43 protein-coding genes (2 of these 43 only partly in view) are annotated in these 57671 nt (G+C 70.6%); 10 read left to right on the plus strand and 33 right to left on the minus strand.

The genetic code is table 11. The features are described 5' to 3' along the window. The 17 genes from ACGFZA_RS36885 to ACGFZA_RS36965 form a co-directional block, all read right to left on the minus strand. Positions 1–159, minus strand: the 5' end (the start) of a protein-coding gene (locus ACGFZA_RS36885) for a MarR family transcriptional regulator (RefSeq protein WP_385274501.1). It extends 378 nt beyond the left edge of the window; the window shows 159 of its 537 coding nt (coding positions 1–159); its start codon is at positions 157–159; the stop codon falls past the left edge of the window. A gap of 966 nt (positions 160–1125) precedes the next feature. Beyond that, a complete protein-coding gene (locus ACGFZA_RS36890) occupies positions 1126–1905 on the minus strand; it encodes an alpha/beta fold hydrolase (RefSeq protein ID WP_393684955.1) in 780 nt (259 codons plus the stop codon). A gap of 26 nt (positions 1906–1931) precedes the next feature. Then, positions 1932–3209: an acyltransferase family protein gene (locus ACGFZA_RS36895; protein ID WP_385285954.1), complete on the minus strand. Its 1278-nt coding sequence runs from the start codon at positions 3207–3209 to the stop codon at positions 1932–1934. A gap of 99 nt (positions 3210–3308) precedes the next feature. After that, positions 3309–4562, minus strand: a complete 1254-nt coding sequence (locus ACGFZA_RS36900) for an FG-GAP repeat domain-containing protein (protein WP_385285956.1) — start codon at positions 4560–4562, stop codon at positions 3309–3311. 82 nt (positions 4563–4644) lie between these two features. After that, the gene (locus ACGFZA_RS36905; RefSeq protein ID WP_393684958.1) at positions 4645–5412 is read right to left on the minus strand and encodes a hypothetical protein; all 768 of its coding nucleotides are present in this window, start codon (positions 5410–5412) and stop codon (positions 4645–4647) included. A gap of 92 nt (positions 5413–5504) precedes the next feature. Beyond that, a complete protein-coding gene (gene wecB / locus ACGFZA_RS36910) occupies positions 5505–6701 on the minus strand; it encodes a non-hydrolyzing UDP-N-acetylglucosamine 2-epimerase (protein WP_385285960.1) in 1197 nt (398 codons plus the stop codon). Positions 6702–7043: 342 nt separating this feature from the next. Then, on the minus strand, positions 7044–8711 hold the full coding sequence (locus ACGFZA_RS36915; protein WP_393684961.1) for an FAD-dependent oxidoreductase: 1668 nt from the start codon (positions 8709–8711) through the stop codon (positions 7044–7046). Between the two features lie 89 nt (positions 8712–8800). Continuing rightward, positions 8801–10000, minus strand: a complete 1200-nt coding sequence (locus ACGFZA_RS36920) for an MFS transporter (protein ID WP_393684963.1) — start codon at positions 9998–10000, stop codon at positions 8801–8803. Next, entirely contained in the window at positions 10001–10708 is a 708-nt protein-coding gene (locus ACGFZA_RS36925) for a sigma-70 family RNA polymerase sigma factor (protein WP_393684965.1), read from the minus strand. A gap of 39 nt (positions 10709–10747) precedes the next feature. Next, positions 10748–11530 carry an SDR family NAD(P)-dependent oxidoreductase gene (locus ACGFZA_RS36930; protein WP_385285968.1) on the minus strand — a complete coding sequence of 261 codons (783 nt, stop codon included), beginning with the start codon at positions 11528–11530 and terminating at the stop codon, positions 10748–10750. 121 nt (positions 11531–11651) lie between these two features. Then, positions 11652–13094, minus strand: a complete 1443-nt coding sequence (locus ACGFZA_RS36935) for an MFS transporter (protein WP_385285970.1) — start codon at positions 13092–13094, stop codon at positions 11652–11654. Between the two features lie 84 nt (positions 13095–13178). After that, the gene (locus ACGFZA_RS36940) at positions 13179–14363 is read right to left on the minus strand and encodes a ParB N-terminal domain-containing protein (protein ID WP_393684968.1); all 1185 of its coding nucleotides are present in this window, start codon (positions 14361–14363) and stop codon (positions 13179–13181) included. A 214-nt stretch (positions 14364–14577) separates the two neighbouring features. After that, complete coding sequence (galU, locus tag ACGFZA_RS36945; RefSeq protein ID WP_385285974.1) at positions 14578–15528, minus strand: UTP--glucose-1-phosphate uridylyltransferase GalU; 951 nt, start codon at positions 15526–15528, stop codon at positions 14578–14580. Between the two features lie 56 nt (positions 15529–15584). Next, on the minus strand, positions 15585–16217 hold the full coding sequence (locus ACGFZA_RS36950; RefSeq protein ID WP_393684970.1) for a TetR family transcriptional regulator: 633 nt from the start codon (positions 16215–16217) through the stop codon (positions 15585–15587). Positions 16218–16231: 14 nt separating this feature from the next. Then, positions 16232–17563 (minus strand): hypothetical protein, encoded by a 1332-nt coding sequence (locus ACGFZA_RS36955; RefSeq protein ID WP_393684972.1) that lies wholly within the window; start codon positions 17561–17563, stop codon positions 16232–16234. After that, positions 17560–19272, minus strand: a complete 1713-nt coding sequence (treS, locus tag ACGFZA_RS36960; protein ID WP_385286028.1) for a maltose alpha-D-glucosyltransferase — start codon at positions 19270–19272, stop codon at positions 17560–17562. The genes ACGFZA_RS36955 and treS overlap by 4 nt, the downstream gene beginning before the upstream one ends. Positions 19273–19304: 32 nt before the next feature. Further along, entirely contained in the window at positions 19305–21299 is a 1995-nt protein-coding gene (locus ACGFZA_RS36965) for a maltotransferase domain-containing protein (RefSeq protein ID WP_385285980.1), read from the minus strand. A 224-nt stretch (positions 21300–21523) separates the two neighbouring features. Here ACGFZA_RS36965 and ACGFZA_RS36970 point away from each other — a divergent pair, with 224 nt between their 5' ends. From ACGFZA_RS36970 to ACGFZA_RS37005, 8 genes are all read left to right on the plus strand, one after another. Then, positions 21524–22351 (plus strand): type 1 glutamine amidotransferase domain-containing protein, encoded by an 828-nt coding sequence (locus ACGFZA_RS36970; RefSeq protein ID WP_385285982.1) that lies wholly within the window; start codon positions 21524–21526, stop codon positions 22349–22351. After that, positions 22341–23978 (plus strand): thiamine pyrophosphate-binding protein, encoded by a 1638-nt coding sequence (locus ACGFZA_RS36975; RefSeq protein ID WP_393684975.1) that lies wholly within the window; start codon positions 22341–22343, stop codon positions 23976–23978. The genes ACGFZA_RS36970 and ACGFZA_RS36975 overlap by 11 nt, the downstream gene beginning before the upstream one ends. Positions 23979–24066: 88 nt before the next feature. Further along, entirely contained in the window at positions 24067–24687 is a 621-nt protein-coding gene (locus tag ACGFZA_RS36980; protein ID WP_385285986.1) for a DJ-1/PfpI family protein, read from the plus strand. Continuing rightward, complete coding sequence (locus tag ACGFZA_RS36985; protein WP_393684978.1) at positions 24684–26546, plus strand: AGE family epimerase/isomerase; 1863 nt, start codon at positions 24684–24686, stop codon at positions 26544–26546. Before ACGFZA_RS36980 ends, ACGFZA_RS36985 begins: the two co-directional genes overlap by 4 nt. After that, complete coding sequence (locus ACGFZA_RS36990) at positions 26543–26923, plus strand: STAS domain-containing protein (RefSeq protein ID WP_385285989.1); 381 nt, start codon at positions 26543–26545, stop codon at positions 26921–26923. The genes ACGFZA_RS36985 and ACGFZA_RS36990 overlap by 4 nt, the downstream gene beginning before the upstream one ends. Then, positions 26920–29424 carry a sugar phosphate nucleotidyltransferase gene (locus tag ACGFZA_RS36995; RefSeq protein WP_393684980.1) on the plus strand — a complete coding sequence of 835 codons (2505 nt, stop codon included), beginning with the start codon at positions 26920–26922 and terminating at the stop codon, positions 29422–29424. The genes ACGFZA_RS36990 and ACGFZA_RS36995 overlap by 4 nt, the downstream gene beginning before the upstream one ends. A gap of 186 nt (positions 29425–29610) precedes the next feature. Beyond that, positions 29611–30117, plus strand: a complete 507-nt coding sequence (locus tag ACGFZA_RS37000; RefSeq protein ID WP_385285993.1) for a MarR family winged helix-turn-helix transcriptional regulator — start codon at positions 29611–29613, stop codon at positions 30115–30117. Positions 30118–30299: 182 nt separating this feature from the next. Next, positions 30300–31511 carry an IS701 family transposase gene (locus ACGFZA_RS37005; protein WP_385285995.1) on the plus strand — a complete coding sequence of 404 codons (1212 nt, stop codon included), beginning with the start codon at positions 30300–30302 and terminating at the stop codon, positions 31509–31511. A gap of 100 nt (positions 31512–31611) precedes the next feature. On the opposite strand, the gene cimA is transcribed toward ACGFZA_RS37005, so the two are convergent. After that, positions 31612–33243, minus strand: a complete 1632-nt coding sequence (gene cimA / locus ACGFZA_RS37010) for a citramalate synthase (RefSeq protein WP_385285997.1) — start codon at positions 33241–33243, stop codon at positions 31612–31614. 358 nt (positions 33244–33601) lie between these two features. After that, positions 33602–34336 (minus strand): TetR/AcrR family transcriptional regulator, encoded by a 735-nt coding sequence (locus ACGFZA_RS37015; protein ID WP_385285999.1) that lies wholly within the window; start codon positions 34334–34336, stop codon positions 33602–33604. Between the two features lie 328 nt (positions 34337–34664). Here ACGFZA_RS37015 and ACGFZA_RS37020 point away from each other — a divergent pair, with 328 nt between their 5' ends. Both ACGFZA_RS37020 and ACGFZA_RS37025 read left to right on the plus strand, forming a co-directional pair. Further along, positions 34665–36116, plus strand: a complete 1452-nt coding sequence (locus ACGFZA_RS37020) for a serine hydrolase domain-containing protein (RefSeq protein WP_385286001.1) — start codon at positions 34665–34667, stop codon at positions 36114–36116. 119 nt (positions 36117–36235) lie between these two features. After that, positions 36236–36787: a GNAT family N-acetyltransferase gene (locus ACGFZA_RS37025; RefSeq protein WP_385286002.1), complete on the plus strand. Its 552-nt coding sequence runs from the start codon at positions 36236–36238 to the stop codon at positions 36785–36787. Between the two features lie 208 nt (positions 36788–36995). On the opposite strand, the gene ACGFZA_RS37030 is transcribed toward ACGFZA_RS37025, so the two are convergent. The 14 genes from ACGFZA_RS37030 to ACGFZA_RS37095 form a co-directional block, all read right to left on the minus strand. Continuing rightward, positions 36996–37622: an RDD family protein gene (locus ACGFZA_RS37030; protein ID WP_385286004.1), complete on the minus strand. Its 627-nt coding sequence runs from the start codon at positions 37620–37622 to the stop codon at positions 36996–36998. 151 nt (positions 37623–37773) lie between these two features. Further along, a complete protein-coding gene (locus ACGFZA_RS37035) occupies positions 37774–39285 on the minus strand; it encodes an MFS transporter (RefSeq protein WP_385286030.1) in 1512 nt (503 codons plus the stop codon). Positions 39286–39431: 146 nt separating this feature from the next. Further along, the gene (locus tag ACGFZA_RS37040; RefSeq protein WP_393684986.1) at positions 39432–40619 is read right to left on the minus strand and encodes an acetylornithine transaminase; all 1188 of its coding nucleotides are present in this window, start codon (positions 40617–40619) and stop codon (positions 39432–39434) included. Continuing rightward, positions 40616–41533, minus strand: coding sequence for an acetylglutamate kinase (gene argB, locus ACGFZA_RS37045; RefSeq protein ID WP_385286032.1), 918 nt, complete (start codon positions 41531–41533; stop codon positions 40616–40618). The genes ACGFZA_RS37040 and argB overlap by 4 nt, the downstream gene beginning before the upstream one ends. 29 nt (positions 41534–41562) lie before the next feature. Beyond that, the gene (gene argJ, locus ACGFZA_RS37050) at positions 41563–42714 is read right to left on the minus strand and encodes a bifunctional glutamate N-acetyltransferase/amino-acid acetyltransferase ArgJ (protein WP_385286008.1); all 1152 of its coding nucleotides are present in this window, start codon (positions 42712–42714) and stop codon (positions 41563–41565) included. 88 nt (positions 42715–42802) lie between these two features. Then, positions 42803–43831, minus strand: a complete 1029-nt coding sequence (argC, locus tag ACGFZA_RS37055) for an N-acetyl-gamma-glutamyl-phosphate reductase (RefSeq protein ID WP_385286010.1) — start codon at positions 43829–43831, stop codon at positions 42803–42805. A 197-nt stretch (positions 43832–44028) separates the two neighbouring features. After that, positions 44029–44532, minus strand: coding sequence for an AAA family ATPase (locus tag ACGFZA_RS37060; protein WP_385286012.1), 504 nt, complete (start codon positions 44530–44532; stop codon positions 44029–44031). Between the two features lie 305 nt (positions 44533–44837). Continuing rightward, entirely contained in the window at positions 44838–46088 is a 1251-nt protein-coding gene (locus ACGFZA_RS37065; RefSeq protein WP_385286014.1) for a cytochrome P450, read from the minus strand. 93 nt (positions 46089–46181) lie between these two features. Next, entirely contained in the window at positions 46182–47084 is a 903-nt protein-coding gene (locus ACGFZA_RS37070; protein WP_385286016.1) for a DUF4097 domain-containing protein, read from the minus strand. Between the two features lie 299 nt (positions 47085–47383). Further along, positions 47384–48211: a dimethylargininase gene (gene ddaH, locus ACGFZA_RS37075; protein ID WP_385286018.1), complete on the minus strand. Its 828-nt coding sequence runs from the start codon at positions 48209–48211 to the stop codon at positions 47384–47386. A 148-nt stretch (positions 48212–48359) separates the two neighbouring features. Further along, entirely contained in the window at positions 48360–48587 is a 228-nt protein-coding gene (locus ACGFZA_RS37080; RefSeq protein ID WP_385286020.1) for an MbtH family protein, read from the minus strand. A 39-nt stretch (positions 48588–48626) separates the two neighbouring features. Continuing rightward, complete coding sequence (locus tag ACGFZA_RS37085) at positions 48627–49943, minus strand: lysine N(6)-hydroxylase/L-ornithine N(5)-oxygenase family protein (protein WP_385286022.1); 1317 nt, start codon at positions 49941–49943, stop codon at positions 48627–48629. A 146-nt stretch (positions 49944–50089) separates the two neighbouring features. After that, positions 50090–50767, minus strand: coding sequence for an FMN-binding negative transcriptional regulator (locus tag ACGFZA_RS37090; protein ID WP_393684992.1), 678 nt, complete (start codon positions 50765–50767; stop codon positions 50090–50092). Between the two features lie 54 nt (positions 50768–50821). Continuing rightward, positions 50822–57671, minus strand: the 3' portion of a protein-coding gene (locus ACGFZA_RS37095) for an amino acid adenylation domain-containing protein (RefSeq protein ID WP_393684994.1). 5915 nt of this gene lie beyond the right edge of the window; 6850 of the gene's 12765 nt are visible here — the last part of the coding sequence; its start codon lies beyond the right edge, outside the window; it ends in the stop codon at positions 50822–50824.

Genomic DNA, 57671 nt, shown 5'->3' on the forward strand with positions numbered 1-57671 from the left:
GCCGGTGAGCCCCAGCTTGTAGAGGGGGACCTCGCTGCCCGTGGACTGCAGGGTGTAGGCGTTGCCGTCGAACTGGTGCGGCACTCTGGGCTGCTGCTCGATCACCTCCCCCGTGTCCTGGTCGACCAGGGCCAGGCGACGGCCCTTTCGTGTTGCCATGCCGCTCCATCCGCCATGCGCCGCAAGGGGCACTTTTTCGCCCCTTAGCTCCGGCCAACAGGCCCTTCAACGGGAACATTAGCTGAACTCACTACGGAATACCGCTCTTTAGGACGTAGCGGCAATCAGCCGTCACGCCAACACAGCCTCGGCAGAGACCTGCAGACAGAGCCTCAGCTAAGGGGCGGTTTTTCGCACCTTACGGGGCGGTTTTTAGCCCCTTAGCTCCGCGTTGTCGCAGGTCAGAGGCACCGGCCCCTTCTTTCAGTAGACGCGCGCGCGAATACCACACCCGCCCCGCTCCCCTCAACCATCTACGCCCCTGCCCGGCACCGGCGTTCACCTTCCGGGCTCTACGGGGCCGGGGAAGGGCAGCAGCAAGGAGCCAGGATCGGTCACCCGCGGTCCGGTCCGTGGGGTGTCGTGGGCTGAGCAGGCTTCGCGCCCGGCACCGTGTTGTCTGCGGACCGCGGGCGGCCGTTGCGTTGCTGCGTCCCGGGTTGCTCGGACCGTGACGTTCACAAGCATGGAGGCGTGGCTGGACCCGGCGGGGGCGGGCCGAGCCTCCCGTGCGCCGCATGCCGCGCGGCGGCTCTCGCCGGGGCGGGCGTTCGAGGGCTGAGGCGGCGAACGGGTCAGGTGGTCGGCTGCCGCAGGAGTCGACGTCGTCCCGGGCGCGAACCGGTGGTCAGGCACGTGGGACAAGCAGCCGCGCGCCCAGCGCGGACATGCATCGAAGGGTCGTCAGGTACGTGCACCTGCCCGCGGGCAGGGTACGGCCGGTCTGCCCACTCCGTTCGCGCGAAACGTAGCGGCCGGCACGGGTCAGGTGGGAGCGTGACGAGCCGGGAAGATTCCGCCCGGGGCCCGTCGTGGTGACCCGACGTCGGTAACGCCGCACCGGGAACAGCCGGGAGGGTCCGGCGGCCCGCAGGCCGCCGGACCCTCCCGGCTGTGTGTCCCGGGTCAGTCCAGGAATTCGGTGATCAGATCGGCGAGCTCCTTCCCTCTCTCGTACAGAACGTTGTGTCCGCTGTCGATCTCCTCGTAGCGGCTCCCCTCGATGCCGGCGTGCAGTTCGCGGGAGTGGGCGACGGGGACGACCTGGTCCTGGGTCGCGCCGATGACCAGCGTTGGCGCCCGGATCTCGGCCAGTCGTTCTCGGATGTCGGCCACGAGGTCCAGGTCGATCTGGCGGCGGGCTCCCTCGGACGGTTCGGCTGCCGCCGCCAGTGTGGCGATCATGTCGTCGTCGAGACCGGACAGCGTTTCGGGGGAGAGCGCCAGCAGGGTGATGAACCGTTGGTACGCGTCCCGGTCGAGGTCGGCGAGGCTGCGCCAGAGGCCGAACATCAGCCGCTGCCGCGGGTCGTCGTTGCGGGCCCAGCCGCCGACCAGCACCAGGCGGCGTACGAGACCGGGGTGCTCCGCGGCCAGAGCCGCGGCGACCACCGCCCCGAGGGAGACGCCGACGACGTCGACGGGTCCGTCCGTCGCGGCGCGGGCCGCGGCTGCCATCTGGGCGCTCACCAGGTCGAGGCCGAGCTCCCCGCCCTCGGGCAGTGCGGTGGATCCGCTGCCCGAGTAGTCGGCGGTGATGACCGTGCGGCGGTCGGTGAAGCAGGGCCGCAGTGCGGCGAAGTTGGCTTCGGAGTCGGCCGTGGAGCCGTGGACGAGGAGGAGGCCGGGGCCGGTTCCCTCGGTGCGGTAGTGCACCTCGGTTCCCTCTGTGCGGACGATCGGCATGCTGTGCCTCCTGGGGGTGCGGGCGGTCAGGAGCGGGGTGCGGTCAGGACGAGGTCCTCGGGGCGGCTGTCGCCGTCGGCGGGGAGCGCGGTGGCGGGTGTGGCGGCGACGGGCGTCGACGCGGCGGGGGCCGCCTGCTTGCGGCTGCGGCTCCAGCGGCGCATGGCGGGCATCTCGACGTACCGGTAGAGGAGCCAGCCGCCGAGCAGTGAGGCGGCGAGGAACCCGATGATCACGAGGATCGCGGCGGGGACGCTGTAGGTGCTCTCGCCCAGCAGCGAGCGCAGGTAGAAGATCGTGACGCCCTGGACGAGGTAGAAGCCGAAGGAGACCTCACCGAGGAACTGCATGACCCGGCCCTTGAGCCTGGTCTCGCGGCCGGCCACATCGGCGGCGGCGACGGAGCACACCAGCGCGCTGACCGGAATGATGGTGGCGACGACGAAGCCGTACTGGAAGGGCAGCAGGAGCGCGGCGCCGTAGCCGATGACCGTCAGGACGAGCGAGACGCGCATGCCGATGGCGCGCGGCCAGCGGCCCGAGGCGACGATCCGTGCCAGCAGGATGCCGAGGACGAACTCGAAGACGCGGCCGGGCGGGAAGAGGTAGCCGAACCAGAACTGCATGTCGGAGATGGGGGTGATGGCGGACTTCGGGGTGGCCGGGATGAGGAACTGGGTGACCAGCTGGACGCCCACCATGCCGAGGATCATCAGGCCGGACCAGGTCCACAGCCGCTTCTCGGCGATCTTGCGGATCGGGACGATCAGCAGCGGGAAGAGCATGTAGAACAGCAGCTCGCTGCCGAGGGACCAGCTCGGCGGGCTGATGCTGAGGTTGATGCCGGGCTGCGGGAAGAACGTGTGTATCAGCAGCAGGTTGGGGAGCCAGTCACCGACGCTGGAGATGGCGGCTCCGGCGAACAGCACCAGCGAGACGGCGGCCACCACGAGGTGGTTGGGGAAGATCTTCAGCAGCCGGCGGCGCAGGAAGGCCGTGGTCCGCTCCCCCGGCTTGGCGGCCCAGGCGAGCACGAATCCGCTGAGCACGAAGAAGAAGGAGACTCCCAGGTAGCCGGCCTTGCTGAACAGCGTCGCGTAGGCGTCGGCGATGCCGTGGTCGGCGAACGGGTTGATCGGGTTGTTCGGCGGGATCGGGGAGTCCATCAGCGAGGAGTGGAAGAAGAAGACCATCAGGGCCGCGAAGAACCGCAGGCCGGTCAGGGAGGGGAGCTTGGGCGGCTTCGTTGGTTTCGCCTTCGACGAGGCTGCTGTACGGGCCGGGGTGGGAGTGTACGAAGTCATGGCGGCATGGCCTTCCGGGGATCGGCACGGGAGGGAGCGGAGAAGAGCGGGGAGAGCGCGGGAGCGGGGCGGCCGTCGGGGACGGCCGCCCCGGTGCCTCTACTGCGGGTCGATCTCGTTGCGGTAGACCATGAGCTTGGCTTCCTTGGCGACGTAGTAGTTCTGGACCGAGTACGCGATGGTCGCGAAGTCGAGCCGGCCGTCACCGTTGAAGTCGGCGGTCGCGATCCGGGCGACGGAGTCGTCGGAGACCCGCCACTTCGCCCAGACGCCGTTCTTGAGGTCGATGGCCTTGTAGTACATGACGCCCTGCCACGGCCACGGCCCGCGCAGTGCCACGAGGAACTCGTCCTCGCCGTCGCCGTCGAAGTCCGCGCACACGATCTGGTGCCCGGGGCCCTCGCCGTTCTCGTTGGGGTCCCCGTACACGTCGAGCAGGACGCGGTTCCACTCGACTTCGCCGGCCGGCCCGTCGGTGGCCTTGGTGTAGACGGCCACCGTGTTGCCGTGGAACGGCTCGACCGCGGCGACGTACGCCATCGGGTCGTCGCCCATGCGCCCGGCGTTGAGGTCACCGCTGCCGCGGAAGCCGGTCTGCTCGAACTGGGTGAGCTCTCCGGTGCCGATGAGCTTGCGGACCCATTCCTTCTTGACCTCGTCGAAGTGCAGCCAGCTGACTCCCTCGTCCGAGGCGAGCAGCAGTGACTCCAGTTCGGAGCCGGGGACCAGGCCCTTCTTCTTCTCCGCGCCGTGGATCATGCGGAAGTGACTGTCGTCGATGACCGTCATCGGCCATTCCTCGGCGGTGTGCACGTCGTCGGGCTGGGTGAACAGGACGATCGGCAGGACCGCGTGGACGTCCTCCTTGGCGACGATCGGCAGGCCTATGATCTCCAGCCGCTCGGTCTGGGTGAAGTAGCCGGCCCGCAGCCGGTGCATGCCGGTCGCGCGCCCCACGTAGTGCCGCTTCCAGCGGGACTCGTCCTTGTCCGGGCTGCCCGGGTTCTCCAGCCAGTCGATCTTGCCGCCGGAGGTGTTGGCGTCGTGGATGGTGCCGATGGGCCCGTAGAGGTCGTAGCAGACGATGATGTCGGAGTGGCCGTTGCCGCTGACGTCGGCGAAGTCCGCGCCGACCGGCATCTTGATCTTGTCGGCGACCAGGCGGCGGGTCCACTTGTCGTCGTTCTGGTACCAGTAGATCTCTCCCAGGCGCAGACCGTAGCCGAACAGGTCCGGCTTGTTGTCGTTGTCGAGGTCCGGGGCCTCCAGCCAGTAGCCGTCGCGCAGCTGGTCGGCCACCAGCTCCGGGGTGAACTTCGGTGCGCGGAGGCTGGAGTTGTCGTTGGCGGTCATGGCGTTCTCCTGTGGGTGCCGTTGGTGCGATGGGTGTGGGTGTGTGCGACGTACGGGATGCCAAGAAACGGGGGCGCCGGTGTCAGCGCGTCGGGGCGGGAGCGTGGTACTCGACCGCGAGCCAGACGCAGTCGGTGTCGGCGTGGTACTGGTGCCACGGGTAGCGGAACGTGCCGTCGGGCGCGGTGTCGCAGAACGGGTCGGGCGTCGTGTAGCCCGGGCTCATCAGCACGTCCTCGTAGAGGGTGCTGTGGTCCTGCTCCGTGAACTTCTGCATCCGGCCGGTGCCCCGTACCTGGGTGTGGACCTCGATGAAGTCGTGCTGGTTGTGGATGGCGCAGTCGGTGCCGGCGGGGGCGTACCAGAGGTTGACCTTCACCTGGAACGGTGTCGCGAGCGGCGCGGCGGTGCTGTCCCCCAGCAGCCGGCCGGGGTCGAGGGCGATCACTCCGGCGTCGTCCTGGGGGCCCTTCCACAACGGGGTGTCCCTGGGGAAGGGCCGCCCGCCGGTGCCCGGGTCCGGGTCCGTGGCCGGGGCGTCGCCGAGGAGGTCTCCGAGCAGGTGCCAGCCCGGCTCCCGCACGATGTCCTCCACCGCGGACTCGTCGTCGATCCGCAGCAGGACGAGTGCCTGTGCCTCCTGGACACGGGTGTCGACGAGGACGGTGGAGGACAGCGGCGGGATGCTCGTGCGCGGTGTCCGGTCGAGCGGGGCGGGTGTTGCTCCGATGTTGACCACGAGGGTCCGGCCCTGGACGGGGAAGTCCTTGGCGTTGCGGACGAGGAGGGCTTCGATGTGCTTCCCCGTGAAGTTCAGTGTGCTCACGGTGTTGAGGTCGCTGTCGTACACGGGGAGTCCCCTTCTGGATCGGGTCGGAGCGATCGGTGGGCGGTGTGCGGGCGGTGTGGCGGCGGTGGTGCGCTCTCGTGGGGCGCCGGGCCTCACACCTGGGCCAGGTCCATGGACCGGGCGAGCTCCGTGGCGATGTCGTCGACGGCGGTGCCGGGGACGAACGGCTCGACCGCGGGGCCGTCGCCGAAGTAGTGCGCGATCGCGCCCACGGTGCGCGCCGTGGCGCAGCCGTCGCCGTAGGGGTTGGCCGCGGTGGCCATCCGCTGGTACTCGTCCTTGTCGCGCAGCAGCCGGGTGGCGGCCCGGACGATGCCTTCGGTGGCGGTGCCCACCAGGCACGCGGTGCCGGCGACGACGGCTTCGGAGCGCTCGGTGACGTTGCCGAGGACCAGCGTCGGCTTGCCGAGGGCGGGCCCCTCCTCCTGTGAGCCGCTGCTGTCCGAGACGATGATGTCGGCGCGTCCCATGAGCTTGCAGAAGCTCAGGTAGGGAAGCGGGTCGACGACGGTGATGTTCGGGTGGTTGCCGATGACCGGGACGAGGGCCTCACGGACCGCCGGGTTGCGGTGCAGCGGCACGACCACCCGTACGTCGGGCTCCTCGGCTATGGCGACCAGCGCCTTGCCGATCTGGGTCAGGTGCGGCCATGCCTCGCGGCGGTGGGCCGAGGCGAGGACCACGCGCCGGGAGTCGGTGTCGAGGTCGTCCAGGGCGGGGTCGCCGTAGCTCTCCGATCTGCCACTCGCCCACTGGAGCGCATCGATGACGGTGTTTCCGGTGACGACGATGGTGTCCTCGGCGATGCCTTCCCGGAGCAGGTTGGTCCGGTTGCCGGGGGTCGGTGCGAGGTGGAGGCCGGCGAGCTGGCCGACGATCCGGCGGTTGCCCTCCTCGGGGAACGGCGAGCCGAGTTCGCCGCTGCGCAGTCCGGCCTCGATGTGGACGACGGGAATCTGGTGGTGGAAGCCGGAGAGGGCCGCGGCGAGGGTGGTCGCGGTGTCGCCGTGGACCAGCACCGCGTCGACGGAGGACTCCCGGAAGTACTCGCCGAGGCCGCGCAGCGAGCGGTAGGTGACCTGGGAGAGCGTCTGCTTGGGCGCCATGATCTCCAGATCGAGGTCGGGCTTGAGCCCGAAGGCGTCCAGCGTGTCGTCGAGCATCTGCCGGTGCTGGCCGGTGGAGATGACGACCGGATCGAAGCGGGGATCCTCCTGGAGCGCCTGGATGACCGGCGCCAGCTTGATGGCTTCGGGACGGGTACCGAGAACGACTGCGACAGACCGCATGACGGCTTTCCTTTGCTGAGGAGAGGAGCACTGAGAGAACAGGCGTGCCCGGCCCTGGGCCGGCTGTGGCACGGACGAGCGCTTTCACTGCGGCCTGCGGGGCGGCGATCCGATGCCTCGCCCCTTGCTGTGTACGCAGCGGGAAAGAGTGCTGATTCGGTGGGGAGCTCCGCTTCCGGCGTTCCCCTGCCGATGAGAAGTATCTTTTCCGTGAGCTATCTCCGGGTCAACCCGAGCCTGTCCGGACTTGCACAGTGCGGCCGCCCCGAGCGGGGCCGGACATGCGGAAGGGGCGCCTGCCGCTTGCGCGGCAGACGCCCCTGGGGCTGGAATTCCTGCTGGTCAGCCCTTTGCGGGCTTGATGGACAACGAGTGGCGGAAGAAGTCGGACGGGTCCCAGCGCCGCTTCACCTGCTGCAGCCTCGGATAGTTCTCCTTGTAGTACAGGGTCTGCCACGGCACGCCCGAACGGTTGTGCCGCGGGTCGGACAGGTCCCGGTCGGGGTAGTTGATGTAGCAGCCGTCGGTGGAGTCGCCGATGACCGGCACACCACCGGTCCTGGCGAAGAACTCCTCGTACAGGTCGCGGACCCAGCCGAGGTAGAAGTCGTCCTCGCTCTCGTCCTCCCAGAACGTCTGGAAGCACATCTTGAAGACGGAGCTGCGCTGTGCGTTCGCCGTGGCGTCCGGGGCCAGCGCGTTGACCTGGCCGCCGAACGAGAACAGCACGAGCATGGTGTCCGGGTTCTGGAAGTCGGGGCGGGACATGTGCTTGTAGAGCGCGGCGATCTGCTCGTCCGTGAAGTTCTTGCGCATGTACGCCGACTTGTGCGCGCCCCGCGACGTCGGGTTGGTGATCGTGGGGTTGTTCGTGCCGACCAGCCGGGTCGCCTGCAGCCAGGGCATCTCCTTCGGCTCGGCCAGCTGCGGCATCGGCGGGAGTTCGCCGGTGGCCCGGGTGAGCGCCCCGGGCTTGATGCCGGTGCCGGCGGTGATCGCCCGGTTGTAGTCGTCCAGCAGCTTGCGCGCGTTCGGACGGTCCGCGTCGACCTGGGTGAACATGCCGATGCTGCCGTGCGCCTTGGAACTGACGTTGAAGAGGCTGCTCAGGTGGCGGTACTCGGAGTCGGGCCCGCTGTGCTGCTCGTGCCAGGCGCCGAAGTTCTTCAGCAGCCGGGCGAACCTGGTCTCGGTCAGCTGGTCCCAGGAGAAGTCCAGGGCGCTGACGAGCACCTTCGAGGGCGGTGAGACCAGCTGGTCCGCCGGGTCGGACCCCTTGGCCCCCGGCGAGCGGAACCAGTACCGGGTGACAAGGCCGAAGTTGCCCCCGCCGCCGCCGGTGTGGGCCCACCACAGGTCGCGGTGGGGGTCGTCCTCCTCGCGCGTGGCGACGACGGTACGGACCCGGCCCCGGTCGTCGACCACGACGACCTCCACGGCGTACAGATGGTCGGTGACCAGGCCGTGGGCACGGGAGAGCAGACCGTATCCGCCACCGGCTATGTGCCCGCCCGCTCCGACGCTGTAGCAGATGCCTCCGGGGACGGTGACGCCCCAGCCCTTGTAGAGGGCCTCGTACATGTTCATCAGCCGAGCGCCCGGCTCCACGTAGAAGGCGCGGAACCCTGGGTCGTAGCCCACATCCGTCATCTCGGAGAAGTCCAGGATGACTTCGATCTCGGGGTTGCAGACGAAGTCGGCGAAGCAGTGGCCGCCGCTGCGCACCGAGACGCGTTTGCCGTCCCGGAAGGCGGTGCGCAGGGCCTGCTCGGCGTCCGCCGACGACCTGATGAGCGCCACGTAGTCGGGACGGGCGACGAAGCGCTGGTTGTTGCCCGTGGTGAGCAGCGGGTACCTCGGGTCCGTGGGGGCTACCTTCGCCCCCTTCGCGGCGGCGCCCTTCGCGGCGGGTGCGGCCGAGGCCGGCTCCACCAGAACGGACGCCGCGGCGATTCCGCCGACGACGGCCGCACTGTTGCCCAGCATGCGCCGGCGATCGATACCACTCATGACGGTATACCTCGGGTTTCAGTCGTTACGGATGAAGACGAGCAGGGCAGGGGGGACCGCGGGACGGGCACGGTCGGGCGGAGAGACCGTCAGACGGTCGCGTACGGGGTGGAGGAGGCGTCCTCGGGCTCGCGGGTGCGGCGTGCGGTGCGGCGGTCGAGCCGTCCCGACAGCACGGCGAGGGCGAGCCCCGAGGCGGCCAGCACCGCACCGATCCAGTTCGGCGCGGTGTATCCCAGGCCGTGGGTGACGGCGAGGCCGCCGAGCCAGGCCCCGAGGGCGTTGCCCAGATTGAACGCCGCGATGTTGGCGGCGGAGGCGAGGGCGGGGGCGCCCTCGGCCTTCTGCATGACCCGCATCTGCAGCGGAGGCACGGTGGCGAACCCCACCGCTCCGAACACCGCGATGGTGATCGCGGCGGGGACGGGTGCGCGGGCCGTGAAGACGAAGGCCGCGAGCACCAGCGCGAGCAGGGCGAGGATCACGTACAGGCTGGGCATCAGCGCCCGGTCGGCGACCTTTCCCCCGATCAGGTTGCCGGCGCACAGGCCCACTCCGAACAGGACGAGCAGCCAGGCGACCGCGCCGGAGGAGAAGCCCGCGACGTCCGTCATCATCGGCGCGAGATAGGTGAACGAGGCGAAGACGCCCCCGAATCCGAGGGTCGTCATGCCGAGGGCCAGCCATACCTGCGGCCGCCGGAAGACCGCCAGCTCGCTGCGGATCCCCCCGGAATTGTCCTGCGGCTGGGGAGGCACCAGGGCGATGATGCCGAGGATGCCGACGACGCCGAACGCGGTGACGGCCCAGAACGTGGAGCGCCAGCCGAAGTTCTGGCCCAGCAGGGTCCCGAGGGGGACGCCGATGACGTTGGCGACGGTCAGCCCGATGAACATCAGGGCGATGGCACTGGCCTTCCTCGCCGGCGCCACCAGGTTCGCCGCGACGACGGAACCGATGCCGAAGAACGCGCCGTGGGTGAGGGCCGCCACCAGACGGCCCGTCATGAGCAGCGCGTAGGTGGGGGCGAGGGCGCAGAGGAGGTTGCCCGCGATGAACACGCCCATCAGCAGGACGAGCATGGTCTTGCGGGGCAGCCGCGAGCCCAGCGCGGTCATCAGGGGCGCTCCGGCCACCACGCCGAGGGCGTAGCCGGTGACGAGCATTCCGGCGCTCGGGACGGACACCGAGAAATCGGCTGACAGTTCGGGCAGCAGACCGACGATGACGAATTCGGTGGTCCCGATCCCGAACGCGCCGAGTGCCAGGGCCAGGAGGGCGAGCGGCACCTACTTCTCCTTCCGCGGGGGTGAGCCGGCACCGGAGCGCCGCGCCGGCGGCAGCCCGCGTTCCCGGGCATAGGGGGTGAGCAGGGAGCGCAGCCGGCCTCGGCCCCGGTGCAGGCGCGAGGTGACGGTGCCGTGCGGGATGTTCAGCCGCTCGGCTATCTCCTGGTACGTCAGGCACTCGACGTCGGCGAGCAGCACCACCGTGCGGAAGTAGTCCGGTATGGCCTGCAGCGCGGCCAGCACGGCGGGGTCCGGAATGGAGTCCAGGACCTCCGACTCGGCGGACGGCAGGCCGGCCGACGTGTGACTCGCGGCGCGGACGAGCGTCCGGTCGCCGTCGGCTTCGGCGCTGCCCCATCCCGGTTCCGACTGCTTCTTGCGGTACGAGGTCATGAAGGTGTTGGTCAGTATCCGGTAGAGCCAGGCCCCTGGATTGGTGCCGTCGCGGAACTGGTGGAAGGACCGGAACGCCTTGGTGAACGTCTCCTGGACCAGGTCCTCGGCGTCGCACGGGTGGCGGCTCAGGCGCAGTGCCGCCGCGTACATCTGGTCGCGGTGGCCCAGCATGTCGCGTTCGAACCGTGCGTTGCGCTCGGCCTCGGTCTCGGTCCCGGGCTCGGTCCCGGTCACCGTCTCGGTGTCCGTGCGCGCGCGACCGTTCGCTGCGGGGGCCCGGCCGGAGGCGGGCGGGCTGAGAGTCGTTGTCATCGTTGTCCTTGCCTGCCGGGGGCTGAGCAGCGGATGGGGTCAGATCTGGCGCAGTGCCCCGCCGTCCACGGCCCATTCCGAGCCCGTCACCTGGGAGGCGAGGGGCGAGAGCAGGTACGCGATGACGCGGGCGACGTCGTCCGGGGCGCCGATCCTGCCGCTGGGCAGCCTGCGCTCCTCCCGTACGAAGTGGTCGACGGCCTGGTCGGCGGGGAGCGAGAACCGTTCGGCGAGCTGGTCCGCGAATCCGCCGGGAGCGTCGAACAGGGCGGTACGTGTCGGGCCGGGCGACACGATGTTGGAACGGACGCCCTGCGGGCCGAACTCGGCGGTCAGGGACTTGGAGAGCGACAGCAACGCCGTCTTCGCGGCGGCGTAGTCGACGAGTGGGGCGTCGGGGAAGCGGGCGGCCTCGCTGGCCACATGGACCAGGCTGCCGGCTCCCGCGGCCAGCAGGGCGGGCAGGGCCGCCCTGGTCATCCGTACGTGGGAGTGGAAGTTGAGGTCGAACCCCTCCTGCCACTGCGTGTCCGTCACGTTCAGGAATCCGCTGCGGGATTCGAGCCCGCCGACGTTGTTGACGAGGCCGTCCAGACGTCCGTGCCGTTCGAGCGCCTCGGCGACCACGCGCCGCGCCGTCTCGGGGTCACGGGCGTCGGCACGGACCGCGGTCACCCCGGGGCCGAGGTCGAGGCCGTCGGTGCGGCGCGCCGTCCCGACAACGTGGGCGCCCTCCTCGGCCAGGAGCCGGGCGGTGGCTTCGCCGATGCCGGCGGAGACGCCGGTGACGAGGTAGACCCTTCCGGCGAGCTGGAGATCCATCAGTGCTCTTTCCTGTGCGTGCTGGTACGGAACGGGCGGGACCGGCGGGGCGTGTGTGGGGGAACGCCCCGCCGGTCCCGTGGCCGTCATGCCGGCGGTCTCCTCGCACGGCGGAGGCGGGTCAGGCGCGGGCCGTCGCCTTCTTGCCGCGCAGGAAGACGGCGGCGAGCACGACCCCGAGCAGGACGAGCGCCGCGTTGACGAGGACGGCGACGCCGACGCCGTCGAGTACGGCGTCCGGCCCGGTCCGAGCACCCATGTAGCCCGTGGCGACGGCGGACATGATGGGCGTGCCCATCGTGATGCCGACCTGCTGGGTCATGGTGGCCAGGCCGGTCGCCATGCCCTGCTCGTGGTCCGGCAGGCCGGAGGTGGCGGTGACCATGAAGCCGACGATGACCAGCATGTTGCCGATGCCCCCGAGGAACGTCCCGACCAGCAGCATCGTCAGCCACGCCCGGTCGTCGCCCAGCGAGAACAGGGCGAACGTGGCGGCTGCCTGGAGCAGACCGCCGGTGATCAGGGTGGCCTTGGTGCCGATCCGCGCGATGACCTTGGCGGCGAGCGAACCGCCGATGACGGTGCCCACACCCAGCACACCGAAGGACAGGCCGGCCGTCAGCGGCGTGAAGTCGAGGACTTCCTGGAGGTAGAGCGTCATCAGGAAGACCAGGGAGGTCTCGGTGAGGAACGCGATCAGCCCTGCGATGTTGCCCCAGGCGACCGTACGGCGCTTGAGAACGCTGACCGGGACCAGCGGCGACGGGGAACGCTTCTCCACCGCGTAGAAGACGATCAGCAGCACCACACCGACGGCCATCGAAAGGAGCGCGGTCGGCGAGCCCCAGCCGTCTTCACCGGCCTGGGTGAGGCCGAAGACGAGTGCCAGCAGACCGATGGTGACGGACACGGCCCCGGGCACGTCGAGCTTCGGGCGCACGCTGGGACGCGACTCCTTGATCACGCTGGGCGCGATCAGCAGGACCACCAGGGCGACCGGGACGTTGATGAAGAACGCCCAGCGCCACGACAGCAGGTCGGTGAGCACACCGCCGAGGATCGCCCCGGTGGTGAAACCGGCGGACATCAGCGCGCCGTTCAGACCGAGCGCCCGGTCCCGGAGCGGTCCCTCCGGGAAGGACGTGGTCAGCAGTGACAGACCTGCGGGCGTCACCATCGCGGTGGCGAGACCCTGGGCCACACGGGCGGCCAGCAGCATCTCCGGGGAGGTGGACAGGCCACCGACCAGGGAGGAGATACCGAGCAGGCCGAGCCCGATCATGAACAGCCGACGACGGCCGAACAGGTCCGCGACCCGGCCGAAGAGCAGCGTGAATCCGGCTGCGCAGAGGGCGAACGCCGTCGCGATCCACTGCAGGTTCGACAGGGAGAAGCCGAGCCCCTCCCCGATGACGGGGAGAGCCACGTTCAGGATGGAGAAGTCCACCGCCAGCATGAACTGCGCCACCAGCAGCACCACGAGAACCAGGCGCATGCGCCCGGTCATCCGTGTGGGCGCTGGGTCTCCTTGCGCAGAGGTCTGTACTTCGTCGACGACCGACATGTTGTGAGAGTCCTCTCGTGGTGCTTCTACTTCGGGGTTCTTCCATGGGGGGAAGCGTGGTGGCCGCCTCGGCCTGCGGGGGTGCTACGACGGCCGGCGCAGCCGGGCCGCCATCTCCTGCCAGGCCCTCGCGCACTCGGTCGCGGCGGCCGCGACCAGTTCGGCGCGGTGTGCGGGAACGGCGGCGAGAATGCGCGGAAGGTCGCGGGTGCCGGCCACGTGGAGATCGAGCATCCGCAGCAGCAGACGGCCGTTGTCGCTCTGGCGCAGCGCGGGGTCCCGGCACAGGTTCCTGACCAGTGAGTCGAGGTCCACCCGCGGGCCGGGGGCGGCGGGCGGGGCCGGTGCGGGCACCACCGGTTCGCGCTCGCGCATCCTCGGCGGAACCGGGTCCTCGCCCATCCCGGCCCGCCGCCGCACGTCGCGCACCGTGCCCGCCGAGACTCCGGCCCGCCGCGCTATCTGACGCAGCGAAGCGCCGGGATCGGCGGCGATCAGCCGGGCGGCCTCGCGCCGGCCCTCCGCGGTGCTCAGCGGACGGACCCGCCCGTCCCGGCCGATGCGGGCGGTTCCGGCCGGTGCGGGCGGGACCGGAGCCGCGACCACGACCGGGGCCGGGGCCTCATCCGCGGCCGGGGCCGGCTTCTGCCCCGCGGCCGGGAGTCCCGGGTGCGCGGCCTGAGCCGTAGCGGGAGCCGTGTCGGGAGCCGCCGGAGCCGTCGTCGGAGCCGGTGCGGGCTCGGCCGAGGGCGCGGCGGGCGAGGGCGGCGCGGCCTGTGGGGGCAGGGGCCGGCGAAGTGCGCCGACCGTCTTGGCCGCGAGCCCGGTCCGGGCGGCGACCGCCCGGTCCGACCACTGGGGGTGGGTGATCAGAATCCGCGCGGCGGCTGCCGTCCGGTCCGCGAGGGTGAGCGCCAGACCATGGGTGGTGTTCGACTCGACCGCCAGGACGAAGGCCTCTTCGGGCGTTCCGTCGAAGAACCGCGCCTCGATCACGGCCTGCTGACGCAGGATGGCCGCGCGCACCCGGTGGGTGCCGTCGATGATCCGCATGGTGGGGCGGTGCACGAGGATCGGCGGGAGTGCCGTCTCACTCGCCGCGAGGGTGCGGGCGTGTGCGAGGTTCTCTCCCGTCGTCCGGGGCGAGTCCGCGGCCAGCAGCACACCCAACGGGACCGGGTACGAAGGCGCTTGCGGCGGGACCGCTGCCCGGGCCCGGGCATCCGCGCAGGGCTGCTGCGGGGTGTCGGGACGAGTGGTGGTGGCCATGCTGAATGCACCCCCAAGGGCAGGAAAGCGGTGAGACCGGCGGTCGTGCCTGCCGCGACGACGGCGGTACGACGGGAAACACGTTACGTAGAGACCGATCGGTATGTTCTACTGCGACGGCTGCCCGGGACGACCTTGGCAACTTCCCGAAGAGGCACCCGTACGGCGGGTGTGCAACTGGGCATCTCCCCGGTTGCACACCCGTCCGTCGTGATCAGGCGGCCGGCCGGAGCAGACCGGGGCCGGGGCCGGTGTCGGCCCTGCCACCGGTGTCGGCGGCCACGAACGCGTGCAGCCACGACCGGAACTCGGGCCCGAGGTCCTTGCGTTCACAGGCCAGACGCACGGTGGCGCGCAGATAGTCGGCCCGGTCGCCGGTGTCGTAGCGGCGCCCGGAGAACACCACACCGTGCACCGGTCCGCCCCCGGACCCCGTGCTCAGTTCGCGCAGCGCGTCCGTCAGCTGGATCTCGCCACCGCGACCGGGTTCGGTGCCGCGCAGCACGTCGAAGATCTCCGGGTCCAGCACATAGCGGCCGATGACCGCGTAGTTGCTCGGGGCCTCCCCCGGAGCCGGCTTCTCGATCAGATCGGTGATGCGCACGGTGTCACCGTCCGCGGTCCGCTCCACCGCGGCGCAGCCGTAGAGGTGGATCTGGCCGGGGTCGACCTCCATCAGGGCCACGACGCTCCCGCCGTACTGCGCGCGGATCTCCGTCATCCGGCTCAGCAGCGGGTCGCGGGGGTCGATGAGGTCGTCGCCGAGCAGGACGGCGAAGGGCTCGTGCCCGACGTGCGGCGCGGCGCAGAGCACCGCGTGACCCAGGCCGAGGGGGTCCCCCTGGCGGACGTAGTGGATGTCACCCAGGTCGGTGGGGGCGCACGCGCGCTCGAGCTTGTCGTTGTCGCCCTTGCGGCGCAGCGTCTCCTCGAGCTCGTAGTTTCGGTCGAAGTGGTCTTCCAGTGGACGCTTGTTGCGCCCCGTCACCATGAGCACGTCGCTCATCCCTGCGGAGACCGCTTCCTCGACGACGTACTGAATCGCCGGCTTGTCCACCACCGGGAGCATTTCCTTGGGGGTGGCCTTGGTCGCCGGGAGGAAGCGCGTACCGAGACCAGCCACGGGAATGACCGCTTTGGTTATCCGGGCAGGAGTGGAATTCATGAGATGAAGATATGCAACGCCAGCCGGGAGCAGGGTTCCGAAAGCTTGATCCTCACCTACTTGGGCAATTCTGCGGAACTCTCCGGTGCCGTGCCGCAGCCACGGCCGTCCTCCTTCGGACGGAGCGAGATTCCGCGCAGCACCAGCTCCCATATCTGGGCGAGCTGCGCGGCCGCGCCCTGCCGCGTCCCGGCCCGTGCCGCGCTCAGGCACCGCACGTGCGCCTCCGCCCCGGCCAGCAGGTGGGCGGCCAGCGAGGTGACCGTACCCAGGTCCGTGCCGTGCCGCAGCGCGTCGTGGTCCTTCGCTCCGGCGAGCAGTCCGCGCAGTTCGGGCTGCCAGAGCGAGGACCAGGCGGGCACGGTCCCGGCGTTCTCCCGTTCGAGACGGGCCGAGGCCCGTACGGCCAGGTCGTCTTCCAGGAGCCGGGCCAGGACCACCGTCAGGCCCACCGCCCGGTGCAGGGCGGGTGTGGGCCGGCCCGACACCTCCGTCACCGCCGCCGAGGTGGCCGCGGCCCCGCGCTCCCGGACCGCGTCCGCCAGTTCGCCCTTGGTCGCGAAATGGAAGGTGACCGCCCCCATCGACATGTCGGCTGCTTTGGCGATACGGGAGAGCGAGGTTCCCTCGTAGCCGTGCTCGTAGAATTCCGCGGCCGCTGCCAGTACTACGGTATTCCGTGTCCGCACGGCGCGTTCCTGCATCACCATGTGTGTTCTCCGGCGGTAGTGCCGCATTCGGCCACGAGTCGTCCTATTGATTGAAGTGGAAGCGGGGCTCGCTCCGGCCGGTTGTCGATTTCGTACATCAATTCGTGAATGGCCCTGGCCAGGACGTGGGCCCGCAGCAGCACGGTGTGCTGCCGGGGGTCCTGGCCCGACACCCGTGCGTATCCCGCGCAGAAGGCGTCGCCGCACACACCGGACCAGGCCGGCGCCCCGCAGGCGGAGCCGGTGGAGGACTGTGCCGCGTAGTCGAACGAGCGGAGCATGCCCGCCACGTCACGCAGGGGCAGGTGGCGGGCGACGCGTTCGGTCATGGGCAGCTGGGGCTCGCCCTCGAAGTCCACGAGCACCCACCGGCCGGACGACCGCAGCATCTGTGCCAGGTGCAGATCACCGTGCACGCGCTGAGCGGGCGGCGCCGAGGTCACCCCGGTCAGCTGCGCGAAGGCGGAGCGCAGCGGCGTCCGGAAAGGCCGCAGGGCGTCGACGCGCCGGACCGCGGAATCCAGCAGCACGGTGAACCGGTCGGCCAGCAGGGCGAGCTCGGCGGGCCCGGTGGGCCGGGTGCCGAGCTGCTCCGCCAGGTCGTGGTGCACGCGCGCGAGGGCCTCGCCCATGGCGTGGGCGTCCGGGGCGAAGCTGTCGGCGGCCGGGCCGCGCCGGGCGTCGACGGCGGCGGCCCAGCCGTCGGTCGCCGCGGGCAGGAAGTCCTGCACGGTGGCATAGGTGACGGGCTCGCCGTCGAGCTCGCCCTCGACCGCTCCGCGTACCGCCGTGATGTGCCGGTTCGCGGTGGGCGCCAGGGCCTGGGGCAGTTCGAGCTCGGGGTTGGTCCCGGCACCGATCCGCCGGAAGATCTTCAGCAGGTAGCGTTCGTCGACCACGACCGAGGTGTTGCTCTGCTCCACGCCCAGGGGCCTGCTGGGCGCGGCGGACCCCGGCCCGCGCGACCGTGCCCCCGACAGGTCGAGGAGCCCGGCGACCAGTTCGTCGTCCCCGACCGCCTCGTAGACCAGCAGATCGTCCAGGCCTGCGATGACGTACGGCTCCAGCTCCGGTCCGACCACGGTCCTGATGCCGAGCGGGACCTGGTAGTACTCGGGGGCCCCCGCGTCGGCGAAGCCGGTACGCAGCAGGAGGATGACGCCGCGCGGCCCGCCGGTGCGCAGGGCGTCGGCGAACTCGGTGGTACGCACGATGCGGACCCGTTCCAGGGGGCGCCCCTTGCTGCCGTACCACCGCTGCCAGGGCAGCCACCCGGTCAGCACGTGTTCCAGGCGTTCCTGGAAAGTGGTCAGATCGACGGTCACTCGGTGCTTCCGTCCGACGTGAGCGAGAGCCAGTACACGCCCCGGCCCTTGAGCGTGAGGGGGTAGGGGGTTCCGTCGATCCGGGGGAAGGCGACCCCTCCGATCAGCTCGACGGGTACGGCTCCCTGCCAGGCGCTGAGGTCGAGGCCCACCGGCTGCGGGTGGCGGGAGAGGTTGTTGACGCACAGCACGACATCCGTGCTGCCGTCCTCGGCGGTGTGGCTGCGCACATAGGCGAAGGCCGCCTCGTTGGTGGTGGCGACCTCCTGGAAGTCGCCGAGCCCGAAGGCCGGGTGGCGGCGCCGGGCCGCCAGCATGGAGTGGGTCCAGTGCAGCAGGGACGCCGCGGCCCGCTGCTGGCTCTCGACGTTGACCGCCTGGTGCCCGTACACCGGGTCCATCAGTACGGGCAGGTGGAGCCGCCCGGGATCGGCGGTGGAGAACCCGGCGTTGCGGTCCGGAGTCCACTGCATGGGGGTGCGTACGGCGTCCCGGTCGCCCAGCCAGATGTTGTCGCCCATGCCGATCTCGTCCCCGTAGTACAGGACGGGGGAGCCGGGCAGGGACAGCAGCAGGGCGGTGCACAGTTCGATCTGGTTGCGGTCGCCGTCCAGGAGCGTGGCGAGCCGGCGCCGGATGCCGACGTTGGCCCGCATCCTCGGGTCCTTGGCGTAGTGCTTGTACATGGAGTCGCGCTCTTCGTCCGTGACCATCTCAAGCGTCAGCTCGTCGTGGTTGCGCAGGAAGATGCCCCACTGGCAGGTGTCCGGGATCGCCGGGGTCTTCGCGAGGATCTCGGACAGGGGCCGGGCCGACTCGTTGCTCACCGCCATGAAGATGCGGGGCATGAGGGGGAAGTGGAACGCCATCTGGCATTCGTCCCCGCCGGCGGAGTAGTCACCGAAGTAGTCGGTGATCTCGTCGGGGCGCTGGTTGGCCTCGGCGAGCAGCACCCGGCCCGGGTACTCGTCGTCCACGACCTTGCGCACGGTCTTGAGGAACGCGTGGGTCTCGGGCAGGTTCTCGCCGTTGGTGCCCTCCTTCGCGTACAGGTACGGCACCGCGTCCAGCCGGAAACCGTCCACGCCCAGGTCGAGCCAGAAGCGCAACGCGTCGAGCATGGCTTCGCGCACGGCGGGGTTCTCGTAGTTGAGGTCGGGCTGGTGGGAGAAGAACCGGTGCCAGTAGTACTGCTTGCGGACCGGGTCGAAGGCCCAGTTGGAGGTCTCGGTGTCGGTGAAGATGATCCGGGCGTCGGCGTAGCGGGTGTCGTCGTCGGCCCACACGTAGAAGTCGCCGTAGGGGCCGTCCGGGTCGCGCCGCGACTCCTGGAACCACCGGTGCTGGTCGCTGGTGTGGTTCATGACCATGTCGGTGATGACGCGGATGCCGCGCCGGTGTGCCGCGTCGAGCAGACCGACGAAGTCGTCGATGGTGCCGAACTCCGGTCTCAGCAGCCGGTAGTCGGCGATGTCGTATCCGCCGTCGCGCAGCGGCGAGCAGTAGAACGGGGGCAGCCAGAGGCAGTCCACCCCCAGCCATTGCAGGTAGTCCAGACGCTGCCGCAGTCCGGAGAGGTCGCCGACACCGTCGCCGTTGCTGTCCTGGAAGGTGCCGACCAGCACTTCGTAGAACACCGCCTGCTTGTACCACTGCGGCTCGACGGGCAGCACGCTCGCCTTGCGGGGGGCGGGCGCTGCGGTGTGCATCGTGGTGCCGTGCGGCGGCAGAGGTGACGGGGTCAACGGACTCTCCAGGTGAAGACGTGGGCGACGGACTGCTGCGGGTCGACCTTGATGTCGAGGGCGGGTCCCAGCTCGACGGTCTGGCCGGTGATCTCCTCGGTCGCCCTGATGCGCGCCGCGGGTTCCTGTCCCAGTGCGGACATGTCGAGCCGGACCGTGGCCTGCTCGGTGTGACGGGGGTTCAGGGTGACGACGCACAGCACGGTGTCGCCCGTGGCCGGGTCGCTCTTGGAGTAGGCGAGGATCTGGTCGTTGTCCACCGGGTGGAAGCGCAGGTGGCGCAGTTGCTGGAGGGCGGGGTGCGCGCGCCGGAGCCGGTTGAGCGTGCCGATCCACGGCTCCAGGGACCGGTGCGCCGTGAAGTCGCGGGGGCGCAGTTCGTACTTCTCCGAGTCCAGGTACTCCTCGCTGCCGGGCTCCAGCGCCTGGTTCTCGTACAGCTCGAAGCCGGCGTACATGCCCCAGCTGGGTGACAGGGTGGCGGCCAGCGCGGCACGCAGGGCGAACGCGGCGGGCGGTGCGTCCCGGAGGTTGTCCGGGAGGATGTCCGGGGTGTTGACGAAGAAGTTGGGCCGCATCCAGGCGGCCGCGTCCCCGGTCAGTTCGGTGAGGTAGTCGGTCAGCTCACGCCGGGTGTCGCACCAGGTGAAGTAGGTGTACGTCTGGCTGAAGCCCCGTTTGGACAGCCCGTGCTGCACGGTGGGGCGGGTGAACGCCTCCGCGAGGAAGAGCAGGTCGGGGTCGGTCCGCTGGAGGGTCTCGATCAGCCGGTGCCAGAAGCCGGGCGGCTTGGTGTGGGGGTTGTCCACCCGGAACGCGCGCACACCCCGGCCGGCCCAGAACAGGACGGTCCGCACGACCTCGGCGAACAGGCCCTCCGGGTCGCTGTCGAAGTCGAGGGGGAAGATGTCCTCGTACGTCTTGGGGGGATTCTCGGCGCAGGCGATGCTTCCGTCGGAACGGTGGGTGAACCATTCGGGGTGCGCGTCCACCCATGGGTGGTCCGGGGCGCACTGCAGGGCGAGATCGAGCGCGACCTCCAGGCCGGCGTCGGCGGCCGCCGCCACGAAGGCGTCGAAGTCGTCGAGGGTGCCCAGCTGCGGGTGGACCGCGTCGTGCCCGCCGGTACGGGAGCCGACGGCCCAGGGGGAGCCGACGTCGTGCGGCTGTGCGGTGAGGGCGTTGTTCGGCCCCTTGCGGGCCACCTCACCGATCGGGTGGATCGGCGGCAGGTAGACGATGTCGAAGCCCATGCGCGCGATGCGCGGCAGTTCCCGCGCGGCGGTACGGAAGGTGCCGTGCACGGGGGCGCCGTCGAGGTCCCGGCCCCCGGTGGAGCGGGGGAAGAACTCGTACCAGCTGCCGAACAGCGCGCGGTGCCGCTCGACCCGCACCCGGTGTCCGCGCCCCAGGGTGAGCGCTTCGCGCAGCGGCGCGCCCGCCATGACGTCGCGGACCGGCCCGGACAGGGCCGCCAGTGCGGCGTCCGTGGTGCGGGCGGCACGCAGGGCGGCGGCGCCGCCGTAGAGGGTGTCGGCGCCCCGCAGTGTGCGGGCGCCGGGCAGCGGGCCGGCGGCGCCCGTACCCGTGAGGGTGTCGGTGAGCACGTCGGCGGCGCGGCAGAGCAGCGCGGCACCGTCCTCGCGGTCCACCCGGGCGAGCTCCTGGCCGTCGCGGACCCTGGCCTCGACGGCTGCGAGCCAGGAGGCCCAGGGGTCGGCCCACGCCATGACGCGGAAGGTCCACTCGCCCGGCCGGTCGGCCACCACGTCCGCCGTCCAGCGGTCGTGGTCCGCGTCGAGCACGGACATCGGGACCTCGTCGAGGGCGCCGTCGGGGCCCGACCACAGGACGGCCGCGCCGAGGGCTCCGTGCCCCTCGCGCCACACGGTGGCCGAGACCGGCAGCAGCTCGTCCACCACCGCCTTGGCCCGGGCGTTCGCGAGGTCTACCACCGGTGAGACGTCCTCGATCGCAAGACGGCTGTTCATCTGCCTGCCTCCCTCGGCTCACTGGACTGTGACCAGCAGAACCGACAGGACGCCCGGACCTCTTCTCCCTGCGGAAATCATCTGCGACCTCGGCAACTTGGGTCAGTGTCCGCGGACGGCGGGCCGCGTGTTGCCGGGGGGAGGACGCCGGGGCTTGACTCGCTCTCCTCCGGTCCCTCCATCCGCACCGCCCCACGGGCGCATTCACCACAGGGAGTCCTCGAGTGTCCAGACGCATCCTGGTGACGCTGTCCGAGTACGGCTACTGGGGCGAGGAACTGGTCGGTCCGCTCGACGCGTTCGATGCCCTCGGATACCGCACGACGTTCATGACGCCCACCGGCAAGCGGCCGCAGGCGTTGCCGCCCAGCCTCGACCCGTCGTACGTCGACCCGCCGCTGGGCCGCACCGTCACCACGCGGGACATGGCCCAGCGGGCCCGGGAACTCGACGGTTCGAGCCGGCTGGACCACCCGCTGTCGCTGGCGGGCCTGCTGCCGGAGCGTCCGTACTACAGCGCCCTGAACCACCTGAGGGAGCTGGAGGAGTACCACCGCAAGCTGGCCGCGGTCACCTCGGACCTGCTGTCCGGCTTCGACGCACTGGTCATCGTCGGCGGCAGCGGCCCGATCGTGGACCTGGCGAACAACGAGCGGCTGCACGAGGTCGTGCTGGCGTTCGCCGGCGAGGACAAGCCCGTCCTCGCCGAGTGCTACGGCGTCGCCGCCCTCGCGTTCGCCCGGGATCCGGAGCACCGGACGAGCCTGCTCAGGGGCAAGCACGTGACCGGGCACCCCAAGGAGTACGACTACAAGGACGGCACCGGTTTCCTGGGCACCGACTTCTGCATCGGCCCGCCGCCGTACCCGCTGGAGTACATCCTGCGCGACGCCACCGGCCCCGAGGGCGCGTTCCACGGCAACGTGGGCAAGGAGACGTCGGTGATCGTCGACCACCCGTTCATCACGGCCCGGTCGACCGCCGACTCCGCCCCGGCCGGGAAGCTGCTCACGGAGGTCCTCGACCACGGGCTGCGCCGCCATGGCTGGTGAACCCGCGGGGCGTCCGGCGAAGGCCGCGCTGTTCGAGCAGTTGGCGGCGGACGGCATCACCCACATGTTCGGCAACCCCGGAACGGTCGAGCAGGGCTTCCTGGACCTCGTGGACCGCAGCGGTACCGCGTACGTGCTCGCGCTGCACGAGAGCGTGGCCGTCGCGATGGCCGACGGTCACGCGCGCGCCTCCGGCCGCCCCGGCCTGGTCCAGCTGCACAGCAGTACGGGACTGGGCAACGCCGTCGGCATGCTCTACCAGGCCAAGCGGGGCGGCTCCCCCCTGGTCGCCCTGGTCGGCGAGGCCGGAGTCCGCTACGACGCCATGGACGCGCAGATGGCGGCGGACCTGGTGGCCATGGCCCGGCCCGTCACCAAGTACGCCACCCGGGTGCTCGACGCCCGGTCCCTGCTGCGGGTCCTGCGCCGCGCGGTGACGATCGCCATGACCCCGCCGAGGGGCCCGGTCGCCGTCGTCCTGCCGGCCGACGTCATGGAGGAGCTCACCACCGAGCCCGCCGTCGCCTCCTGCCTCCCCTCCTTCCGTACGGCACCCGACCCCGGCGAGGTGGCCCGGGCCGCCGGCCTGCTCGCCGGGGGATCCGCGCCGCTGATCCTGATGGGCGACGGCGTCGCCGCCTCCGGGGCGCAGGCCGAACTGACCGAGGTCGCCGAGCTGCTGGGCGCGCCGGTGTGGGGGGTGAACTCCTCCGAGGTCAACTTCGACACCACACACCCGTGGTACGGCGGCGCTCTGGGGCACATGTCCGGCGACGACAGCGCCCGCGTGGCCGGCGGCGCCGACGCCGTCCTGATCGTCGGCACGTACGTGTTCCCCGAGGTCTTCCCGAGGCTGGACAGCCCGTTCCGGGAGGGTGCGCGGATCGTCCACATCGACGCCGACGCCTACGAGATCGCCAAGAACTTCCCCGTCGACCTGGGCATCGCGGCCGATCCGAAGCGGTCCCTGGCCGCACTCGCCACGGAACTCCGCCGCACGGTGCGCGCCCCGCGCACCGTGCCCCCGCGCACCGTCGCCGCGGCGGACTCCGCGTCGCTGATGGACCTTTTCGTCAGGGAGCTCGCCGCACGGGTCCCGGACCGGCTGGCCGTGTTCGACGAGGCCCTCACCGCGTCGGGCGCGGTCACCCGCCATCTGCCGCCGCGTGTCCCCGGTACCTACTTCCAGACCCGCGGCGGCTCGCTCGGGGTGGGCATCCCCGGTGCCCTCGGGCTGAAGCTGGCCCGGCCCGATCTGGAAGTCGTGGGCTTCACCGGCGACGGCGCCAGCATGTACACGGTCCAGGCGCTGTGGACGGCCGCCCGTTACGACATCGACGCGACGTTCGTCGTCTGCAACAACGGGCGCTACCAGCTCCTGGACGACAACCTCGACCGGTACCGCCGGGAGCAGGGCGCCCCCGGAATTCCCCGTACTCCCGGCGCACCGGGCCTTCCCGCCCCCCAGGCGTTCGACCTGACCTGTCCCGACATCCACTTCCCGGAACTGGCCGAATCCCTCGGGGTGCCGGGCATCCGGGTGGAGAAGCCCGACGACGTCCACACCGCGGTGGGCGCGCTGCTCTGCCACCGCGGCCCGCTCCTCATCGACCTCCTCACCGCCTGACACCCGTCCGGCCCGTGACACCGGCCGGACGCCACACGTCAGCGTTCCTGACCACGCCACCTCCACCGACCGACGCGGGGATCCATACATGGGAATCATCGAGCCACTGCCCTCGGGCCGACTCGTCGGCAAGCGCATCGGCATCCTCATGGAGAACGACTTCGTCGAGGAGGAGATCTCCTACTTCGAACGGCGCTTCGCCGAGGAGGGCGCGCGGGTGGAGCTGCTGACGCGGCTGTGGGGTCAGGAGTCGCTGCTGTTCTCCGGCCACGGCAAGCGCGGCCGCACCCGGGTCGACGGCGACCTGGAGGACCTGGGCTACCACGAACTGACCCAGCTGGCCGCGCTCGTGGTGCCGGCGGGCATGGTCGCCGACCGGCTGCGCTACAGCGACCAGGTGGAGCTGCCCGCCCCCGCGGTGCGCCTGATGCGACGCGCCTTCGGCATACCGACCCTCCTGAAGGTCTTCTCCTGCCACGGGCTGTCGCTGATGTCGGCGGCCAAGGACCTGCTGGACGGCCGGCCCGTGACCTGCCACAACAACCTGGTCGCCGACGTGCGCAACATGGGCGCCGTCTACCGCGACCAGGACGTGGTCCAGGACGGCGACCTGATCACCTCCCGGGCGGTCGAGCACTGCCATCTCCTGGCCCGTACGGTGATCGAGGCCATCGACCGGCCCGCACGGCCCCACGGGGCCGCCGCGTGACCGCGTCCTGGACACCGCCGGCCGGGCCCGGCTTCTCCTACTCCGACACCGTCGCCGGATACGTCGTCGAGCACACCGGCGACCGGATCGCCCTGCGCACCCTGGACGGCGGCCCGGTGACCCTGCACCTGACCCCGGCCACCTCCGCACAGCGGCTGCGCAACCTCGGCACGCCGTACCGCGACGTCACCGGGGAACTGGACCGGCAGCTGGTCCCCGGCATGCTGCTGTTCAGCTACGGCCCGGTCTACACCGGCGAGCAGGGCCGGCACTTCCAGGCCGACCGGATCACCGTGGTCGGCGAGCCCCACTGCCCGCACCCGCAGGAAACGCCCGGATGGTGGACCGACCAGCTGCGGGCGCTGGCCGGCTTCTACCGCCGCTCCCAGTTCGGCGACGGCGCACCGGACTTCGACGCCTACCGCACCGAGATCCGCAGCAGCGGCGAGAAGGCGGCGTACGGGGTCCAGGAGACCGACACGATCTCGCGCCTCGTGTACGGGATGGCCACCGCCTACCTGCTCACCGGCGAGGAGGAGTACCTGGACGTCGCCGAGGCAGGCTCCCGCTACCTCCACGAGAACCTGCGTTTCCACGACGAGGCCGCCGACGTCGTCCACTGGTACCACGGCATCGACAAGCAACCGCTGGGCGAGCGCAAGCTCTTCGCCTCCGAGTTCGGCGACGAGCACCGCTCGCTGCCCGCGTACGAACAGATCTACGCGCTCGTCGGACTCGCCCAGACCTACCGGATCACCGGTGACCCGGTGATCCGCCAGGACCTCGATGACACGGTGCGGCTCTTCGAGGAGTACTTCGCCGATCCCCGGCTCGGCGGCTACTACTCGCACATCGACCCGGTCACCCTGGGCCCGCACGACGAGAGCCTGGGGCCCAACCGGTCCCGGAAGAACTGGAACTCCGTCGGCGACCACGCCCCCGCCTACCTCATCAACCTGTACCTGGCCACCGGCGAGGAACGCCATCTGCGCATGCTCGAACACACCTTCGACATGATCGTGGAACACATGCCGGACCGCTCACCCGATCCCAGCCCCTTCGTCCACGAACGCTTCCACGCGGACTGGTCGCCCGACCGGGGCTGGGGGTGGCAGCAGGACCACGCGGTGGTCGGCCACAACCTCAAGATCGCCTGGAACCTGATGCGCATGCAGTCCCTGCGCCCCAAGCGGGAGTACCGGGCGCTGGCCGAACAGCTCGGCACCACGATGCCCGGCATCGGCCGGGACGCGCAGCGCGGCGGCTGGTACGACCTGATGGAGCGCCGGGCCGTGGACGGGCGGCACGCCTTCGCGCAGCACGACCGCAAGACGTGGTGGCAGCAGGAGCAGGCGGTGCTCGCCTATCTGCTGCTGGCCGCGCACACCGGCGACGGCGGCTATCTGCGGCACGCGCGGGAGGCTTCGGCGTTCTACAACGCCTTCTTCCTCGACCACGACGCGGGCGCCGTCCACTTCACCGTCCTGGCCCAGGGCATTCCGTACGCGGTCGGCAACGAGCAGCTCAAGGGCAGCCACGCCATGTCCATGTACCACAAGGCCGAACTGTGCTTCCTGGCCGAGACGTACACCCGCCTGCTGATCCGGGGCGAACCGCTCGACCTCTGGTTCCGGCCCCGGGCCGACGCGGACCGGACCCTGCGGGTCGCCCCCGATCTGCTGCCGGCCGGGCGGGTGGTGCTGGACCGGGTCCTGATCGACGACGAGCCCTGGACGGACTTCGACCCCGAGGGCATGACCGTCCGGCTGCCCCCCGCGGACCGCCGGCAGACCGTCCGGGTCCGGCTCCGGCCCACCGCCTCCACCCCTCGCCCCGATGAAGGAGGACCCGGCCCATGACCTTCGAGGCCTATCTCGGCTGCAGCGGACGGACCGCGAGCATCCACCTGTCCGGAGAGCTGACCGACAACCGGGTGGGCGCCCTGCGCGCCCTGCTGGGCCAGGCGGCCGCGCGGCCCGTCAGCCGGGTCGTCCTGCGGATGGAAGGCCTGCTGTCGATGACGGCGGGCGGTGTGCGCGCCCTCGCCGTGACCCGGCAGAGCCTGCCGCCCGGTACCGAGCTGATCATCGTCGGCGCCCGCCAGGACGTGCTCGGTGTGCTGCGCAGCGGCGGCCTGGACGCCTCCGCCTGGACACCGGACCCGCAGGCCTTCGCCGAAGCGCCGCGCCCTGCGATCCCCACCTTCGATTCGTTCCCCGAAAGGACCCTCCTGTGAAGGCTGTTGTGATGGCCGGGGGCGAAGGCACCCGCCTGCGCCCGATGACCGCTTCGGTGCCCAAGCCCCTGCTCCCCGTCGGTGGCCGGCCGATCATGGAACATGTCCTGCGGCTTCTGAAGAGACACGGCATCGACGACACCGTGGTCACCGTCCAGTACCTCGCCGGCCTCGTCCGGGAGCAGTTCGGTGACGGGTCCGCGCTCGGCATGTCCCTCCAGTACGCCGAGGAGCGGACGCCGCTGGGCACCGCGGGCAGCGTGAAGAACGCCGAGGAGCAGCTGGGCGACGAGCCCTTCGTGGTCATCTCCGGGGACGCGCTCACCGACATCGACCTCGGCGATCTGATCCGCTGCCACCGCGAGCGGAAGGCGATGGTCACCGTCTGCCTCACCCGGGTGCCCAACCCGCTGGACTTCGGTGTCACCGTCGTCGGCGCCGACGGCCGGATCGAGCGGTTCCTGGAGAAGCCCACCTGGGGCGAGGTGTTCTCGGACACCGTCAACACCGGTATCTACGTCATGGAGCCCGAGGTCCTCGCCCATGTCGAGGCGGGTGTCCCCGTCGACTGGTCGGGCGACGTCTTCCCCCGTCTGATGGAGCAGGGCGCGGCCGTCCACGGTTACGTCGCCGAGGGCTACTGGCAGGATGTCGGCACCCACGACAGCTACCGCCAGGCCCAGATCGACCTGCTGGAGGGCCGGCTGGACGCCAGCCCCGAGGGCGTCGAGACCGCTCCCGGCGTGTGGGTGGCCGGCGGCGCGGACATCCACCCCGACGCCGAGATCGAGGGTCCGGCGCACATAGGTTCCGGGGCGCGGATCAGCGCCGGGGCCCGTGTCCACGAGCACTCCGTGATCGGCGCGCACAGTGTCGTCGAGGCGGGTGCCCATCTGCACCGGACGGTGCTGCACCCGCACACCTACGTCGGTCCGAACGCCTCGCTGCGCGGCTGCGTCATCGGCCGCAACACCACGCTCCAGCGGTCCGTACGCATCGAGGAGGGCGCGGTCCTCGGTGACAGGTGCCGCGTGGAGGAGGGCGCGGTCGTCTCGCACGGCGTGGTCGTGTATCCGGCGAAGACCATCGAGTCGGGGGCGGTGATCAGCTCCAGTCTGATCTGGGACACGCTCGGGGCGCGCTCCCTGTTCGGGGCGCACGGCGTCTCGGGTGTCGTCAACGTCGATCTGACCCCCGAGCTGGCGGTGCGGCTGGCCGGCGCCTATGCCACGACGATGCCCCAGGACGCCACCGTCACCGTGGCCCGGGACCACTCGCAGGGCGCCCGGGTACTGAGTGCGGCGGTCGTCTCGGCGCTGCAGGCCGGCGGGGTGCACGTGCGCGACCTGGGTCATGTGCCGCTGCCGGTGGCCCGCTGGGAGACGGCCCTGACGGACGGGGGCATCACCCTGACCACCACCGTCGACACCCCGGACTCGGTGGACATCCGCTTCCTCGACGAGCACGGCATCGATCTCTCCCAGGCGGCGCAGCGCAAGCTGGAGCGTGTGCTGGGCGGCCGGGAGTACCGCCGCGCCCCGGCCGGGGAGTTCGGCGCGATGGTGTCGACCGAGGAGTCCGGCGCCACCGCCGTCGAGTCGTACGCGGCCCATCTGCTGAAGAACATCGACACCCGCGGGCCGGCCGATGGCGGGCCCAAGGTGGTGGTGGACGCGGCGTTCGGCAGCGGCGCGCTGCTGCTGCCCTCCGTACTGGCGGGTCTCGGCATGAACGTCGTGACCATCAACAGCGGTCTGGACGACACCCGGGCCACCGACACCGAGGTGGAGAGGCGTTCGGCGCTGCGCTACCTCGGCAACGTGGTGGCCGCCAACCACGCCGCGTTCGGCGTCCGGCTCGATCCCTCGGGCGAGCGGATGTCCGTGGTCGACGAGCACGGCACGGCCGTCTCGAACGAGCAGCTCCTCCTGGTCATGGTGCAGTTGGTGACGGCCGAGCGCGCCGGCGGCCGTGTGGTGCTGCCCGCCACGGCCAGCCGTGTCACCGAGGGTCTCGCCACCCGCAACGGCGCCGCGGTGACCTGGGCGGCCACCGCGCCGGACCGGCTGACCCGGGCCGCCACCCATCGGGACACCGTCCTGGGCGCCGACGGGCGGGGCGCGTTCGCGCTGCCCGAGAGCAGCCCGCACTTCGACGGGATCGCCGCGTTCGCCCGCCTGGCCGGGCTCGTCGCGCGGAGCGGCCTGCCGGTGAGCGAACTGGTGGCCGGTGTGCCGGGTGCCCACGTGCGCCGGCGTGAACTGGCCACGCCGTGGGAGACCAAGGGCGCGGTGATGCGGAGGGTCACGGAGGCGGCCGCCGGCCGCGAGGTGGACACCACCGACGGTGTCCGGGTACTGGAGGCGGACGGCCGGTGGGCGCTGGTCCTGCCCGACGCCTCGCAGGCACTGACCCGGGTGTGGGCCGAGGGTCCGGACGCCGCGGCGGCCGACGAGCTGGTGCAGCACTGGGCCGAGGCGGTGGCACGCTCCGCCGCATGACGCCAGGTCCGGTCCCCGCCCGGGGACCGGACGGCCGGCGTTCCGGCTCGCGCCGTTTCCACGTGCCCAAAGGCTGTCCGGCGATTCCTGGCGCCCGCCAGGAATCGCCGGACAGCCTTTAGACTGCTCCGACCCCTCACGCAGGCGATCCGACTCGCCGGGGACCCTCGGGGAGGTACAGGGCACATGACGACAGGCGCCGGACACGGGACCCCGGGCCCCTTGGCGCTCCGCGCCCCCGCCACCGCGCCGCGCAGCCCTTCGGCCGAGCTGGCCGCCCGGGCGGCGCGGCTGACCGCGGTCATGGACGCCACGACCAACGCCGAGGTCGCCCGGCGCGGCCTGACCCGCGCGGACTTCGACGTCCTGGCGGCGCTGCGGTTCGCCGGCCCGGAGCGGCGTCTGAAGCCGACCGATCTCTCCGAGCGGTGCGGCCTGTCGTCGGGCGGTACCAGCAACGTCGTGCGGCGGATGACCGAGTCCGGTTACGTCGTGCGCGAGGCCGACCTCTACGACGGACGCAGTTCGTGGGCGCTGCTCACCGAAGAGGGACTGCGCATCGCCGAGAACATCCAGGACGCCGCGGACGCCGTGCACGCCGAAATGCTTGATCTGCTTCCTCCCGGCGTCGTGGACGCCCTGACCGCGCTCCTGGCGCAGGCCGCGTCGGTCCTGGAGCAGCAGCGCCGCTGAGAGTGGCCCTGAGCTGCTGAAACAGGGCTTACCGCCACCGGCGGGCGGCACCCTGGGGCAGCCCGACTTCCCGAAGTAACCGACAGGCTCCGTCCCTTGCCGCGAAAACATAAAGAACATTCGCTATTCTCTTGGAGGTCGACACAGAACTGTCAGGGGACGGCTCCAGGGAGGAACGCAACATGGCCGCGTATCGCATCGCTCAGGGTCCGGCTCCGTCCGGCTCTCCGACGGTCTCGTCCTTCGCCGAGGAGTTGTTCGCCCATCTGCCGAGGGCGGATCAGCGCAGGTGGGCCGAGTCCTACCTGCACGGGCTGCTCGTCACACCGGGGAAGAAGTCGATGCGGCGGCTGGCGGCGGCGGTCTCCAACTCGCCCACCGCCTGCCAGTCCTTACAGCAGTTCGTCAACGCCAGCCCGTGGGACTGGGGCCCGGCACGGCACGAACTGACCCGCTGGATCGAGAACCGGCAGCAGGCCCGGGCATGGACCATCGTCCCGGCCGTGCTGCCCAAGCGGGGCGACCACTCGGTGGGCGTGCACCGCCGCTTCGTACCGGGGCTCGGGCGCACCGTGAACTGTCAGCTCGGGCTGGGGCTGTTCCACTCCACCGCGGGTGAGCACCTGCCGAGCGACTGGCGGCTGCTGCTGCCCGACCAGTGGACCGACGATCCCGAGCTGCGCGACCGGGCCCGTATCCCGGCTCCGGTCCGCCACCGCCCGCTGTGGGCGGACGCGCTCGACCTGGTCGCCACCACGGCCGCGCGCTCCTCGACGGCACCGGTCCCGGTGGTGGCGGACATGAGCGAACTGCCCAACGTGCCGCGGCTGGTCGCCGGGCTCAGCACGCAGGGCAGGGAGTTCGTGATCGCCGTCCAGGAGAACATGAACGTGATCTCCGGCAGCCACCTCTCCCCGCAGAACACCCGGTACCTCGCGGAGCCCGCCTCGACCCTCAGCGCCCGCCGCTCCCTCGACCCGCATCGGACCCGGCACCCGCACACCGCGGTGGTGGCGGATCCGGACGGGCGGCTGCGGCAGTCACGGGTGGTGTCGGGACTGGTCCGGCTGCCCGGCGTCCGGCCGGAGAGCGGCGGCCCGCACCGCACGTACCGGCTGTTCACCGAGTTGCGTACGGACAGCCGCCGGCCGTCCCCGGTGTGGCTCACCAACATGACGCACCGCCGGATGGACGAACTGCTCGCCCTCACCCGCCTGCTCACCGGGACCGGCGCGGTGATGCGCGTCCTGGAGAACGACTTCGGGCTGCAGGACTTCGAGGGCCGGTCCTTCCCCGGCTGGCACCATCACATGACGCTGGTGTCCGCCGCCTACGCCTACAGCCGGCTGGCCCACCAGGCCGGGACTCCGGTACTTCTCGACGCCTCCGCCTGAGGGCTGTCCCCTCACTCCCGGCGGGCGCAGCCGGGGAGTGAACGCGTGGCCCTCGCGGGGATGAACCAGCGGCCCGGACGCCGAGGCGCCCGGGCCGCTGTCACTCGGCCGGTTCGACGCCTGCGCGGAGCAGGCCGTAGGCGTAGGCGTCCTGGAGGGCCTGCCCCGATGCGGCGATGACGTTGGCGCCGACTCCGACGGTCGACCACTCGCCGGTCGCGTCGGCGGTCGAGATCAGGACCCGGGCGGACGAGGTGGTGCCGTGGGCCTGTTCCAGCATCCGGACCTTGTAGTCCACCAGTTCCAGCTTGGCGAGCTCCGGGTAGACGGTTTCCAGGCCGGCACGCAGCGCCCGGTCGAGAGCGTTGACGGGGCCGGTGCCCTCGGCGGTCTCGACGCGGCGCTCGCCCTTGGCCCGGAGCTTCACCGTCGCTTCGTTGGTCTGGCCGCCGCCGGGGCGGTCCTCGGCGATGATCCGCCAGGACTCGATGTGGAAGTACCGCTGCGGCCTGCCCCGGACCTGCTCGCGCAGGAGAAGTTCGAACGACGCGTCGGCGGCCTCGTAGGTGTAGCCGCTCAGTTCCTGTTCCTTGACCCGGGCGACCACCCGGCCGATCAGTTCGCGATCGCCGCCGAGTTCGACGCCGAGTTCCTGCGCCTTGAGCTCGATGGAGGCACGGCCGGCCATGTCGGAGACGAGCATCCGCATGTGATTGCCGACCAGCGTGGGGTCGATGTGCTGGTAGAGGTCGGGGTCGACCTTGATCGCGGAGGCGTGCAGGCCGGCCTTGTGGGCGAAGGCCGAGACACCGACGTACGGCTGATGGGTCGAGGGGGCGAGGTTCACGATCTCGGCGATCGCGTGCGAGATACGGGTCATCTCACCCAGCGCGCCCGGGGGCAGCACACGCATGTCGTACTTGAGTTCGAGAGCGGCGCCGACGGGAAAGAGGTTGGCGTTGCCGACCCGCTCGCCGTAGCCGTTGGCGGTGCACTGCACATGCGTGGCGCCCGCGTCGACGGCCGCCAGGGTGTTGGCGATCGCGCAGCCGGAGTCGTCCTGGGTGTGGATGCCGAGCCGGGCTCCCGTGCCGGCCAGGACGGCGGTGACGACCGCGTGGATCCGGGCAGGAAGCATGCCGCCGTTGGTGTCGCACAGCACGACGACATCGGCGCCGGCGTCCCTGGCCGTGCGTACGACCGCCGTCGCGTACTGCGGGTTGGCCGTGTAGCCGTCGAAGAAGTGCTCGCAGTCGACGAAGACGCGCCGGCCCTCGGACCGCAGGTAGGAGACGGTGTCGCGGATCATCTCCAGGTTCTCGTCGAGCGTGGTGCGCAGGGCGAGTTCCACATGCCGGTCGTGGGCCTTGGCGACCAGCGTGACCACCGGCGCGGCGGAGTCGAGCAGGGCCTTGACCTGGAGGTCCTCGCTCGCCCTGGCCCCGGGCCTGCGGGTGGCACCGAACGCCACCAGTTGCGCGTGCCGGAAGTCGATCTCGGTCCGGGCCCGCGCGAAGAACTCGGTGTCACGAGGGTTCGCACCCGGCCAGCCGCCCTCGATGAACCCGACTCCGAAGTCGTCCAGATGCCGGGCGATGGCGAGCTTGTCCCTGACCGTGAGGTTGATGCCCTCACGCTGGGCGCCGTCGCGCAGAGTGGTGTCGAAGAGGTGGAATCCGTCGTCGGCCCGGGGGGCGGCTGCGCGGCGGGGGGAAACGGCTGTCCCGTTCATGCCGGCCGGGCTTCGGTCACGGTGCTCCACGGACAGGAGAGCGGTGCGCCGCCGGGCCGGGGCGCTGTGCGGGGAGCGCTTCCTGCCGTCGACGGTTCCGGAAGACCTGGCACTCCCATGGTGACCCCCTCGTCGTGAGACTTCTGCCTCTGGTGCGGTTTTCGGCACGCTACTACTCACGCGCGAGGGTCAACAGCGCTGACTGCGGCGAGGGTTGGCCGCCGCCCACCGGTGCGGACACGGCGGCGGAGCGGGAAACGGCCGGCCTCGGGACGGAGGTCACCGCACGCGGGCGGACGGCATCGGCGCCGGCCCGCCCGCCGGCCTCGGCGTGAGGCGGGCACGCGTGGACGGGCCGTCAGGCCTGACCGTTGCGGGTGAGGCGGGCCTCCAGCCCGTCGAGGATGCACTGCAGGCCGTAGTCGAAGGTCTCGTCGCGGACCTGCCCCGGGTCCACCCCGCGCTGGGCGACCTGATCCTTCATCAAGCGCGGGTGGTCGCGGGCGGCCTCTTCGAGAGCCGGGCGCAGATCGTCCACCCACTCCTGTTCGGTGCTGCCGCTGCGGGAGATCATCGACAGGTACGCGGCCTCGGACGTGGCCACACCGATGACGTAGGCGACGAGCGTGCTCACGGCCCGGTCGGTCTCCTCCGCGGGGAAGCCGGCCGTCTCGAAGACGGCGAGCATCCGGTCCGACATCCGCATCACGTTGGGGCCGAGGTGGGACAGGCCGACCTGGCCCAGGACGGAAGCGATCCACGAATGGCGCAGCGCCATGGCCCGCAGGCTGTTGGCCGCGCCGGCCGCGGCTGCTCGCCACTCGGACCGGTGCGCGGCCACCGGCACGTCCAGCTCGCCGTAGACCTCGTCGACGACCAGCTCGATGAGCTCGTCCTTGTTGGCCACGTGCCGGTAGAGCGAAGTGGCCCCCGCGTTCAGCCGGTTGCTGAGGGTGCGCATGCTGAGCGCCTCGGTGCCGTCCGCGTCCAGCAGCCGGACAGCTTCTGTGACGATGCGTTCGCGGGTCAGATGCTCCCTCTGGCGGCGTGGGCGAGTCCACACGGAAGGAATCGGCTGCTTGTCGGCCTGCATGGGTCCTCACCCTCTCGTCGGTCCGCCACCGTAACTCATGGTGTGCGCAATGAGGAACGCTGTACGCAGCGCCGTGACCTGCCCACACCCGACGCGGCCGCTCCGAGCGGCGCGGTGCGGGCACGCGGGCCCCGGGCACATGAGGCGCGGCTCCGCGCGGGCTCCACGCCCAAGGAGCCGCCGGAGCAGGCCGATCGGCCGCCGGACTACCGGATTCCGCCCCGGAGGGTCGCGAACCAGCCGCACACATCATGCGCCGTTGCGCACAGAATTCTCTTGTGCGTACAGTGTTCGCGTAAAGGGAACACTGCCTGCCGAGGGAGAAGTCATGCCGAAGAACCTGAGCTGGAACGCGCAGGGCGACTGGGCGGCCACGGGTGACTGGGGATCGAAGGACTCCAAGGGCCGCAGGCTGTACCTGGACCACTGGCAGGCCCGGCTCGACCAGCTCCGCATGACCCATCACGTTCCGGGCGCCACGCTCTCCGTCCTCGTCGACGGCGAGGTGCACGCCCTGGCGAGCGGCGTACTGCACCGCGGCACCGGAGTCGACGCTACGCCCGATTCGGTCTTCCAGCTGGGATCCCTCGCCAAGATCTACACCGCAACGTTGATCATGCAGCTCGTGGACGACGGTGCCCTCGACCTCGACGCCCCGGTACGGGACGTGCTGCCGGACTTCGTCGTCGCCGACGAGGAGGCGACCCGCACGATCACCACACGGCAGCTGCTGTCCCACACCAGCGGACTCACCTGCGACTTCACCTACGACTCGGGGCGCGGGGACGACTGCCTGGCCCGCTACGTCGAGGCCGCCAGGGACGTGGGCCTCGACTGCCCTCCGGGCACCGCGGTCTCGTACAGCAGCCTCGGTTACAACGTGCTCGGCCGCATCGTCGAAGTGCTCACGGGAAAGACCTGGGACGAAGCGCTCAAGGAGCGGCTCCTGGTCCCGCTCGGGCTCAGCGGCACGATGACGCTCCCCGAGGAGGCGCTCGCGCACCGGACGGCGATGGGGCACCTGGGGGAACTCGGGGAGGAGCCGGCGCCCGCTCCGGCATGGGACCTCATGCCCCGTTCCGCCGGCCCCTACGGCCGCGTACTCGCCACGGCCGGGGATGTGGCCCGTCTGGTCAAGCTGCACCTGGAAGGGGGCGAGACCCCTGAAGGCGTCCGCCTGCTGACTCCGCGGAGCGTCTCCGCGATGCAGCAGCGCGAGGTGGACGTTCCCGACAAGTGGACGGTCAGCGCCGACGGCTGGGGTCTGGGCTGGACGCTGTACGACTGGTCCGGAACCTCCGGCTTCGGACACGACGGCGCGTCCATCGGGCAGTACGGCTTCCTGCGCGTGGTTCCCTCGGCAGGTGTGGCGCTGGTCCTGCTCACCAACGGGGGCGACGCCCGGCAGCTCTACGCGGAGCTCTTCGACGAGCTGCTCCAGGACCTCGCGCAGGTCCGCATGCCCGCCCCCTTCGGACCGCCCGCGCAGCCTCCGGTGGTCGACCTCGCGCCGCTCGTCGGCACGTACAAGCGTGAGGGCGTCCTGATCACCATCGCCGAGAACGACGGCAGGGCCCACCTCGTGTACGAGTTCGTCGACGGCATGAAGGACTTCTCGCCGCCGCTGGAGATGGACCTCGTCCCGGTGTCCCCGACGGTGTTCGCCGGCCCCGGCAGCGGTGCCTACAGCGCCGACTGGATGCCCGTCGTCTTCTCGACCCTGGCCGACGGCACAGCCTGCGTGTACATCGGGATGAGGGCTGCCCCGAAGACCGCCTGACGCAGCGGCACACGGGCCGGGGACCGGCACCCCCGGCCCGTGTGCCGGTCCCCCGCTGTGCGGGTGTACGGGCCTGCGTCCTCTGGTGAGGCACGCTCCCCTCCGTGCAGGATCGTGAGATGAACAGTCTCGCCACCAGACTCCCCACCTTGCGCCAGTTCGCTTCCCCCGGTGAGGTCACTCCCGCCCTGCGCCGAGCGCTCGCGACGTGCTGGATCGAGGTCACCAACGCGGGCGGCGCCGCCGGCTTCCACGTCCCGCCCATCTACATGCGCCAGGCCGCCCCGGCGGTCGACCGCCTCATCGGTCAGCTGACGCCCCTGACCAGCCGGCTCGTGACCGCCTGGCTGGACGGGGACGTCGTGGGCTGGCTCAACGTCCGGCGCGACCCCTCCGAACTGATCGGCCACTGGGGCACGGTGCACCACGTGCAGACGCGTACCGCGGTCCGTGGCCTCGGTGTCGGCTCCGCCCTGATGCGCGAGGCCCACCGGGTCGCCCGGGACGAGATGGGCCTGGAGCAGCTGCATCTGACCGCCCGGGGAGGCAACGGCCTGGAGGACTTCTACGGGCGCCTGGGCTGGCACGAGGTCGGCCGCTGGCCCGCCGCCTTCCGGCTCGGACCGGGCAACGACCAGGACCAGATCCTCATGGTCCTCGCGCCTCTCTGAGTCCGGCGGGGCTGCGCGGTGGCGTGCAACCCAGCCGTTCCGGACACTTGAAAGCCGTGTCGGGGCACTCGTTCCGCGGGACGGCCCGCAGGACCGGACGCCACCTCGCCGGGCTCGTGAGCCGGCGGGGTGGCGTTCTTCGTGCGGGGCGGGCAAGTGCCGCCCCGCACGGCGGACGTGCCGGCGTGCCCGGCCTGGAGGGCCCTCGTCACGCCGCCCGGCCGGCCGGCGGTCCCCTGCGCACGACAGCCGTGCCGGCCAGCTGGTCGGCCAGCGAACGGCCCGAAAAGAAGAGCGCGGGCAGGCCGTTGGCCCAGAACGCGGCACCGGCGAGGACCCAGGCGCCGAAGGCGGCGAGGTAGGCCCCCGCGGCCAGCAGGCAGCAGGCCAGGGCGAAACACGCCACATCGGCGGTGGTGGTCGCCGCCGCGCGCAGGGCGGCCGTGCGCGCACTGCACCGGGTGACGCGCAGACCCAGCAGCCGCTTGCCCAGGGTGCATCCGCCGAAGGTCAGCGTGGCCCAGTGGTAGAGGAAGGTACTGACGACCAGCAGGACGCAGGACTGGATGAAGATGAACGCCGCCTCGTCCCACAGCGCCCAGGCGAACTGCCGGGCCCGGTCCAGGGCTCCGCCGTCCTCGGTCAGCAGGTTCCATCCGCCCAGGGCCGCCAGCTCGGGCAGGTCGGTGAGGGACTCGGCAATACGGTGGGCGGCGAGCACACCGAGCACATAGGCCATGCCCAGGACCAGAGCGAAGTCGACGGACCAGGCGAGGACACGGCGGGCCGCGGAGGGGCGGCCCGCCGTGAGCAGGGGGCTGCAGGGACTGGACATGGTCTCCCACCGAAGTGCGGTCCGCGGGTGCACTCCGAAGCGACGCGGGGCCGGACCGCCGAGGGCCGCGTCCGTGCGGCGGCAGCGGCGGTCGTGGCCCTGTGGTGCCCACAGGCCACGGCCTCCGCTGCCGCAGTGGATCCGGGTCAGGTCAGCCGGTGGTCAGAACCTGCTCCGGGACTGCGTCCTTCTCCTTCGCCGCCTGCTCCGTGCCCTGACGCTCCCGCATGAGGAAGAACGCCAGGACCGCGGCTCCCACGACGCCGGCGGCGCCGGCCAGGAAGCTGGCGGACATACCGTCGGTGAAGGCGTCGTTGACGAACTTCAGCAGACCCGGGTCCTTGTCGGCCGCGACCAGCGCGTCGCCGATCGAATGACGGGCGGCCGCCGGGGCGCTGTCCGGCATGTTGCTGGTGAACGTACTGGTCAGAACGGCTCCGAGAGCGGCCACGCCGAGCGCGGCGCCGGCCTGCTGGATGGTGTCGTTCAGCGCGCTGCCGACACCCGCGTGCTCCTCGGGAATGGCGCCCATCATGGCCGCCATCGCCGCGGGCATCGCCAGGCCGCTGCCCGCGCCCATCAGACACATGGCGCCCGCCAGGACGCCCCAGCCGTCACCGACGGACAGGGTCGACAGCAGTGCGAAGCCGGACGCGATGACCAGCAGGCCGAGGACCGCCATGGCGCGGTTGCCGGTCTTCGCGATCAGCGAGGCACCGAGCGCGTTGAACGCCAGCGTGGCAACGGCCAGCGGAGTGAAGGCGAGACCCGTCTCCGTGGGGGTGTAGCCGAGGACGAACTGCAGGTACTGGGTGAGGACGAGCATCAGCCCGCCGTTGGCCAGCGTCAGCAGGACGAGGGAGAAGCTGGCCCCCGTGAAGACCCGGTCGCGGAACAGCGCGAGGGGAACCATCGGAGAGGCGTGGCGCTTCTCCCAGAGTGCGAACCCCACGAGGGCGAGCACGGTCACCGCGAGCGTGACCTGCGTGCCGGTGTGACCGAGTCCGCCCTTGGGAAGCTCGTTGATCGTCCACACCAGGGCGCCCATACCGATGACCGACAGCACCATGCCGACCGGGTCGGCCTTGCGCCACGGTCCCTTGGACTCCGGCATCAGCACCATGGCCGCCACGATGGCGAGCGCGGCGATGGGGACGTTGATGAGGAAGACGACTCCCCACCAGTAGTGGGCGAGCAGCGCACCGCCCAGAACCGGGCCGCCGACCAGGCCGACCATGGCCACCGCGCTCCAGACCGCGATCGCCTTGGGCCGCTCGGCCTCGTCGAAGACGGTGATGAGGATCGACAGCGTGCTCGGCATCACCAACGCGCCGCCGACGCCCATCAGGACGCGGCCGAGGATCAGCTGCTCCGGGGTGGTGGCGACCATGCCGAGGAGGGAGGCCGCACCGAAGAGGGCCAGGCCGATGATCATCACCTTCCGCCTGCCGAACTTGTCGGACAGGCTTCCGGCGGTCAGCAGGAGGCCGGCGAAGACCAGCATGTACGACTCGAGGACCCACTGGATGTCCTGAGCGCTCGCCTTGAGCTCTTCGGTGATCGTCGGGACCGCGACGGTGAGCACCATGTTGTCGATCACCAGCACGAGCGTGCTGAGGCACAGCACGACCAGGATGAGCCAGCGTCGTGGGTGACGTTCCATCATTCAACCTTTCAAAACGGCGTGGGGGTCCGGCGGCCGCAGCCGTCAGTGAGGAGCAGTGGACACATTATCAAACCAGCGTCCTGGTTTTTTCTAGGCCTTTTCCGGACCCGTTTGACGGAGCGACATCCGAGAGTCCCCGGCCGCTACGCGCCAACAGCCTTGAGAACCCCGGGAAAACGATCCAAAAACATACCGACGTCCTGGTCTTTTAGGATCAGGGGTGGGGCCAGTCGGATGACGTCCGGGGCGACGGCGTTGACGAGCAGCCCGGCATCCTGAGCCGCCTGTTGCACCTGCGGGGCGACAGCTTCGGCCAGCACGATGCCCAGCAGGAGCCCCGCTCCCCGTACCTGCCGCACCAACGGGTGGCCCAACGCCTCGATACCGCGGCGCAGCTGCTCACCCGTCCGCTTCACCTGGCCGAGCAGCCCGGTCTCGGCGATGGTGGTCAGAACGGCGAGGGCACCGGCGCACACCACCGGGTTCCCGCTGAACGTCGAGCCGTGCGTGCCCGGGGCGAGCAGGCCGGCGGCCTCACCGAAGGCGAGGGTGGCACCGATGGGCAGGCCGCCGCCCAGCCCCTTCGCCAGGGTGACGACATCGGCCTCGACCCCCTCGGCCTGTGCGGCGAACCAGTGGCCGGTGCGGCCGATCCCCGTCTGGATCTCGTCGAGGACCAGGAGCGCCCCGGCCGCAGTCGTGATCTCGCGCGCCGCGGCGAGGTATCCGGAAGGGGGCGTCTGGACGCCGGCTTCGCCCTGGACGGGTTCGAGGATCACGAATGCCGTGTCGTCGGTGACGGCGGCGCGCAACGCCTCGGTGTCTCCGTAGGGGACGAAGGTGACATCACCGGGCAGGGGGCGGAAGGGGTCGCGCTTGGAGGGCTGGCCCGTCAGTGAGAGGGCGCCCATGGTGCGGCCGTGGAACCCGCCCCGGGCGGCCACCATGCGCGTACGCCCGGTGAGCCGTCCGATCTTGAAGGCGGCTTCGTTCGCCTCGGCACCCGAGTTGGAGAAGTAGACGCGCCCGTCGCGGCCGGCCAGACCGAGAAGGCGCTCCGCCAGCGCCACGGTCGGTTCGGCGACGAAGAAGTTGGAGACATGGCCGAGTGCGGCGACCTGACGCGACACCGCCTCGACCACGGCGGGATGGGCATGGCCCAGGGCGTTGACCGCGATCCCGCCGAGCAGATCGAGGTACTCCCGGCCGTCGGCGTCCCAGACCCGGGTCCCCTCGCCCCGGACGAGGGCGAGGCGCGGTGTGCCGAAGTTGTCCATCATCGCGGCCTGCCAGCGCCGGGTGAGATCCGCGTTGCCCGAGGGGCCGTTCACGCGGCAGCGCCTTCGGCCGCCTCGTCGGGTACGACCATGGTCCCGATGCCCTCGTCGGTGAAGATCTCCAGCAGGATCGAGTGCCGTACCCGTCCGTCGATCACCCGTGCGCTGCGGACACCGTTGCTGACGGCGTGCAGGCAGCCCCTCATCTTGGGGATCATGCCGCTGGCCAGCTCGGGGAGTAGAGCCTCCAGCTCGGTCGCGCTGAGACGGGAGATGACGTCGTCGCTGTGCGGCCAGTCCCGGTAGAGCCCTTCGACGTCCGTGAGGATCATCAGCACCTCGGCGTCGAGCGCGGCCGCCAGGGCGGCGGCGGCGGTGTCGGCGTTCACGTTGAAGACCCCGTGGTCGGCGTCATCGGTGCTGCGGGCGATCGAGGAGATGACGGGTATGCGGCCGTCGTCCAGAAGCGCCCGGACGACTCCGGGGTCGATTCCGGTGATCTCACCGACCCGGCCGATGTCCACGCGCTCGCCGTCGATCTCGGCATACGCTCTGCCGGCGGTCATCAGCCGGGCGTCCTCGCCGGTCATGCCGACGGCGTGCGGACCGTGCCGGTTGAGCAGTCCCACGAGTTCCCGCTGGACCTGACCGGCCAGCACCATCCGTACCACGTCCATGGTTTCGTCCGTGGTCACCCGCAGGCCTGCGGTGAAGTGGGAGTCGAGCCCGAGCCGGTCCATCTGCTTGTTGATCTGAGGACCCCCGCCGTGCACGACGACGGGTCTGAGACCGGCGTGGAAGAGGAAGAGGATGTCCTCGGCGAAGGCGGCCTTGAGCTGGTCGTCGACCATGGCGTTGCCGCCGAACTTGATGACGACGGTCTTGCCGCGGTGGCGCGCGAGCCAGGGAAGCGCCTCCGCGAGGGCGTCGGCCTTGGGGAGGGCGATGTGCTTACGGGCAGCGGCCATCCCGGTGGGGGTCATCGTGCTCAGCACAGTCATGAGGCGTACTCGCTGTTCTCGTGGACGTATTCGGCGGTCAGGTCGTTGGCCCAGATGACGGCCGTGGCGGATCCGGCCGCGAGGTCCGCGGTGATGAGGACCTCACGGCCGCTCATGTCCACCTTGTTGCGGTCCTCGCCGATGGAGCCGTCCCGGCACACCCGGACGCCGTTGATGGCGACGTCGAGCCGGTCGGGATCGAAGACCGCCCGCGTCGTGCCGATGGCGGACAGCACCCGGCCCCAGTTGGGGTCCTCTCCGTGGATGGCGCACTTGAGGAGGTTGTTCCTGGCGATGGCCCTTCCGACCTCCACGGCGTCGGCTTCGCTGTCGGCGTGCACGACTTCGATGCGGATGTCCTTGCTGGACCCCTCGGCGTCGCCGATGAGCTGCCGTGCGAGGTCGTCGCAGACGGTGCGGACCGCCGCGGCGAACTCGTCCGCGTCCGGCTCGGTCCCCGAGGCACCGGAAGCGAGCAGGAGCACGGTGTCGTTGGTCGACATGCAGCCGTCGGAGTCGACACGGTCGAAGGTGAGGCGGGTGGCTTCGCGAAGGGCCGAGTCCAGGCGCGCGGCGTCGACGTCGGCGTCGGTGGTGAGGACGACGAGCATGGTGGCCAGGCCGGGGGCGAGCATGCCCGCTCCCTTGGCCATTCCGCCGACGGTCCAGCCCGCGCCCTCGTACACGCTGGTCTTGTGCACGGTGTCGGTGGTCTTGATCGCGATGGCGGCCCGCTCACCGCCCTCACCGGACAGCTCCCGCGCGGCCCGCTCGACACCGGGCAGCAGCTTGTCCATGGGGAGGTGGATCCCGATCAGACCGGTGGACGCGACCGCGACCTCGTGCGCGGGGACGCCCAGGACGGAAGCGGCCTTCGAGGCCGTGGCACCGGTGTCCTTCGCCCCCTGGGCTCCCGTACAGGCGTTGGCGCCACCGGAGTTGAGGACGACCGCGGCCACCCTGCCCGCCGCGAGCACCTGCTGCGACCATCTGACGGGGGCGGCCTTCACGCGGTTCGAGGTGAAGACGCCCGCGGCGGCGCGGTTCGGCCCGTGGTTGACCACGAGGGCGAGATCCGGGTCACCGCCGGCCTTGATCCCGGCGGCCACACCGGCCGCCGTGAACCCCTGTGCTGCCGTGACGCTCACTGCATCTCCCCGTTCGCTTCTGCGCCCGCGCAGCACGGGGGCGCCGGCATCGTCGTGGTCCGCGGCCCGCAGGCCGCGCGTGCGTCGCTCACGGTGCGACTCCGATCGTGGAAAGTCCGGTCACCTCGGGAAGCCCGAGGGCGATGTTCATGCTCTGGACCGCGCCACCCGCCGTTCCCTTGGCGAGGTTGTCGATCGCGCTGATCGCGATGACACGGTGGGCCGCCTCGTCGTAGGCGACCTGGATCTGCGCGGTGTTGGATCCGTACACCGATCCCGTCGCCGGCCACTGCCCCTCGGGCAGCAGGCGGACGAACGGCTCGTCCGCGTATGCCTTTTCGTACGCCGCGCGCACGTCGGCAGCGGTGACACCCGGCCTGGCCCGGGCGCTGCAGGTGGCGAGGATGCCGCGGGGCATGGGGGCGAGCGTGGGGGTGAAGGAGACGGTGACGCGTTCCCCGGCGACCGCGCTCAGGGTCTGGATCATTTCGGGGGTGTGCCGGTGGCCGCCGCCGACGCCGTACGGACTCATCGAGCCCATCGTCTCGCTGCCGAGCAGATGCGGTTTGGCCGTCCTGCCCGCGCCCGAGGTGCCGGACGCGGCGGTGATCACGGCCTCGGCCTCGGCCGTCCTCGCGGCGTAGGCGGGGAACATGGCCAGGGACACCGCGGTCGGATAGCAGCCGGGGACCGCTATGCGCGAGGCCCCTTCCAGAGCGGCGCGGCCGCCCGGCAGCTCCGGCAGGCCGTAGGGCCAGGTCCCGGCGTGCGGTGAGCCGTAGAAACGCTCCCAGTCGGCCGCGTCCGCCAGCCGGAAGTCGGCGCCCATGTCCACGACCAGCACGTCCTCGCCCAACTGCGCGGCGACGGCGGCCGACCGGCCGTGCGGCAGCGCCAGGAACACGACGTCGTGTCCGCTCAGCGCCTCGGTGGTGGTGGGTTCCAGGACCCGGTCGGCCAGCGGGAGGAGATGCGGCTGGAGCGTGCCGAGTCTTCGGCCGGCATTCGAGTCCCCGGTCAGGGCGCCGATCTCCGCCCCGGGATGTCCGAGCAGCAGGCGCAGCACTTCCCCGCCCGCGTATCCGCTCGCTCCGGCCACTGCTACCCGCACAGTCATGTTCCCCTCCTGGTCGGCGACGCCATGAATGTCCATCAGCCGGGATCCACTTACAACCACTCCAGGCATGAACATGACAAGTTTCCAACGGGCGCCGGCCGCCGGCCCCTCGTGACGTGCGCCTTCCGGGAATCCGCACATCGCGCCCGGGGCCGCAGCCCCCGGCTCCGGTCACGGACGTCTCCGAACGCCCCCGGTCACCGGTGCGGGCTGCCGCCGTACAAGGCCTCGATATGGTCGAACCCCTCGGCACGCAGACCCGGAGTGGCGTCGAGCGCCTGGCAGTACTGCTCGCGCACGGTGTCCGCCGGCAGCCGCAGGTACGCGGGACGCGACGCGTTGCGGTCCAGGCAGAGCCGAAGCGGTGTGGTCATGACCAGCGCCACGGCCGGGACGTCGTAGCGCTCGGCAAGGCCGAGCAGCTTCGCGCGCAACGCCGCCTCGGTGTGGTCGATGTCCACGACCGTCGTCAGGCGGCGCGCCAGCCGGCGTTCGACCACCGTGGCCAGCGCGTGAACCGCTTCGTCGGTCGCGTCCGGATCCAGCGGATCGTCGCTGATGAGCTCACGGAACGTATCCAGTTCCAGCACACTCTCGGGCGGCCAGGCGGCGGCCGTCGTGCTCTTGCCGCTGCCGGCCGCACCGAGCAGCACGATGAGGACCGGGGAAGGAAAGACGGTGTCGGACACGTGGTCTCCCATGCTGATGGTGTGACGGCTCACCGGTGTGCCGCGTCGCGCCGCGGGGCGGCCCCGGGACGTTCTCCGCCGGTTGCAGGGGCCGGGGCGCCACTGAAGCGGCGCCAGCACGGTTTTACCGCAATGTCCGGGAATTCTGCAGTGGTCAACGCTCGGAGCGCACTCCCGCCCGGCAGGGCACAGGCCCCGGCCCGGCGTCCTGGTGACGCGGATACGGCCCCGGGGCCGGCCGCCCACCGCGTGGCGCACAGAGAACGGCGCCCGGGCGGAAGCTCCGTCCGGGCGCCGTTCTCGGCGGTGCGGGTGACTCAGAAGGTGACCGGCAGCTTGTGCAGGTGACGCCCCTCCCCGGGAAGATCGAAGTACTCCAGGTCGCCGCGTGCGACACCGAGCCGCAGCTCCGTCTGCTGGATGAGCAGCTGGTCCAGTGCGACCTCGGCCTCCAGCCGGGCGAGTGCCGCGCCGATGCAGTAGTGGGCGCTGTGGCCGAACGCGACGTGGCCCACACCGCGCCCCAGATCGCGGGTGATGTCGAGGCGTTCCGGCGCCCGGTACTCGTCGGGGTCGAAGTTCGCCGCGAGCAGCGCACTCGTCACCGCCTCCCCCTTCTTGACGGGCATTCCGGCGAACTCCAGGTCCTCCACCGCGTACAGCGGGGCGCCCATCGGCACGGGGGAAGTGAACCGCAGCAGCTCGGGCACGGCGCGTTCGAGGAGCTCCGGCTCGGCGCGGAGCCGGGCCAGCTGGTCGGGGTGGTCGAGGAGGGCGAGCACCGCGCTGGCGATGAACAGGGCGGGCGGCGTGATGCCGGTGTTGATCAGGAGCAGGATCAGGGCGACCATCTCCGTCTCGGTCAGGCCGTCGGGGTCGCCCTTTCCGGCGAGTATCCAGCCGGAGACGAGATCGTCCGTGGGCGCGGCGGTGCGACGGGCGATGAGGTCCTTGGAGTGCTCGACCATGTTCCGCAGGGCCGGGATGACCAGGTCGATGTCGCCGGAGGCGTACTCACGGATCCAGGTCCGCATCTGCGGCACGTCGGCGTCATCGATACCGATGAGCGCGCAGATGACGGTCGAGGCGAGCGGGTACCCGACGTCCTCCAGGAGTTCGGCCTCCTTCCGGGCCGCGAGCGGCGCGACGAGCTCCTTCGTGATCTGTTCCAGGCGCGGGCGCAGGGCGTTGATGCGCCGGGCCGTGAACGACTTGGTGACCAGGTTCCTCAGCCGGCTGTGCTCCTCGCCGTCGACGAGCACCATGATGCCCAGGTAGTCGCGGTACTCCGCGGGCAGCCCGTAGGCCTCGATCATCTGCTCCGCGATGCTGGGGCCGTCCTGCGCCAGCCCCGGCACCTTGCCCTGGTCCCGGACGAACCGCGGATCGCTGAGGACCGCCTTGGCGTCCTGGTACCGGGTGATGAGCCAGACGGGGGTCTCGATGTCGGGCAGGGTCACGCGGACGAGCGGGGCCTGACGCCGCAGTTCCGTGTAGCCGCGGACGGGCTCGCTGACGAGCTCCGAAGTCAGCGCGAAGACCTCGGTCTCCTGCGACGTGATGGTCATGGTGGTCTCCTTCGGACGCGGGCCGCGTCGGGTGTGGTCGTTCGGGGATGGAAGGGGATCTCCGGCCGGGGGGGCGCCCCGTCATGGCCGGATTCAGCGGGCGGAGCGCGGTCGGGCGTTGCGTACCAGCACGTTGCCGGAGCCGGTGCGGGCACGGGTCTTCACATCGGGCCGGCTGCGGTCCCGCGCCGGGGGACGGCGCAGGATGTCGGTCAGCTCGCCCGAGTCGGTGCGCAGGTCGAGCGAGACCCCCGCGTCCGGGGAGAAGGCGGCCTCCAGGTCTCCGGAGGACGTACGGAGCACCACCGGGCCGCTCACGGCCTCGTGCAGGCGCACGTTTCCGGTGCTGGTGCTGATGTCGACCGCCGCGTACGCCAGGTCCACCGCGACGTCTCCGCCGGCGGCCGACACCTTCAGCGCACCCGTGATCCGGCCGAGCCGCGTGGCGCCGTGCGCGTTGCGGATCCGCGCCGCGCCGAGGACCTCGGTGACGCGCACCCGGCCGCGTCCGGTGGTGATCTGGGCGGATCCCGTCACCCGGCCGAGGAGCAGGTCGCCGCTGAGGGTGCGCAGGCGCACCGGGCCGGCCTCGTCCAGCCGGATGTCGCCGGCCCCGGTGGTGAACCGGCATTCCCCCAGGCGTCCGGCGGCGTCGAGGTGCGCCGATCCGGTGTCGCCGTGGAGGCTGGAACCGACGGGGAGTTCGACCAGGACGGTCAGGAACCCGGGCGACGGATCCGGCCGCCCGGTTCGCGCGGCCCGGATGCTCAGCGTTCCGTCCGCGAACGTGATCTCGGCCCGTTCGGCGGCGCGTACGTCGGCCGCCTCGGCCGGGTCTCCCGGTGCGATCCGTACGCGGGTGTCACTGCGGTCGCTCGCCCGGACACAGGCTGCTCCGGCACCGAGTCCGAGTACGAGCGCGATCGGCCCGGGCGTCCTGAACGCCTCGGTGACCGGCTCGTATCGGGTGCCGTCGACGTGGGTGGTCGGATCCATGAGCGTCAGAGTGGTGCGGGAGAGGAGCGCTCACAAGTGCTCCCGGCCACGCCCCGGTCCCGTTCGAACGGCTCTGAGCAGGCACAACCGTGTGGAGCGGGGTGTGCATCGGCTGGATTCTGGACAGTTGAACACGCTGCCCGGCGGACATGCCGATGCGTGCCCACCCCGGGGTGGAGGGGTGGGCACGCACGCGCGGGGGCGGCGTGAGGATGGCGTCGCGCCCCACGTCTGCCGTCTTGCCAGGGCGTGTGGTGAAAGTCCCGTCCGGCTTCGCGACGCTACTTTCGAAACACGCCCTAGAACCGCAGTTCCTGGGTGCAGCACTTCACGCTGCCGCCGCCTTTGAGCAGTTCGGAGAGGTCGGTGCCGTGGGTCCGGAAACCGCGGGCCCGCAGTTGTCCGGCAAGTTTCTGGGCCGCTTCGGGGAGGACGACGTTGAGGCCGTCGCTGACGGCGTTGAGGCCGAGGACGTCCGCGTCGTCCTGGTCGACGAGCAGGGCGTCGGGGAAGAGGCGGGCGAGGACTTCGCGGCTGCCGAGCGTGAAGGCCTGCGGGTAGTACATGATCTCGTCACCGTCGAGCACGCACAGCGCGGTGTCGAGGTGGTAGAAGCGCGGGTCGACCAGTTCGAGGCTGATCACCGGGCGGCCGAAGAACTCCTGCGCCTCCTGGTGCCCTTCGGGCGTGCATCTGAAGCCGCGTCCGGCGAGTATCCAGCTCTTGGTGACGGCGAAGTCGCCCTCGCCCTCGTTGACGTAGTGGGGGTCGTGGATCTCCGTGAAGCCGTTCGCGCGGTACCAGGCCCGGTGGGCCGGCGCCTCGGCGGCTCTCTCGGCGTTGAGGAACTTGGCGCCCAGCACCTTGCCGTCGACGACGGTGGCCCCGTTCGCCGAGAAGACCATGTCGGGCAGGCCCGGCACCGGGTTGACGAGGTCGACCCGGTGGCCCAGGGACCGGTAGAGGCTGTACAGCGACTCCCACTGGAGGAGGGCCATTCTGCTGTCGACGGGCTTCGCCGGGTCCATCCAGGGGTTGATCACGTAGCTGACGTCGAAGTGCTCGGGGCGGCACATCAGGTAGTGGCGTCGGGTGACCTTGCGGCTGTGCACCGATACGGAAGTCATGTCATCTCCGGGTGGGGTGATCAAGTACTGGCGTAGGGGTGCGCACGCGCGGTGGCACTCCGGGGGCGGGAGAGCGGGCCGGGCCCGTTCCGGGCGTCGTCGGCCGGTACGGGCCCACGCTCGCTGTCTCCCTTCCTCAGCTCTGCGGTCAGACGCGGACGGTGTCCCTGTCCATCTCGTCGCGCAGGCTCTTGGGCCGCATGTCGGTCCAGTGCTGGTCTATGTAGCCCAGGCACTGCTGGCGGCCTTCCTCTCCGTACGCGACCCGCCAGCCGGCAGGCACGTCCGTGAACGTGGGCCAGAGTGAGTACTGCTCCTCATCGTTCACCAGGACGTAGAACCGGCCGTCGGTGTCGTCGAACGGGTTGGTGCTCATGGGCAACTCCAAATCCTTCGGGAACTCTGCGACGTGTGTTCACGTCGCGCTGTACTGCCGGGTGCTCCTCCTCTCGGCGATCGAGTCGGCGATCTCGCCGCTCCTGATGGCGATGTTCGACAGGAGCGAGGACGCCAGTCCGTGGGTGTGCTCGGTGCCGCCCTGGAGGTAGACACCGCAGGACACGTCCGTGGTGGTGGCCAGCCGGTAGTCCCGCTCGACACGGAACCGGCCCTCCTCGTCGCGCAGGCAGTGGCCCTCCAGCTCGCCCAGCAGCTCGGTCGGCTCCATGGAGTCGTATCCGGTGGCGCAGATCAGTACGTCGACGTCGGCCTGGTACGCCTCGTCGTTGCGCACCGAGTGCATCGTGAGCCGGACGTCGTCACCGATCTGCTTCACACCGTCGACCCGGGACAGGTTGAGGAACTCGAGCCGGGAGGTCCCGCGTACTTCGTCGTCGTACGAGCGCTGGTGGAGGTCCCTGATCACCTCGTCGTCGACCACTCCGTAGTTGGTGTTCTTGTGGTAGCGCCAGAAGGAGTCCTTCGCCCGCTGACTGCCGTGGTAGTAGTCGTCCACCGCGTCGGCGTCGAAGATCCGGTTGGCGAAGGGGGTGTCGTCCGCGATCGAGTAGCCGTAGGACGGCATGATCGCGGAGACCTTCGCGTCCGGGAGCGCGTCGTAGACGTACCGGACGATCTCGGCGGCGCTCTGGCCGGCTCCGACGACGGCGACCCTTTTGACCTTGCTCTGGTCCAGCTTCCGGAATTTCTCGAGGAACTCCGAGCTGTGCCAGATGCGTTCGTCCCTCTCGATGCCCGAGGGCATCTTGGGGACGAGTCCCGTGGACACGACGATGTTGCGGGCTTTGACCAGGCGGGTGCCGCTGCGGGACCCGGTGTCCCGCAGCTCGACCTCCACGTGGTCGGCCGGCGCGTCCGCGTGTGTCCGGGGGAGCTTGACGGACACGACTTCCGAGCTGTAGGTGACCCGGTCCGAGAAGCTCGACTCGGCCCACTCGAGGTAGTCGTGGAATTCCTGCCGGGTGGGGAAGAACTCCTGGTTGTTGACGAACTGCGCCAGCCGGCCGGCGGCGTGCAGGTAGGCGATGAAGCTGAACCTGGAGGCCGGGTTGCGGAAGGTGGACAGATCCTTCAGGAAGGAGATCTGCATTTTCGCCGACGGGAGCAGCATGTTGCGGTGCCATCCGAGAGTCGGCTGACGCTCGAAGAACGCTGCCGACATGGGCTTTCCCTGCCCATTGCTCCCGTGCTCCTCGAGGGCAACTGCCAGTGAGAGGTTGGACGGACCGAAGCCGATGCCGACGACCTCGTAGATTTCATCCTTGGTTCCCATTGCGATTCTCCCGCCGGTGGTGGTTTTTGAAAGCTAGTGCACGAAATACAGACCGGTCAACAATTTGTTCTGCGAAATTGCGAGGGCCTTTTTCGGAGCATGCCGATGAATTCAGCGCACACCGAATGCTTTCGCTCCGAATACTTTCAGGACGCGTGCGGGCAGCCGGGCGGGGGCAGTTTCCCCATCAGCCGGGCAGCCTCTTGGTGTCTCCCCGAGCCGGACGCCGCGAAGGACTCGCGTACCCGCTCGCGGACATGCGGGTCCTGTTCCTGGCTGAGCTTGAACATGCCCTCCGCTCCGGACACGTCGATCCGGAAAGCGCCTACGGCCGGCAGGATCTTGCGGAAGTAGTCCTGGGATTCGGACATGTCCCAGGAGTCGCCGAAATCGGCTTCGAAGGCGCGCACCGTGGACCTGACCAGCTCCAGAGTCTCCTCACCGGCCTCGTCGTGCTCGATCTTGCGGAGCACGCCGTGGACATGGACCGAGGTGAAGTCCCAGGTCGGCGCGGACGGGGTCTGCTGGTACACCGTCGGTGACACGTAGGCGTGCGGGCCGGTGAAGGTCAGCAGGACCACGGCGCCGTCGTCCAGTGCCTTCCAGTGCGGATTGGCCCTGTTCATATGGCCCAGGAGCCTGGCGCCCGAGAGATCGGCCGACCAGTCCTCGGTCATCGTCGGGTCCTGGATCACCGGAAGATGTGTGGCGTAGGGACCCGCTTCCCGCGGGCCGTTGGAGACCATCAGTGCCAGGGGATTCCCCCGCAGGATGTCCACCATCCAGGGCGCGGACGGCTGGCGGTAGGGAGCGGGAACGAACATTCAAAAGCACATCCTTCGGTGTGGGTCGGTGGTGGCGCCGGCGCCGCGGCGGGCTCAGGAGGCGTCGAGCGCGCGGGCGATGGCCGCGGTCACGGCGGGAGCGTGTTCCGGAGTGCAGATCTCGTAGTGGGTACCGGGGACGTCGTGCACCCGGAGTGTTCCGGTGATGTGCGACTTCCACTGGTCCATGTACGGCGCCTCCGGATTCAGCGTCGCGTTGAAGAAGAGGGCGTCGCCCTCGTAGACGGGCTGCTCGAACCGCTTCAGCATGTCCACGTTGTTGACGACGACGGCAGAAGCGATTTCGAGCAGGCGCTCCTCGTCCGAGCCGGCGAGGTCGCCGATGTGGTCCCTGAGCAGCCCGCGCACCTGGGCGAGTTCGAGATCCGCGTTGTCCGCGAAGTGTCCGCTGGGCGCGGAATCCAGGAGACCGAGCAGCGCTATTTCATGCCCCCGGCTCTGCAATTCCGCAGCTATCGCGTGGGCGACCACCCCGCCGAAGGACCAGCCGACGAGATGGAAAGGACCTTGCTTCTGATACGAGAATATCTGCTCGATATAGTCGTCGACCAGGGTTTCCAGGCGATCGGGAAGGGGTGTTTCTCCGTCCAGACCGCTCGCCTGAATTCCGTAGGAGGGACGGTCCGCGGGCAGTCTGCTGGTGAAGTTCAGATACGGCCAGGCCAGCCCGCCGGCCAGGTGGATCCACCACAGCGGCTCCTTGTCCCCGCCCGGTCTGATGGGAAGCACCCGTGCGAAGGGGTCGGCGTTCTCGGACGCGTCGCCGGCCGCGTCCAGGCAGACGGCGAGCTCGGCGACCGTGGGGGACTGGAACACGGCCCGCATCGGCAGCACCGCGTCCAGCGTGGTGCGGATGCGGCTGTTGAGCCGGGTGGCCAGGAGCGAGTGCCCGCCGAGGACGAAGAAGTCGTCGTCGATCCCGACCTGTTCCAGGCCCAGGATGTCGGCGAACAGCTCGGCCAGTGCCTCCTCGGTCCGCGTGCGGGGCGCCCGGTACTCCTGCCCCGCAAACTCGGGAGCGGGCAGGGCGCCCTTGTCCAGCTTCCCGTTGGGGGTCAGCGGCAGCCGGTCGAGGACCATGAAGGCGGCGGGAACCATGAAGGCCGGCAGCTTCTCCGTGGCGAACTCACGCAGTGCGTCGATGCCGATGTCACCGTGCTCGGCACCCACGACGTACCCCACGAGCTGCTTGCCCGTTCCGCGGCCCTCCAGGGCCACGACGGCGGCCTGGGCGACGGCCGGATGCGCGACGAGCGCGGCCTCGACCTCGCCGGGTTCGATGCGGAACCCGCGGATCTTGACCTGGGCGTCGCCCCGCCCCACGTACTCGAGTTGGCCCTCCCGGTTCCAGCGGGCCAGGTCACCCGTGCGGTACATCCGGTCGCCCGCGGGTCCGTAGGGGCCCGCGACGAACCGCTCGGCGGTCAGGTCGGCCCGGCCGCGGTAACCGCGGCCGACGTCGCCCGCGATGTACAGCTCGCCGACCACTCCGACCTGGACCGGTTCGAGGTTCGGTCCCAGAACGTAGGCGCGTACGTGCCCCAGCGGTGAGCCGATCGGGGCGCTGCCCGAGCCGTCCCACTCCGCGCCCTCGGGGACGGTGAACGTGGTCGCGTAGAAGGATTCGCTCTGCCCGTAGGCATTGATCATCTTCACGCTGGGGAAGGTCTCGCGGATCTGGCGGACCAGGCCGGCCGGAAGCGCCTCTCCCGCGAACACCAGCGTGTCCACCTCTGTGCGGCCGGCGAGCTGGTCGACCAGCTCGGCGAAGACCGAGGGGACGGTGCTGATGACGTTGCCGTCCCAGCTGTCGCGCTCGCTCAGTGCGAGCACGTCACGGACGACTTCGACGACACCGCCGGTGCACAGCGTGGTGAAGATCTCGAAGGCGGAGACGTCGAAGTTGACCGAGGTGCCGGCCAGCACCCGCCGGCCCGGCGCCGCCCCGATGCGGGTGGCGAGGTGCACCACCCCGTTGACGACGTTGCTGTGGGTGATGGCGACGCCCTTGGGGGCGCCGGTGGAGCCCGAGGTGTACATCACGTACGCCAGATGCTGCGGCCGCAGGGTCACGGCCCGCACCCCGCCGACGGCGTCGGCCGCCGGCTCCGCGCCGGTGTCCGGGTCGTCCAGGAAGAGCACCGGGACGTCGCGGGCGGGCAGCACACCGACGGTGTCGTGGTCGGTGAGGATCAGCTGCGGGGCCGCCTCGGTGAGGATGTACTCCAGCCGGTGACTGGGGTATCGGGGGTCGATCGGCAGATAGGCACCGCCGGACTTGAGGACGGCGAGAAGACCGGCCACGAGGTCGGTCGAGCGTGGCAGCGCCACCGCGACCACGGTCTCGGGGCCCACTCCCCGGGCACCGAGTTCCAGGGCGAGCCGGTCGGCCCGGGCGTCGAGTTCGCGGTACGTGAGCGAGACCCCGTCGCAGACCACGGCCTCTGCGTCCGGGGTGGCGGTCACCTGCTGGGCGAACAGCTCGGGAATCGTCACCTGGGGAGCCAGGGTGTCGACGTGGTTGAACTGGTTGAGCAGCCGGTCGCGTTCGGCGGTCTCCAACACCTTGAGGTGTCCGAGCTGCCGCGAGGGGTCCTCGGCCAGCTGGTGGAGTATGCGCTGCAGACTGCCGGCCAGGGACTCCACCGTCGCCCGGTCGAAGACGCTCTCCTTGTACTGCAGGGCGAGCCGCAGGTAGGGGTCGGCGTCGGCCATCAGGGTCAGCGGGTAGTGGGTGCCGGAGAAGGGGCGGATACCGGTGAAGGAGATGCCGCCCGCCGTGTTCGCCTCGGTCAGACCCTCCTGGTCCACCGGGTACGACTCGAAGACCACGAGCGTGTCGAAGAGAGCGCTCAGACCCGTGGTCCGGTGGATCTCCGAAAGGCCGTAGTGGTGGTGGTCCAGGAGCGCGGCCTGGCGCTTCTGGAGGCTCTGCAGCATCCCGGCGAAGGTGTCGCCCGGGGTGTACCGCGCCCGTACCGGCAGGGTGTTGATGAAGAGCCCGACCATGGAGTCGACGTCGGTGACCGTCGGCGGGCGTCCCGAGACGGTCGCGCCGAACAGCACGTCCTGGCGCCCGGTCAGCTCCCCGATGAGAACCGCCCAGGCCCCCTGGAGCAGTGTGTTGACGGTGATGCCGAGCTCGGAGGCGCGTCGGTTGAGCAGGCGGGCCTCGTCCATGGGCAGCACGACGTCGACCTGGCCGGCGGCCGAGTCGTCCACGTCGTCGCCCTGCCGGGCGGTGACCGGTGCGACCAGGGTGGGCTCGTCGATGCCTTCGAGTTCGCGGGCCCACGCCAGGGCGGTCTCGTCGTGGTCCTGCCGGGAGAGCCAGACGAGGAAGTCCCGGAAGCCGCGGGTCCTGGGCAGGACCGAGCCGTCCCCGGCCGACCCGTACAGGCGCAGCAGGTCGGTCATGATGATCGGGAAGGACCAGCCGTCGAAGAGCACGTGGTGGGCGGTGAGGACCAGTTCGGAGGTGTCCGGGCCCGTGGTGAGCAGGGTGAACCGGATCAGCGGCGGCCGGTCCGGCTCGAAGTGACGGTGGTGGTCCTCGGCGAGGAACCGCTCGAAGGCCGCCGCGCGCTCGTCCTCGGGCAGGTGGCTCAGGTCGATCTCCTGCCAGGGCACGTCGACGCCGTCGACGACGACCTGTACCTGGTTGCCGTCGGAGTCGTCGACGAAGGCGGCCCGCAGGTTGGCGTAGCGGTCGAGCAGGGCCTGGGCGGCGGCCCGCATACGGGCCGGGTCCACGGGTCCGCCGATGTGGAAGGCGATCTGCATCTGGTAGGCGTCGATGGCGTCTTCGTCGTTCAGCAGTGACTGGAACAGCAGCCCGGACTGCAGCGCGGTCAGCGGCCAGACGTCACTCAGACCGGGGTAGCGGTTCTCCCAGATCTCGATGTCGTGCTGGCGGGCCTTGACCAGGGGCAGGTCGGAGGGGGTGAGTCCGCCGGCGGCCGGGTCGGCGGTGTGCCGGGCCAGCGCGTCCAGCGCGGCGAACCACAGGTCGGCCAGTTCCTGGACCTCGGCCCGGGTGAGGACACCGGTGGGGAAGCCGACGACGGCGTCGAGCTGCGCCCCCAGGTCGGTGTCGATGACCGCCGAATTGATTTCGAGGGTCGACAGGGCGGGCATGTCGGCGTCCAGATCAGCGGCCAGATCCAGGTCGGTGACCTGGGTGAAGCCGAGGCCGCGGAGGTTCTCCGGCATGTCGGCGGAGGAGAAACGGCCCAGGTAGTTGAAGCCGATCTGTCCGGTGGAGTGACCGGCGAGCTCCGCGGCGGTCTCCTCGTTGAGATAGCGCAGCAGACCGAAACCGAGCCCCTTGTCCGGAACGGCCAGCAACTGCTCCTTGACCGCCTTGATCACACCACCGGCGGCCGGACCCCCGGCGAACGCCTCGTCCAGATCGAACCCGGCCGTGTCCAGACGGACCGGGAACATGCTCGTGAACCAGCCCACCGTGCTCGACAGATCGGCCCCGGGCACCACGTCCTGCTCACGGCCGTGCCCCTCCAGCTTGATCAGCGTGGAGGACTCCTCCACCCCACGCCCACGCCGCCACTTCGCCACCGCCAGCGCCAGCGCCGCCAGCAGACCATCGTTCACCCCACCGTGGAACGCCGCCGGAACCCGCGTCAGCAACGCCTCCGTGACCGCCACGGGCAGCCGTACGGTGAACTGCTCCTGGGTGGAGAGCAGGTCCACCGCAGGGTCCAGCGGCCGCGCACCCAGAAGGGGGTCGGGGCCTTGGACGGTGCGGCGCCACAGGTCCATCTCGGCGACGCGTGCGGGGTTGCGGGCCTCGTCGATCAGGGCATGGGTCCAGCGCCGCACCGACGTACCACTCGCGACCAGGCTCGGGGTCCCGCCGTCCCGGACCTGCTTCCACGCCTCCGCGAGGTCGGGCAGCAGGATCCGCCACGAAACACCGTCCACCACCAGGTGATGCAGCACGATCAGCAGCCGCCCGGCCACCGCCTCGTCGGTGGGAGCGAACCAGACGAACTGCGCCACCACACCGGCCGCGGTGTCCAGCCGGCCCGTCGCCTCATCGAGCGCGACCCCGGCCTGCCGCTGCCACTCCTCGTCCCAGACACCGTCACACACGATCCGCCGGATCAGCGACGCGGCATCGACCGACCCCTCGGGACCGATCTCGATGACCCCGCCCCCGTCGAGCGAGAGACGCGACCGCAGGATGTCGTGCCGGTCCAGGACCGCACCCACCGTCGCCGCCAGACCGTCCCCGTCGATACCCAGGGGCAGGTCCAGTGCGAGGGACATGGAGAACCGGTCGTACCCACCGCCGAGTTCGGTCATGTACGTGACGATCGGGAGCAGGGGGACCGAGCCGACTCCGCCGCCCTCGAACTCCTCCAGGGTGACGGTGGTTCCGGTGCTGCGGGCCACCAGGGCCAGTTCGGCGACGGTGCGCTGCTCGAAGATCATCCGTGGGCTGACCTCGACGCCCTGGGCGCGGGCCCGGGTGACCACCTGGATGGAGCGGATGGAGTCGCCGCCGACGGCGAAGAAGTCGTCGTCGACACCGACCCGGTCCAGGCCGAGGACATCGGCGTAGACGTCGGCGAGGACCTTCTCCTGCGGGGTGCGCGGTGCCCGGTAGGCGCCGCCGGTGAACTCCGGCTCGGGAAGGGCCTTGTGGTCCAGCTTGCCGTTGGGCATCAGCGGCAGGCGGTCCAGGACGACGAACGCGGACGGGACCATGAACTCCGGCAGGTGCTGGCCGAGGAAGACACGCAGGTCACGGGAGGACACCCCGGCCGTCAGGTCGTAGTCCGTCCCGCCGACGCTCTCGGCGCTGCCCTGCTCGGCGCCGGCCGGTACGACATACCCCACCAGCTGCTTGGCGCCGCCGGCTCCTTCCCGGACGACGACCGCGGCCTGGGCGACACCGGGGTGCGCGACCATCGCGGCCTCGACCTCGCCGGGCTCGATACGGAAGCCGCGGACCTTGACCTGGCTGTCGCCGCGGCCCGCGTACTCCAGTTCACCCTGCGCGTTCCACCGGGCCAGGTCGCCCGTGCGGTACATCCGCGACCCGGGCTCGCCGTAGGGGTCGGCCACGAAACGCTCCGCGGTCAGGTCCGGACGGCCGACGTATCCGCGGCCGACGTTCCCGCCGACGTACAGCTCGCCCACCACCCCGACCGGGGCGGGCTGGAGAGCCGGTCCCAGGACGTAGGCGCGCATGTTGCCCAGCGGCTTCCCGATCGGCGCACTGCCGCCGCTGCCCTCCCAGGCGGCCTCGCCGTGGACGGCGAACGTGGTGGCGTAGAAGGACTCGGTCTGGCCGTAGGCGTTGACGATCCGGATGCCCGGCCGCAGATCCCGCAGACGGGTGACCAGAGAAGCCGGCAGCGCCTCACCCGCGAAGACGACCGTGTCCAGCCCGGCAAGACCGGCGAGCTGGTCCAAAAGCTCCGCGAAAGCCGACGGAACCGTGGAGACGATATGCCCGCCCCAGCCCTCCCGCTCACCCAGAACCAGAACATCCCGGACGATCTCGATCGTCCCGCCATGACAGAGACTGGTGAAGATCTCGAAGACCGACACATCGAAGTTGACCGACGTACCCGCGAGCGCCGTACGCCCCGGACCCGCCCCGATCAGCCCCGCCAGCCGCGACACACCATTGACCACATTGCGATGAGTGACAGCGACACCCTTGGGCGTACCACTGGAACCCGAGGTGTACATCACGTACGCCAGATCACCCGGCCGCAGCGGCGCGTTGCGTTCCCGGTTCGTCAGGTCCGCGGTGCTCCCGGCACCGGCGGGGGCGGTGTCCAGGCCGGCCTCGTCGAGGAAGAGGGCCGGTATGCCCGACTCGGGCAGTACGGAAAGCGTGGCGTGGTCG

This window comes from Streptomyces sp. NPDC048211, from assembly GCF_043202315.1.
GTDB lineage: Bacteria > Actinomycetota > Actinomycetes > Streptomycetales > Streptomycetaceae > Streptomyces.

Coding starts and splice junctions, on each gene's coding strand:
- ACGFZA_RS36890 (WP_393684955.1), bottom strand. CDS start 1,905: ATGCCGATCGTCCGCACAGAGGGAACCGAGGTGCACTACCGCACCGAG.
- ACGFZA_RS36895 (WP_385285954.1), bottom strand. CDS start 3,209: ATGACTTCGTACACTCCCACCCCGGCCCGTACAGCAGCCTCGTCGAAG.
- ACGFZA_RS36900 (WP_385285956.1), bottom strand. CDS start 4,562: ATGACCGCCAACGACAACTCCAGCCTCCGCGCACCGAAGTTCACCCCG.
- wecB (WP_385285960.1), bottom strand. CDS start 6,701: ATGCGGTCTGTCGCAGTCGTTCTCGGTACCCGTCCCGAAGCCATCAAG.
- ACGFZA_RS36915 (WP_393684961.1), bottom strand. CDS start 8,711: ATGAGTGGTATCGATCGCCGGCGCATGCTGGGCAACAGTGCGGCCGTC.
- ACGFZA_RS36925 (WP_393684965.1), bottom strand. CDS start 10,708: ATGACAACGACTCTCAGCCCGCCCGCCTCCGGCCGGGCCCCCGCAGCG.
- ACGFZA_RS36930 (WP_385285968.1), bottom strand. CDS start 11,530: ATGGATCTCCAGCTCGCCGGAAGGGTCTACCTCGTCACCGGCGTCTCC.
- ACGFZA_RS36935 (WP_385285970.1), bottom strand. CDS start 13,094: ATGTCGGTCGTCGACGAAGTACAGACCTCTGCGCAAGGAGACCCAGCG.
- ACGFZA_RS36940 (WP_393684968.1), bottom strand. CDS start 14,363: ATGGCCACCACCACTCGTCCCGACACCCCGCAGCAGCCCTGCGCGGAT.
- galU (WP_385285974.1), bottom strand. CDS start 15,528: ATGAATTCCACTCCTGCCCGGATAACCAAAGCGGTCATTCCCGTGGCT.
- treS (WP_385286028.1), bottom strand. CDS start 19,272: ATGCACACCGCAGCGCCCGCCCCCCGCAAGGCGAGCGTGCTGCCCGTC.
- ACGFZA_RS36965 (WP_385285980.1), bottom strand. CDS start 21,299: ATGAACAGCCGTCTTGCGATCGAGGACGTCTCACCGGTGGTAGACCTC.
- ACGFZA_RS36975 (WP_393684975.1), top strand. CDS start 22,341: ATGGCTGGTGAACCCGCGGGGCGTCCGGCGAAGGCCGCGCTGTTCGAG.
- ACGFZA_RS36980 (WP_385285986.1), top strand. CDS start 24,067: ATGGGAATCATCGAGCCACTGCCCTCGGGCCGACTCGTCGGCAAGCGC.
- ACGFZA_RS36990 (WP_385285989.1), top strand. CDS start 26,543: ATGACCTTCGAGGCCTATCTCGGCTGCAGCGGACGGACCGCGAGCATC.
- ACGFZA_RS37000 (WP_385285993.1), top strand. CDS start 29,611: ATGACGACAGGCGCCGGACACGGGACCCCGGGCCCCTTGGCGCTCCGC.
- ACGFZA_RS37005 (WP_385285995.1), top strand. CDS start 30,300: ATGGCCGCGTATCGCATCGCTCAGGGTCCGGCTCCGTCCGGCTCTCCG.
- cimA (WP_385285997.1), bottom strand. CDS start 33,243: ATGAACGGGACAGCCGTTTCCCCCCGCCGCGCAGCCGCCCCCCGGGCC.
- ACGFZA_RS37015 (WP_385285999.1), bottom strand. CDS start 34,336: ATGCAGGCCGACAAGCAGCCGATTCCTTCCGTGTGGACTCGCCCACGC.
- ACGFZA_RS37020 (WP_385286001.1), top strand. CDS start 34,665: ATGCCGAAGAACCTGAGCTGGAACGCGCAGGGCGACTGGGCGGCCACG.
- ACGFZA_RS37025 (WP_385286002.1), top strand. CDS start 36,236: ATGAACAGTCTCGCCACCAGACTCCCCACCTTGCGCCAGTTCGCTTCC.
- ACGFZA_RS37030 (WP_385286004.1), bottom strand. CDS start 37,622: ATGTCCAGTCCCTGCAGCCCCCTGCTCACGGCGGGCCGCCCCTCCGCG.
- ACGFZA_RS37035 (WP_385286030.1), bottom strand. CDS start 39,285: ATGGAACGTCACCCACGACGCTGGCTCATCCTGGTCGTGCTGTGCCTC.
- argB (WP_385286032.1), bottom strand. CDS start 41,533: ATGGCCGCTGCCCGTAAGCACATCGCCCTCCCCAAGGCCGACGCCCTC.
- argC (WP_385286010.1), bottom strand. CDS start 43,831: ATGACTGTGCGGGTAGCAGTGGCCGGAGCGAGCGGATACGCGGGCGGG.
- ACGFZA_RS37060 (WP_385286012.1), bottom strand. CDS start 44,532: ATGGGAGACCACGTGTCCGACACCGTCTTTCCTTCCCCGGTCCTCATC.
- ACGFZA_RS37065 (WP_385286014.1), bottom strand. CDS start 46,088: ATGACCATCACGTCGCAGGAGACCGAGGTCTTCGCGCTGACTTCGGAG.
- ACGFZA_RS37070 (WP_385286016.1), bottom strand. CDS start 47,084: ATGGATCCGACCACCCACGTCGACGGCACCCGATACGAGCCGGTCACC.
- ddaH (WP_385286018.1), bottom strand. CDS start 48,211: ATGACTTCCGTATCGGTGCACAGCCGCAAGGTCACCCGACGCCACTAC.
- ACGFZA_RS37080 (WP_385286020.1), bottom strand. CDS start 48,587: ATGAGCACCAACCCGTTCGACGACACCGACGGCCGGTTCTACGTCCTG.
- ACGFZA_RS37085 (WP_385286022.1), bottom strand. CDS start 49,943: ATGGGAACCAAGGATGAAATCTACGAGGTCGTCGGCATCGGCTTCGGT.
- ACGFZA_RS37090 (WP_393684992.1), bottom strand. CDS start 50,767: ATGTTCGTTCCCGCTCCCTACCGCCAGCCGTCCGCGCCCTGGATGGTG.